The organism is Streptomyces sp. NBC_01476 (assembly GCF_036227265.1).
Lineage (GTDB): Bacteria > Actinomycetota > Actinomycetes > Streptomycetales > Streptomycetaceae > Actinacidiphila.
In genome coordinates this window covers 3157032-3213419 of the sequence record NZ_CP109446.1, presented here as the reverse complement: position 1 = coordinate 3213419, position 56388 = coordinate 3157032, and the positions used below count along the sequence as shown (strand labels likewise).

The 56388-nt window shown below is 69.9% G+C and carries 51 protein-coding genes and 2 tRNA genes (2 of these 53 running past the window's edge); 22 read left to right on the top strand and 31 right to left on the bottom strand.

The window, feature by feature from the left end; all coding sequences use genetic code 11:
- The 4 genes from OG552_RS14300 to OG552_RS14285 all read right to left on the bottom strand — a co-directional run.
- Positions 1-938 carry the 5' portion of an aminotransferase-like domain-containing protein gene (locus OG552_RS14300; RefSeq protein ID WP_329132863.1) on the bottom strand. Its footprint begins 253 nt before the window's first position, so 938 of the gene's 1191 nt are visible here — the first part of the coding sequence; it begins with the start codon at positions 936-938; the stop codon falls past the left edge of the window.
- 194 nt (positions 939-1132) lie between these two features.
- Positions 1133-1345: a DUF397 domain-containing protein gene (locus OG552_RS14295; RefSeq protein ID WP_329132861.1), complete on the bottom strand. Its 213-nt coding sequence runs from the start codon at positions 1343-1345 to the stop codon at positions 1133-1135.
- Between the two features lie 175 nt (positions 1346-1520).
- Positions 1521-2378 (bottom strand): helix-turn-helix domain-containing protein, encoded by an 858-nt coding sequence (locus OG552_RS14290; RefSeq protein ID WP_329132859.1) that lies wholly within the window; start codon positions 2376-2378, stop codon positions 1521-1523.
- A gap of 533 nt (positions 2379-2911) precedes the next feature.
- The gene (locus OG552_RS14285) at positions 2912-3619 is read right to left on the bottom strand and encodes a GOLPH3/VPS74 family protein (protein ID WP_329132857.1); all 708 of its coding nucleotides are present in this window, start codon (positions 3617-3619) and stop codon (positions 2912-2914) included.
- Positions 3620-4333: 714 nt separating this feature from the next.
- Between OG552_RS14285 and OG552_RS14280 the strand changes: the two genes are divergently transcribed.
- Positions 4334-6418: a D-alanyl-D-alanine carboxypeptidase gene (locus OG552_RS14280; RefSeq protein WP_329132856.1), complete on the top strand. Its 2085-nt coding sequence runs from the start codon at positions 4334-4336 to the stop codon at positions 6416-6418.
- A gap of 216 nt (positions 6419-6634) precedes the next feature.
- Here OG552_RS14280 and OG552_RS14275 read toward each other — a convergent pair whose 3' ends face one another.
- The 3 genes from OG552_RS14275 to OG552_RS14265 form a co-directional block, all read right to left on the bottom strand.
- Positions 6635-8998, bottom strand: coding sequence for a heavy metal translocating P-type ATPase (locus OG552_RS14275; protein ID WP_329132854.1), 2364 nt, complete (start codon positions 8996-8998; stop codon positions 6635-6637).
- 109 nt (positions 8999-9107) lie between these two features.
- Positions 9108-9320: a heavy-metal-associated domain-containing protein gene (locus OG552_RS14270; RefSeq protein ID WP_443070930.1), complete on the bottom strand. Its 213-nt coding sequence runs from the start codon at positions 9318-9320 to the stop codon at positions 9108-9110.
- Positions 9321-9489: 169 nt separating this feature from the next.
- Positions 9490-9933, bottom strand: a complete 444-nt coding sequence (locus OG552_RS14265; RefSeq protein ID WP_329132852.1) for a MarR family winged helix-turn-helix transcriptional regulator — start codon at positions 9931-9933, stop codon at positions 9490-9492.
- Positions 9934-10128: 195 nt separating this feature from the next.
- On the opposite strand from OG552_RS14265, the gene OG552_RS14260 reads away from it, so the two are divergent.
- Together OG552_RS14260 and panD are read left to right on the top strand one after the other, a co-directional pair.
- Positions 10129-12159, top strand: coding sequence for an FUSC family protein (locus tag OG552_RS14260; RefSeq protein WP_329132850.1), 2031 nt, complete (start codon positions 10129-10131; stop codon positions 12157-12159).
- A 119-nt stretch (positions 12160-12278) separates the two neighbouring features.
- Positions 12279-12701: an aspartate 1-decarboxylase gene (gene panD / locus OG552_RS14255; protein WP_329132848.1), complete on the top strand. Its 423-nt coding sequence runs from the start codon at positions 12279-12281 to the stop codon at positions 12699-12701.
- Positions 12702-12786: 85 nt separating this feature from the next.
- On the opposite strand, the gene OG552_RS14250 is transcribed toward panD, so the two are convergent.
- Positions 12787-12990 carry a hypothetical protein gene (locus OG552_RS14250; RefSeq protein WP_329132846.1) on the bottom strand — a complete coding sequence of 68 codons (204 nt, stop codon included), beginning with the start codon at positions 12988-12990 and terminating at the stop codon, positions 12787-12789.
- 200 nt (positions 12991-13190) lie between these two features.
- On the opposite strand from OG552_RS14250, the gene OG552_RS14245 reads away from it, so the two are divergent.
- Positions 13191-13982 (top strand): VOC family protein, encoded by a 792-nt coding sequence (locus OG552_RS14245; RefSeq protein ID WP_329132844.1) that lies wholly within the window; start codon positions 13191-13193, stop codon positions 13980-13982.
- Positions 13983-14055: 73 nt separating this feature from the next.
- On the opposite strand, the gene OG552_RS14240 is transcribed toward OG552_RS14245, so the two are convergent.
- The 3 genes from OG552_RS14240 to OG552_RS14230 all read right to left on the bottom strand — a co-directional run bounded on the left by OG552_RS14240 (position 14056) and on the right by OG552_RS14230 (position 17103).
- Positions 14056-15072: a pseudouridine synthase gene (locus OG552_RS14240; protein ID WP_329132842.1), complete on the bottom strand. Its 1017-nt coding sequence runs from the start codon at positions 15070-15072 to the stop codon at positions 14056-14058.
- Between the two features lie 38 nt (positions 15073-15110).
- Complete coding sequence (locus tag OG552_RS14235) at positions 15111-16349, bottom strand: permease (protein WP_329132840.1); 1239 nt, start codon at positions 16347-16349, stop codon at positions 15111-15113.
- Positions 16350-16629: 280 nt separating this feature from the next.
- Positions 16630-17103, bottom strand: a complete 474-nt coding sequence (locus OG552_RS14230; RefSeq protein WP_329132838.1) for a hypothetical protein — start codon at positions 17101-17103, stop codon at positions 16630-16632.
- A gap of 289 nt (positions 17104-17392) precedes the next feature.
- On the opposite strand from OG552_RS14230, the gene OG552_RS14225 reads away from it, so the two are divergent.
- The gene (locus OG552_RS14225; protein WP_329132836.1) at positions 17393-17572 is read left to right on the top strand and encodes a helix-turn-helix domain-containing protein; all 180 of its coding nucleotides are present in this window, start codon (positions 17393-17395) and stop codon (positions 17570-17572) included.
- A 357-nt stretch (positions 17573-17929) separates the two neighbouring features.
- Here OG552_RS14225 and OG552_RS14220 read toward each other — a convergent pair whose 3' ends face one another.
- From OG552_RS14220 to OG552_RS14210, 3 genes are all read right to left on the bottom strand, one after another.
- Positions 17930-21112 carry a glycoside hydrolase family 3 C-terminal domain-containing protein gene (locus OG552_RS14220; protein ID WP_329132834.1) on the bottom strand — a complete coding sequence of 1061 codons (3183 nt, stop codon included), beginning with the start codon at positions 21110-21112 and terminating at the stop codon, positions 17930-17932.
- Between the two features lie 200 nt (positions 21113-21312).
- Entirely contained in the window at positions 21313-22530 is a 1218-nt protein-coding gene (locus OG552_RS14215; RefSeq protein ID WP_329132832.1) for a GH12 family glycosyl hydrolase domain-containing protein, read from the bottom strand.
- A 466-nt stretch (positions 22531-22996) separates the two neighbouring features.
- A tRNA-Arg gene (locus OG552_RS14210) sits at positions 22997-23069 on the bottom strand.
- Positions 23070-23374: 305 nt separating this feature from the next.
- Between OG552_RS14210 and OG552_RS14205 the strand changes: the two genes are divergently transcribed.
- On the top strand, positions 23375-24481 hold the full coding sequence (locus OG552_RS14205; RefSeq protein WP_329132831.1) for an LLM class flavin-dependent oxidoreductase: 1107 nt from the start codon (positions 23375-23377) through the stop codon (positions 24479-24481).
- Positions 24478-25092, top strand: coding sequence for an FMN reductase (locus tag OG552_RS14200; protein WP_329132828.1), 615 nt, complete (start codon positions 24478-24480; stop codon positions 25090-25092). Before OG552_RS14205 ends, OG552_RS14200 begins: the two co-directional genes overlap by 4 nt.
- A 94-nt stretch (positions 25093-25186) precedes the next feature.
- On the opposite strand, the gene OG552_RS14195 is transcribed toward OG552_RS14200, so the two are convergent.
- A complete protein-coding gene (locus OG552_RS14195) occupies positions 25187-26479 on the bottom strand; it encodes a hypothetical protein (protein ID WP_329132826.1) in 1293 nt (430 codons plus the stop codon).
- Positions 26480-27306: 827 nt separating this feature from the next.
- Between OG552_RS14195 and OG552_RS14190 the strand changes: the two genes are divergently transcribed.
- Together OG552_RS14190 and OG552_RS14185 are read left to right on the top strand one after the other, a co-directional pair.
- Positions 27307-28845 carry an MFS transporter gene (locus OG552_RS14190; protein ID WP_329132824.1) on the top strand — a complete coding sequence of 513 codons (1539 nt, stop codon included), beginning with the start codon at positions 27307-27309 and terminating at the stop codon, positions 28843-28845.
- An 87-nt stretch (positions 28846-28932) separates the two neighbouring features.
- Positions 28933-29757, top strand: coding sequence for an ABC transporter ATP-binding protein (locus OG552_RS14185; protein ID WP_329132822.1), 825 nt, complete (start codon positions 28933-28935; stop codon positions 29755-29757).
- A 35-nt stretch (positions 29758-29792) separates the two neighbouring features.
- On the opposite strand, the gene OG552_RS14180 is transcribed toward OG552_RS14185, so the two are convergent.
- Positions 29793-30278 (bottom strand): MarR family winged helix-turn-helix transcriptional regulator, encoded by a 486-nt coding sequence (locus OG552_RS14180; protein WP_443070929.1) that lies wholly within the window; start codon positions 30276-30278, stop codon positions 29793-29795.
- A 179-nt stretch (positions 30279-30457) separates the two neighbouring features.
- On the opposite strand from OG552_RS14180, the gene OG552_RS14175 reads away from it, so the two are divergent.
- Together OG552_RS14175 and OG552_RS14170 are read left to right on the top strand one after the other, a co-directional pair.
- Positions 30458-31114 carry a TetR/AcrR family transcriptional regulator gene (locus OG552_RS14175; protein ID WP_329132820.1) on the top strand — a complete coding sequence of 219 codons (657 nt, stop codon included), beginning with the start codon at positions 30458-30460 and terminating at the stop codon, positions 31112-31114.
- A 323-nt stretch (positions 31115-31437) separates the two neighbouring features.
- Positions 31438-32946: an MFS transporter gene (locus OG552_RS14170; protein ID WP_329132818.1), complete on the top strand. Its 1509-nt coding sequence runs from the start codon at positions 31438-31440 to the stop codon at positions 32944-32946.
- A 201-nt stretch (positions 32947-33147) separates the two neighbouring features.
- On the opposite strand, the gene OG552_RS14165 is transcribed toward OG552_RS14170, so the two are convergent.
- The 3 genes from OG552_RS14165 to OG552_RS14155 form a co-directional block, all read right to left on the bottom strand.
- Positions 33148-33777 (bottom strand): hypothetical protein, encoded by a 630-nt coding sequence (locus OG552_RS14165; RefSeq protein ID WP_329132816.1) that lies wholly within the window; start codon positions 33775-33777, stop codon positions 33148-33150.
- Between the two features lie 19 nt (positions 33778-33796).
- Positions 33797-34582, bottom strand: a complete 786-nt coding sequence (locus OG552_RS14160; protein ID WP_329132814.1) for a dioxygenase family protein — start codon at positions 34580-34582, stop codon at positions 33797-33799.
- A gap of 86 nt (positions 34583-34668) precedes the next feature.
- Positions 34669-35178, bottom strand: coding sequence for a GNAT family N-acetyltransferase (locus tag OG552_RS14155; RefSeq protein WP_329132812.1), 510 nt, complete (start codon positions 35176-35178; stop codon positions 34669-34671).
- 210 nt (positions 35179-35388) lie between these two features.
- Between OG552_RS14155 and OG552_RS14150 the strand changes: the two genes are divergently transcribed.
- Together OG552_RS14150 and OG552_RS14145 are read left to right on the top strand one after the other, a co-directional pair.
- Positions 35389-36384: a sigma-70 family RNA polymerase sigma factor gene (locus OG552_RS14150; RefSeq protein ID WP_329132810.1), complete on the top strand. Its 996-nt coding sequence runs from the start codon at positions 35389-35391 to the stop codon at positions 36382-36384.
- 123 nt (positions 36385-36507) lie between these two features.
- Entirely contained in the window at positions 36508-37254 is a 747-nt protein-coding gene (locus OG552_RS14145; protein ID WP_329132808.1) for a VIT1/CCC1 transporter family protein, read from the top strand.
- 54 nt (positions 37255-37308) lie between these two features.
- On the opposite strand, the gene OG552_RS14140 is transcribed toward OG552_RS14145, so the two are convergent.
- The gene (locus tag OG552_RS14140) at positions 37309-38454 is read right to left on the bottom strand and encodes a PLP-dependent cysteine synthase family protein (protein WP_329132806.1); all 1146 of its coding nucleotides are present in this window, start codon (positions 38452-38454) and stop codon (positions 37309-37311) included.
- A 113-nt stretch (positions 38455-38567) separates the two neighbouring features.
- On the opposite strand from OG552_RS14140, the gene OG552_RS14135 reads away from it, so the two are divergent.
- A complete protein-coding gene (locus tag OG552_RS14135; RefSeq protein ID WP_329132804.1) occupies positions 38568-38834 on the top strand; it encodes a hypothetical protein in 267 nt (88 codons plus the stop codon).
- Between the two features lie 127 nt (positions 38835-38961).
- Here the strand turns inward: OG552_RS14135 and OG552_RS14130 are convergent, their stop codons facing one another.
- From OG552_RS14130 to OG552_RS14105, 6 genes are all read right to left on the bottom strand, one after another.
- Positions 38962-39276 carry an MscL family protein gene (locus tag OG552_RS14130; RefSeq protein WP_329132802.1) on the bottom strand — a complete coding sequence of 105 codons (315 nt, stop codon included), beginning with the start codon at positions 39274-39276 and terminating at the stop codon, positions 38962-38964.
- 51 nt (positions 39277-39327) lie between these two features.
- Positions 39328-39600: an RcpC/CpaB family pilus assembly protein gene (locus OG552_RS14125; protein ID WP_329132800.1), complete on the bottom strand. Its 273-nt coding sequence runs from the start codon at positions 39598-39600 to the stop codon at positions 39328-39330.
- 580 nt (positions 39601-40180) lie between these two features.
- A complete protein-coding gene (locus OG552_RS14120) occupies positions 40181-41038 on the bottom strand; it encodes an S-methyl-5'-thioadenosine phosphorylase (protein ID WP_329132798.1) in 858 nt (285 codons plus the stop codon).
- A gap of 99 nt (positions 41039-41137) precedes the next feature.
- Entirely contained in the window at positions 41138-41461 is a 324-nt protein-coding gene (locus tag OG552_RS14115) for an FmdB family zinc ribbon protein (RefSeq protein WP_329132796.1), read from the bottom strand.
- Positions 41462-41527: 66 nt separating this feature from the next.
- Complete coding sequence (locus tag OG552_RS14110; protein WP_443070928.1) at positions 41528-42838, bottom strand: MFS transporter; 1311 nt, start codon at positions 42836-42838, stop codon at positions 41528-41530.
- Positions 42839-43030: 192 nt separating this feature from the next.
- Positions 43031-44524, bottom strand: a complete 1494-nt coding sequence (locus OG552_RS14105) for a potassium/proton antiporter (RefSeq protein ID WP_329140811.1) — start codon at positions 44522-44524, stop codon at positions 43031-43033.
- Positions 44525-44702: 178 nt separating this feature from the next.
- Here OG552_RS14105 and OG552_RS14100 point away from each other — a divergent pair, with 178 nt between their 5' ends.
- The gene (locus tag OG552_RS14100; protein ID WP_329132794.1) at positions 44703-47423 is read left to right on the top strand and encodes a penicillin acylase family protein; all 2721 of its coding nucleotides are present in this window, start codon (positions 44703-44705) and stop codon (positions 47421-47423) included.
- 90 nt (positions 47424-47513) lie between these two features.
- On the opposite strand, the gene OG552_RS14095 is transcribed toward OG552_RS14100, so the two are convergent.
- A complete protein-coding gene (locus OG552_RS14095) occupies positions 47514-48107 on the bottom strand; it encodes a 5-formyltetrahydrofolate cyclo-ligase (RefSeq protein WP_329132792.1) in 594 nt (197 codons plus the stop codon).
- 81 nt (positions 48108-48188) lie between these two features.
- Between OG552_RS14095 and galU the strand changes: the two genes are divergently transcribed.
- From galU to OG552_RS14060, 7 genes are all read left to right on the top strand, one after another.
- The gene (gene galU / locus OG552_RS14090) at positions 48189-49097 is read left to right on the top strand and encodes a UTP--glucose-1-phosphate uridylyltransferase GalU (RefSeq protein WP_329132789.1); all 909 of its coding nucleotides are present in this window, start codon (positions 48189-48191) and stop codon (positions 49095-49097) included.
- Complete coding sequence (glp, locus tag OG552_RS14085) at positions 49022-50416, top strand: molybdotransferase-like divisome protein Glp (protein WP_443070927.1); 1395 nt, start codon at positions 49022-49024, stop codon at positions 50414-50416. The genes galU and glp overlap by 76 nt, the downstream gene beginning before the upstream one ends.
- 88 nt (positions 50417-50504) lie before the next feature.
- Positions 50505-50987, top strand: coding sequence for a cyclic pyranopterin monophosphate synthase MoaC (gene moaC / locus OG552_RS14080; protein WP_329132786.1), 483 nt, complete (start codon positions 50505-50507; stop codon positions 50985-50987).
- A complete protein-coding gene (locus tag OG552_RS14075) occupies positions 50984-51556 on the top strand; it encodes a MogA/MoaB family molybdenum cofactor biosynthesis protein (protein WP_329132784.1) in 573 nt (190 codons plus the stop codon). Before moaC ends, OG552_RS14075 begins: the two co-directional genes overlap by 4 nt.
- Positions 51553-52173 (top strand): GNAT family N-acetyltransferase, encoded by a 621-nt coding sequence (locus OG552_RS14070; RefSeq protein ID WP_329140809.1) that lies wholly within the window; start codon positions 51553-51555, stop codon positions 52171-52173. The genes OG552_RS14075 and OG552_RS14070 overlap by 4 nt, the downstream gene beginning before the upstream one ends.
- A gap of 117 nt (positions 52174-52290) precedes the next feature.
- Positions 52291-53337: a divisome protein SepX/GlpR gene (gene sepX / locus OG552_RS14065; RefSeq protein ID WP_329132782.1), complete on the top strand. Its 1047-nt coding sequence runs from the start codon at positions 52291-52293 to the stop codon at positions 53335-53337.
- Between the two features lie 91 nt (positions 53338-53428).
- A tRNA-Ala gene (locus OG552_RS14060) sits at positions 53429-53502 on the top strand.
- A 134-nt stretch (positions 53503-53636) separates the two neighbouring features.
- On the opposite strand, the gene OG552_RS14055 is transcribed toward OG552_RS14060, so the two are convergent.
- The 4 genes from OG552_RS14055 to OG552_RS14040 form a co-directional block, all read right to left on the bottom strand.
- Entirely contained in the window at positions 53637-53933 is a 297-nt protein-coding gene (locus OG552_RS14055) for a DUF5958 family protein (protein ID WP_329132780.1), read from the bottom strand.
- 46 nt (positions 53934-53979) lie between these two features.
- Positions 53980-54405: a Fic family protein gene (locus tag OG552_RS14050; protein ID WP_329132778.1), complete on the bottom strand. Its 426-nt coding sequence runs from the start codon at positions 54403-54405 to the stop codon at positions 53980-53982.
- Between the two features lie 227 nt (positions 54406-54632).
- Complete coding sequence (locus tag OG552_RS14045; RefSeq protein ID WP_329132776.1) at positions 54633-55304, bottom strand: hypothetical protein; 672 nt, start codon at positions 55302-55304, stop codon at positions 54633-54635.
- 844 nt (positions 55305-56148) lie between these two features.
- Positions 56149-56388 carry the 3' portion of a hypothetical protein gene (locus OG552_RS14040; protein ID WP_329132774.1) on the bottom strand. Its footprint extends 759 nt past the window's final position, so the window shows 240 of its 999 coding nt (coding positions 760-999); its start codon lies off the right edge, out of view; it ends in the stop codon at positions 56149-56151.

Below are 56388 nucleotides of genomic sequence, written 5' to 3'. Positions count from 1 at the left end.
CCGGCCACCAGCGCGTCCCGCCGGGCGCGGTAGGCGCTACGCACCCGGTCCAGATGCGCGTCCAGGTCGCGGTCGGCGAGGTAACGGGCCGCGGCGGCCTGGTCGACGGTGGAGGTGTGCAGGTCGGCGGCCTGCTTGGCGATGACGCAGGCCCGGGCGAGGCCGGCCGGGGCGCGCAGCCAGCCGAGCCGCATACCGGGCGCCATGATCTTGGAGAAGCTGCCCAGCAGGATCGTCCGGTCGGCGGCGGCCTCCAGCGAGGCGATCCACGGCTCGGACGCCCCCTCGAAGCGCAGTTCGCCGTACGGGTCGTCCTCGGCGATCCACAGTCCGTGCCGACCGGCCACCTCGGCGACCGCGCGCCGGCGTGCGAGCGGGAGCGTACGGCCGGTCGGATTCTGGAAGTTGGGAATCAGGTAGAGGAGTTTCGGCCGCTCCCGCAGCACCAGTTCCTCCAGCGCCTCCGGGATCACCCCGTCGCCGTCGGTCGGCACCGCCACCACCCGGGCGCCCGCGAAGCCGAAGCACTGCAACGCCGCAAGGTAGGTGGGGTTTTCGACCAGCACCACGTCGCCCGGCTCCAGCAGCGCGGTGGCGATCAGCGTCAGCCCCTGCTGCGAACCGCCGGTCACCAGCAGGTCGTCGGGCCCGGTCGCGAAGCCGCGCGCGGTCAGCCGGCCGGCCACCGCGGCCCGCAGCGCCGGATCGCCCTCGGTGGTGGAGTACTGCAGCACCCTGCCGGGCTGCTCGGCCAGGACCCGGTCGTACGCCGCCCGGATCCCCTCGGCGTCGAACAGCTCCGGTGCCGGCAGCCCGCCGGCGAAGGAGATCACCTCGGGCCGCGCGGTCAGCGCCAGGATCTCGCGTACCGGCGAGGCGCCGACCTCACGGGCGCGGGCGGCCAGGGCGGGGAGATCGGCGCGGGCGGTGAGAGTCATGCCCGGCAGCCTACGAAGATTTGCTAGGACGTCCAGGTACTTTCCACCATGCGGTCCGCAGGCCGCAGGCCGCCGGCCCGGTGGTGCGGGCCGGCGGGTGCGTGCCGGTGGGCGCGGGCGCGGGTGCCAAGCGGATGCCCCCTCGGCCAGGACGGCGAGCCGGTCGAGGGGGCGTACATGCGGTGCGTTCCTGGTCAGACCTCGGGGAACTCGCCCAGGTGGGCACTCTTGATGAAGGACGACCAAGAGGTGGCCGAGAACCGCAGGACCGGCCCGGCCGGATCCTTGGAGTCGCGAACGGCGACCACGCTGCTGCCGGCGGTAGCCATTTCCACGCAGTCGCCGTTGGCGGCCGAGTAGGAGGACTTCTTCCAGTTGTTGTCGGTGGGATCCTGCTGCGATGCCATTTCCGCTCCGGATGCTTCAGACGATGAGCCATTCACGCTGAGTGGCGCAAATGACGCTACTCGCCAACATCACCGCACGGAGGGAGCCTTCACCCGACTGGATGGCATATTCGATGACCGGCTTACGTAGTGACGCCCCGGCTTGTATGATCCGCACCCACGAACGACAGTGCGATCAGGCCGTGTACTCATTCGCCACATCGGTGATGAACTGCCGGGACTGCTCGGGGTTGAGCGCCTGGGCCCGCAGATGCTCGTACATCATGCTGTAGCTCTGCACATCGATCGGTTTCTCCAGGTAGAGGTCGCTGGTGACCCCCTCCAGGTACACCACGCTGGAGTCCGACTCGTCCTCGAACTCCAGGATCGCGAACTTGCCGTACATCCCCGGGTGCGCGCCCACCGCGTACGGCAGGACCTGCAAGGTCACGTGCGGCATGGTGCTCACCTCGGCGAGGTGCTCCAGCTGTTCGTGCATGATCCCCGCGCTGCCCACCACCCTGCGCAGCAGCGCCTCGTCCACCACGGCCCAGTAACGCAGCGGCCGTACCGTGTCGACGATCCGCTCCTGGCGCTTCAACCGCACCTGGATGCGCTTCTCCAGCTCCGCCGCGGTCGCCTCGGGCCACATCCCCTCGATCACCGCAGCCGCGTAACTGCGCGTCTGCAGCAGGCCCGGGACGATCAGCGACTCGTACACCCGCAGCGACGCCGCCTCGGTCTCCAGCCCGATGTACACGCTGTACGGCACGTCGCCGAAGGCGTGCCACCAGCCCTGCTGCCGCGACTCCTTGGCCATGTTCATCAGGGAGTCGACGATGCGTGCGTCGTCCACCCCGTACACACCGCACAGATCGCGGACGTCCCGCTGGCTGATGCTGCGCCGGCCGTTCTCCAGCCGGCTGATCTTCGACTGGGAGACCAGAAGCCGGGCCGCCACTTCCTCGGCCGTCATGCCCTTCTGCTCCCGGAGCCTGCGCAGCTCCGAACCGAGACGGCGGCGCCTGACGGTGGGGTTGACGTTGGCGACCACAGGAACTGCACCTCCACGCTGATCCGTACTGATGGTCAGCAGCCTGCCACTACCGGTCATCGCCGCGCTGGCGAATGAACGGAACAAGCTTGCCCGCCGGACCGATACGGGCGCGAAAGCGGGCAACCGCGGACGGCCACCGGGCGGCGGACCGTCACGGGTGGGCGGCCACCGGGCGGCGGTCACCGGGCGGACGGTCACCGGGCGGCGGGCGCCGGTGAAACGCGACGCGCGGGACGCCGGTTCCGGAACCTCCGGAGATCCGCCGCCCCGCGCGTCACAGCGGCTCCCGGAACGGGTCGCTGCGGACGGCGGCTGCTCGGCGGTGCCCGGTCCCTGCCGGCGGACACCGCTGCCGTCCTGATCGTGCGAGTCGTGCTGCTCCCCGTCCGTGTCCTGATCACGGACGAGGTGCTGTCAGGCAGTCAACTCTGCCTGTGTACCGGGTGTGCGCCGCGGGATTGCGTTTATCCGCCGCGTACACCCCGCCTGCTACAACCGTGCTGATGTCGCCGATGAGAAGCCCGCACCGATCATCGGGCGCCGGCCCGGGCCATGGAGCCGTGCCCTGCCGAACGCTGCGGCTGTGCCTGGGCCGGCGGACGCTTGGGTTGCGCCGCCACCCCGTTCTGCACATCCATCACGGCGTGCGCGACGAGGCCGCCCATGGGGTCGTAACGGATCAGGTCCCGCAGGCGCGATCGCGAGGACCGTCCTTCGTTACCCGGGTACAGGTGCTTGCCGAGTCCCACGGCGTGGGCGAGCGCGGCGAGCGCCGCGGTCCGCGGGTCCGGCGGAACGCCGGTGCGGATCGCACTGTCCAGCCGGGCTCTGATCTCCCGGCTGACCGCGCTGTCGGTCGCCTGATACCGCGTTGTCGGCAGCACCCCGCACATCTGACCCGGCACGGCGTGCACCATGCCGCACCGCTCCAGGTGCGCGAGATACGTCTGGCGCAGCCCCAGCCGGGGCCCGCCGATCCAGTGGACGGCGCGGACCGGACTGCCGCGTCGCCGCAGCAGTTCGAGCGCGGAGTCCAGAGTCGGATCTCCTGTCGGCCGTGGGTGCACCACGGCGATACGATCCCCGTCAGGGGCTATCCGTCCGGCCAGGGCCAGCTCGACGAGCTGTGCCCCGGCGAGGCCGAGGTCGAGTGATTGCGGCTGCGCCGTGGTCCCGGTCGTCGGGTCCAGGGCGAGCAGCAACAACTCTTCCGGAATACTTCTGCGGCTCTTGCCCATCCATGCCTCCCCGCGTGGATGAATGACAGGGTGACGCCTCTCACACCGGCCTGTCGAGAGCGCCTTTGCCATATCGGCGGGAACCGGGTGGTATGTCGTTCTCGTCTACGGGGTGGGTGGGGTGTCGCAGACGGGCTACGGGCTTGGCGCGGGACACTGGCCGACGAGGGCCCGGGCGGGCAGCTGCGCCGTTCGGCGGCCCCCTCACGAAATGTGCACGATCGTTGACGATGTGTGGAGGAGGTCTGCGTGACGGGCGAGTCCCCCGGCAGGGAGCAGCAGCACGGAGCGTCGGGGGAGGTGGCCGATCGGGCCGCCGCTGATCCGAGAATTGCGGTGTTCGGGGTGCCCATCGAGACGCATGGGGCGCCTGATGCGACCCGGGCGGAGCGAACATCGGATGAAACGACCGCCGCGCCCGAGGAGCCCGCCGGCGTGAGCGCGGGCGGCGCGGCCGCTCCGCGAGCGACGGGGGCGGCGGCTTCCGCGCCCTCCGGATCGCGCCCGCACCCGGCTCCGGAGTCCGCCGTGGCGATGGTCGCGGGTACGCCGAATGACGTAGCGGGCGTCCAGGAGGTGGACGCCCCGGCCTCTCGGCCGGCCGACGATGAGCCCTCGAAAACGGAACCGAATCGTGACCAGGCCGCTGGGGCGGATGAGTCCTCTGATGCGGGTGGTACGGAAGGGGTTTCGGCGGGGTCGGCCGCGAGCACGGTGACCGGAGGTGCCGAGAGGACCGATGGCCCGGAGGAAGGACCGCAGGACGGGGCCGATGGCTCCGCCGGGGGGCCGGGGGAGGCCGGCGAACCGGATGACCCGGACGATCCGGAGGACCTGGAGGACTCGGACGAGTCGGGTGATCCGGGTGAGGGTGCCGGGGCCGATGGCTCGGCCGGCGCCGGGGAGCCGGCGGAAGCGGCCGGCGCTGCGGATGCTGGGGGCGCCGACGAGGCTTCCGGCACCGAGGCTGATGCCGACGCCGAAACTGACGCCGATGCCGAGGCTGATGCCGACGTAGCTGACGCCGATGCCGGGGGCGCCTCGGACTCGGGTGAGGCCGGCCGCTCCGGCGCCGCCGAGGGCTCGGCCGGCGCCGGGGACAAGGGCTCCGACGACGCCGCCCCGGCTGAGACCCCCGCCGACGCCCCCACGGACCTCTCTGCCGGCACCGCCCCGGAGGAGGACGCCGGGCCGAGTGGTGCGGACGCCACCCCCGATCCCGCCGCCAAACGCTTCGTCAAACCGCTCGTCTCGGACATCCCCGACCGCCCCGAGGGCGACGGCGACGGCCCGGTGGTCTTCGGCACGCCCGGCAGGCCCGTGGCGGCCCGTACCAGCCCGTACGCGCCCATGCGGCCCGCCCCCGCGCCCCTGCCGCCGGCCGCCAGGCCGCCCGCCCGGGAGAAGAGCTCTCAGGGCTCCCCGAAAGCGGCGGGCGCGGGGCCCGCGGCCCCCGTCGAGGGCGAGCGCGTCGGCCCCGAGGGCACCCGCGGCATGCCTGTGCCGCCCAGCCCCGAGGCGCCCCTGAAGCTCCTCGCCGAGCTGACCAACACCCCGCCGAAGCCGCAGACCCCGTGGCGCAGCACCCTGCGGCGGTTCAGGATCTGGACCCCGCTGGTCGTCCTGCTCGCGCTGGTCTACGTGATCGTGCAGGCCGTACGCCCGCTGCCGTCGCCGGACCTGGAGCTGACCGCGGCCTCCACGTACACCTTCGACGGCACCCCGCTGCCCCAGTCGATGCCGTGGCCGTCGCAGGGCCAGTCGGTCGCCGAGGTCGAAGGGCTCGGCTCACTGGGTGTGCACGGCGCCCAGACCCCGGTGCCGATCGCGAGCGTCACCAAGGTGATGACCGCGTACCTGATACTGCGGGACCACCCGCTGACCGGTAAGCAGAACGGCCCGCTGATCACCGTCGACCAGCAGGCGGCCAACGAGTCGTCGTCCACCGACGAGTCCACCGCGGCCGTCAAGGCGGGCCAGCGGTTCTCCGAACGGCAGATGCTGCAGCTGCTGTTGATCCCGTCCGGCAACAACATCGCCCGGCTGCTTGCCCGCTGGGACTCCGGCACGCAGGAGAAGTTCGTCGCGAAGATGACGAAGGCCGCCGCCGGCCTGGGCATGACCCACACCACCTACACCGGGGCGAGCGGCTTCGAGGAGACCACCGTCAGCACCGCGGAGGACCAGCTCAAGCTGGCCCGCCAGGTGATGAAGAACGACGTCTTCCGGTCGGTCGTCGCGCTGCCGAACATCAGCATCCCCGGCGTCGGCACGATCTACAACAACAACAACGACCTGGTGCACCTCGGGGTCGTCGGCATCAAGACCGGCTCCAGCACCCCGGCCGGCGGCGCCCTGATGTGGGCGGCGCAGAAGAAGGTCGCCGGCAAGGAGCAGTTGATCCTCGGCGTGATGCTCCAGCAGCGCGGCGGGACCACCGTCTTCGACAGCCTGCAGCTCGCCCTGGACAACAGCCAGAAGCTGATCAACTCCGTTCAGTCCGGGCTGACATCGGCGACGGTGGTGAAGAAGGGCGAGGTCGTCGGCGAGGTCCACGACGGGCTGGGCGGCAGCACCCCGGTGGTGGCGGGCAAGGACCTCACCGCGATCGGCTGGCCGGGCCTGACATCGAAGGTCACCATGACCACCAACTCCTCCGGTGTGCCGCACAACGCCAAGGCCGGCACCCAGGTCGGCACGATCAGCTTCGGTACGGGCACGGCCCGCACGACCGTCCCGGTGACGCTGCGGAGCGACCTGAAGGAACCGTCGTTCGGCACGAAGCTGACCTGGATCTAGCCGTCCGGCGGCTGACTCACCGGGTCGGCCGGGGAGTTCACGCTCCAGGGGCGTACGGAAGCGCAAGGTGATCCGTACGTCCCTGAGCAGGCCGGTGAGGCGGGGGTCGCGTCCACGCCTCCCCGGCCTTTGCAGTGGCTGTCAACTGCCGTTCCACGACGCGCTGCCGCCGCTCCTCCGCCCCGGTGTACGCATCACCTGCCCGGCGGACCCCGCTCAGTCGGAGAGCGGCCTGAAGCTCCGCAGACGCAGGCTGTTGCCCACCACGAAGACGGAGGAGAGCGCCATCGCCGCCCCGGCGATCATCGGGTTGAGCAGGCCCGCCGCGGCCAGCGGGATCGCCGCGAGGTTGTAGGCGAAGGCCCAGAAGAGGTTGGCCTTGATGGTGGCGAGGGTCTTCCGGGACAGGCGGATCGCGTCGGCGGCCACCCGCAGGTCACCGCGGACGAGCGTGAGGTCACCCGCCTCGATCGCCGCGTCGGTCCCCGTGCCCATGGCGAGCCCGAGGTCCGCCTGCGCCAGGGCCGCGGCATCGTTGACGCCGTCGCCGACCATCGCGACCGTACGGCCCTGGTCCTGGAGCCCGCGGACGACGGCGACTTTCTCCTCGGGCAGCACCCCGGCGTGGACGTCCGCCGGGTCGATACCCACCTCCGCGGCGACCGCGCCGGCCACCGCCGCGTTGTCGCCGGTCAGCAGTACCGGCCGCAGTCCCAGTGCCCGCAGCCGCCGTACCGCCTCCGCGCTCGTCGGCTTCACCGCGTCCGCGACCACCAGCACCGCCCGCGCCCGCCCGTCCCAGGCGACGAGGACCGCGGTGCCGCCGCGGGCCTCGGCCGCGCTCTTCGCTGCCGCGAGTTCCGCGGGCAGGCGCACGCCGGCGTCGGCGAGCAGTTGCTCCCGTCCGACCAGCACCGCGTGCCCTTCGACGGTGCCGCGCACGCCGAGCCCCGGGACGTTCGTGAAGTCGCCTTCCACCGGTGGGAGTTCCCCGGCCCGGTCGGCCGCCGCGGTGGCGATCGCCTTCGCGATGGGGTGCTCGGAGGCGTGCTCCAGGGCGCCGGCCAGCCGCAGGACGTCCTTCTCCTCGGCCTTCTCGCCGGCCTTCTCGTGGGTGGCGTCGGTGGCGTCGGTGTCGTCGGTGCTGACGGGGCCAACCGTGTGCACTTCGGTGAGCGTCATCGAACCGGTCGTGACCGTACCTGTCTTGTCCAGCACCACCGTGTCGACCGCCCGGGTCGATTCCAGCACCTCAGGACCCTTGATCAGGATGCCGAGTTGGGCGCCGCGCCCGGTGCCGACGAGCAGCGCGGTCGGCGTGGCCAGTCCCAGCGCGCACGGGCAGGCGATGATCAGCACCGCCACGGCCGCGGTGAACGCCGCCGCCGCGCCCTCGCCGAAGCCGAGCCACACCCCGAGCGTGCCGAGGGCCAGCACGATCACCGCGGGCACGAACACCGCCGAGATCCGGTCGGCGAGCCGCTGGGCCGCCGCCTTGCCGTTCTGCGCGTCCTCCACCAGGCTGGCCATCCGGGCCAGTTGGGTGTCGGCGCCGATCCGCAGCGCCTCGACCACGATCCGGCCGCCGGCGTTCACCGTCGCCCCGGTGACCGGCGAACCGGGCCCCACCTCCACCGGTACCGACTCTCCGGTGAGCATCGACGCGTCCACCGCGGAACCGCCGTCCCGCACCACCCCGTCGGTCGCGATCTTCTCCCCCGGCCGCACCACGAACCGGTCCCCGACCGCCAACTCACCCACCGGCACCCGTACTTCCGTCTCCCGGCCGGTCACGTCCCGGCGCAGCACCGCGACATCTCTCGCGCCCAGCTCCAGCAGGGCACGCAACGCCGCTCCGGCCCGCCGCTTGGCCCGGGCCTCGAAGTACCGGCCGGCCAGCAGAAAGGCGGTGACCCCGGCGGCTGCCTCCAGATAGAGATCACCGCTCGCGTCACCGCGGCTGATGGTGAACGCGAACGGGTGGGTCATGCCGGGCATCCCGGCCGTACCGAAGAACAGTGCCCACAGCGACCAGCCGTACGCGGCGAGCGTGCCCACCGAGACGAGGGTGTCCATCGTCGCGGCGCCATGGCGCGCGTTGGTCCAGGCGGCCCGGTGGAAGGGCCAGCCGGCGTAGACCACCACCGGGGAGGCCAGGGTCAGCGCCAGCCACTGCCAGTTGGTGAACTGCAGCGCCGGGATCATCGACAGCGCGACGACGGGGACGGCGAGGACCACGGCGGTGGTCAACCGCTGGCGCAGCGACGTCAGTTCGGGGTCTTCGGGGGCGGCTTCCGCGTCGTCCCGGGACGGTGGCGCGGCGGCGGGCGGGGCGGGGAGCGCGGCGGTGTAACCGGTGGCCTCGACGGTCGCGATGAGGTCACCGACCCCGATGCCCCCGCCGAAGGCCACCTTCGCCTTCTCGGTCGCGTAGTTGACCGTGGCGACGCTGACGCCGTCCATCCGGTTGAGCTTCTTCTCGATGCGGGCGGCGCACGACGCGCAGGTCATGCCGCCGATCTCCAGCTCGATCCGCTGCTCGGCGGGTCCGCCGTCCGTGTGTGCGGTGGTGGTCGCCATGTCCACTCCCCAATTCGGTGCTGTGTGCGCCGGGTGTGCGCCGGGGCGTGTCGCCCCGCCGTTCCGGCCGGGCCCCGGCTCACCCGGCCGGCTCTGCTCCGCGGCAGGCTCAGGCGGGGCCGACGAGCTCGTAGCCCGCCTCGTCCACCGCGGCGCGGATGGTCTCCTCGTCGAGCGGCTGCTCGGAGGCGACGGTCACCAGCCCGGTCTTCGCCACCGCCGTCACGGAGGTGACACCCGGAATCGCGGTGACCTCCTTGCTGACGGCGGACTCGCAGTGGCCGCAGCTCATGCCGGACACGGAGTAGACGGTCTCGCTCATGCTGTGCTCCTCGTGGTGTGCGTGGGGGAACTGCTTCCCCGCCCTCACTCTCTTCACCATATACCCCCCCTAGGTATCGTGAGCACTACCCCCTGGGGGTATTTTCACCTGCCGGTACGATGAACGCGCTGATCGGCTCCGACCGGCTCGGACTTGCTGCGCCGCCGCCTCAGTCGTCGGCGGCCAGCCGGTCGAGCAGTCCCGCCGCCAGCCGGAGCACTTCCCGTTCCGTCTCGTTCAACTGGGTCGCCATCCGCTCCCGCAGCCACGCGTCCCAGTGGCCCACGTCCCGCGCCATCACCTGGAAGCCGTCCTCCGTCAGCGCGATCCGGTACTGCCGGCCGTCCGCCGCGTCCCGCTCCCGCGTCACCAGTCCGTCCTGCTCCAGCGCGGCCAGCGTCCGGGTGAGTGACTGCGGCTGTACGTGCAGGGCGCCGGCCATCGCGCCCGGACTGCTCGGTCCGGACCGGTTGAGGAGCGCGAGGATGGCGAGCTTTCCGCTCGGCAGCCCGTCGGGCAGCCGCTCGGCACGCATGCGGCGGCCCAGGCGGTTGACCGCGCGGCGGACAACGGCGGCGGAGTCGAGGGGCGGGGGTGGGAACATGGCTGCCATTTTCTAAGGAAAGCGTATTATCTGCACGGGACGGTCGCCGCGCTTGCTGGTGACTTGCGATCGAAGAGTCTGATAGTCGTACGCAATGCGTTGTATCTCGGCGGCTCGCGTCTTCGTACGGGTGAGGTGCGCGGCGCCATGCTGACGGACGGCGCACGGGTGATGTGCCGCGCGCGTGACAGGGAGAGCACAAGAATGCTGATCCGACTGCGACTGCTCGACCCCGGCCGTGTGCGCCTGCACATCGCCATACGTACGATCATCGCGGCGCTGGCGGCACTGCTGCTCTCCTGGCTGGTCATCCGATCCGCTGATCTGCCCGGCGGCATCGTGATGATCGCCACCGTGGTCGCCGTCCTGGTCTCGCGCAGCCTGCACGCGACCAGCCTCCCGCATCGCCTCTCCGCCCTGGTGTACGTGCCCGCCATCGGCATCGTCGCGACCTTCACCGGCCGCTTCATGGTGCACCACACCTGGCTGGGCGCCGCCGCCTTCGTCGGTGCGGTGTGGGCGTCGCGTTACCTCATGCGCTTCGGCGGCAGGGTGCGTCGCTTCGGACGGCTCGCCCTGACCCCGCTGATCTCGGTCCTGGTCGTCCCCGTCCCGCCGGACGCCGCCAGAGCGACCGGCCCGCTGTGGGGCGGAGCGGCCGGACTGATCGCGGTCGCCTGCGTGATCGCCGTGCAGGCACTCCTCCCGGCCCGCCCCACCCGCGAAGCCGCCGCCGCGGCCGGCGACCTCCGCTACGCCGTGACCCGGTTGCGGGCCCTCCCACCGGACGGCCGCCACCGTCCGCGCGCCGCCGCCGCCCTCCACCGCACCGCGCTCACCGTCGACACCCGCCTCACCGCCGCCCGCCTCCCCGAGGGCGCCGACCGCACCCCCCTCGACGACCTGGCCACCGCCGTCCTGCGCGCCGAAGTCCTCGCCCAGGAGCCCACCCCCGAAGACCCGGCCGCCACCCGCGGCCTCGACCCCGCACCGGACATGGCACCGGACACGGCACTGGACGCCACACGGGAGACGGCCCCGGACATCGCACGGGACCCCGCACCGGATGCCGTACGGGACACGCCAACGGACCCCGCACCGGACACGGCGCTCGCCACCGCGCTCGCCGGCGTCCGCCTCCGCGCCGTCGCCGTCCGCGGCATCCGCGCCACCGAACGGCCCGCCCCCGAGCCGCCCGCCCCCGCCCGCCGGGCCGGCGGCTGGCGCGATCCGCAACCCCAGACCCGGCTCGCCGCCCAACTCGCCGCCGCCATGGCCGCGGGCTTCGTCGCAGGCCACCTGCTCTTCCCGCAGCACTGGATGTGGACGGTGATCACCGCGTTCGTGGTGTGCAGCGCGGCCCAGGGCCGCGGGGACGTCGTCCACCGCAGCGGGCTCCGCGTCGCGGGCGCCTTCGCCGGCGCGCTCCTCGGCACCCTGGTCGCCCACCTGGTGGCCGGCGCTCCGGCCGCCGCGGTCGTGGTCATCTTCTGCTACCTGACGGTCGGCATCTGGCTGCGCGACCTCAACTACGCGATCTGGGCATTCTGCGTCACCAGCCTGCTCGCCGTCCTCTACTCCCTCAACGGCGAACACGGCGACGCCCTGCTCGTCCAGCGCCCCGAAGGCATCCTGGCCGGCTCGGTCTGCGGCATCGCAGCGGCCTTCTTCGTACTGCCGCTGCGTACCGAGACCGTGATGCGGGGCCGCGCCGCCCGCGCCCTGCGCGCGCTCCAGGAACTGCTCGCCGCGGTCCGCGAACCGGCCCCCGAGCCCGCCGCCGTCCGCCGGCTCACCCGCCAGGTGGACCGCGCCACCAAGGACCTGACCGAGGCGTCGGCTTCCGCCCGCGCCCACCGCACCTTCATCCGGCGCACCCCCGCCCGCCGGCGCGACGCCGGAACCGCCCACCCCGCCGACTGGGCCGACGCCCTCACCGCCTGCGCCCACGCCGCCCGCGCGCTGGCCGCCACCGACGCCGCCGACCTCGCCGCCGTGCGCCCGCAACTCGGCCTGACCGCCCGCAACATCGGCCAGGTACGCCGCCGGCTCGGCCACCGCCCCGACGCCACCGCGCCGACCGAGGTCCGCAACGCCCCCGCCCACCTGATCCGGCTCAACACCGCGCTCGCCCAGCTCTACGACCGCCTGCCCGCACCCGCGCTCTCCCCGGCGACCACCGCACCCCCGACCACGCCGAACCCGTCGGCCGGGACCGTCCCCGCCACCGGCTGAGATCTTCCGCACTTCGCCACCGGCCCCCGGCCGGCCCCCGCACCACGGGATCTACCCTGGATGCCGTCGGCGCGTACCCCCCAAGGACGCGACCCACTCATTCACCAGGAGGCGGCGCCATGCTGCGCACCATGTTCAAGTCCAAGATCCACCGGGCCACCGTGACCCAGGCCGATCTGCACTACGTGGGTTCCGTGACGGTCGACCGCGATCTGATGGACGCCGCCGACCTGCTGCCGGGCGAACTGGTCCACATCGTCGACATCACCAACGGCGCGCGCCTGGAGACCTATGTCATCGAGGGCGAGCGCGGCTCCGGCGTGATCGGCATCAACGGCGCCGCCGCCCACCTCGTGCACCCCGGTGACCTGGTCATCCTCATCAGCTACGCCCAGGTCGAGGACGCCGAGGCCCGTAGCCTGCGCCCGGCCGTCGTCCATGTCGACGCCGCCAACCGGATCACCGCTCTGGGCGCCGACGCCGCCGAGCCCACCCCCGGCACGGACACCGTCCGCCCCCCGCACGCGGTCGCGCACGTCTGAACCGTCCGGCACCTTGCGGCACGTCCGAAGGGAGAAGTCCTGGCCGGGCCGCGTCCGCAGCGGAACCCGGGGCGGCCGGCCGCAGTCAGGCCGCCGTCACCACCGCGGAGCCGCTGACCGGGCCGGGCACCGGACGTATCTCCATGCGGAGCTCGCGCGCGGCTGCCGTCCAACGGGCGCGCAGCCGCGCCAGCTCCGTCAGCTCCTCGGCCGTCCAGGGCCGGTCGCCGTGCTCCTGCACATACGCGCGCAGAACCGCGTTCGCTTGATCGAGTCTTCCCCCGTACATGCGAACAACCCTAGACGCGACCACTGACAATCCCGAATCCGTTTAGCCACCAGCCGTGTGCGCCAGGTCACGCCCCGCCCTGGACCGGCGGCCGTGACCTGCCGGTGGAGCGCGAATGTCAGCGCCCCCTGCCATGCTGATGTGAGGGAGGACACACCGTTCTAATCCGGCAATTCCCTCAGTCCACGGAGGTCGCCGCCATGCTCACCAACGACTATGTGCCGGGCGCGCCCAGCTGGATCGACCTGGGCAGCCGCGACACCGAGGCCGCCGCCGCGTTCTACAAGGCGGTGCTCGACTGGGACTTCCAGCCGATGGGCCCGGAGGCCGCCGGGTACGGCATGCTCCAGCTCGCCGGCCAGACCGTCGCAGGACTGGGCCCGCTGCAGGAGGCCGCCGCCCAGCCCGCCTGGACGGTGTACTTCGAGACGGCAGACGCCGACGCCACCTCCGAAGCCGTCGAAGCGGCCGGCGGCTCCGTCCGCTTCGCGCCGATGAAGGTCTTCGACCAGGGCCGGCTGGCCGGGTACACCGACCCGGGCGGCGCCGAGTTCGCCGTCTGGGAGCCCGCCGCCACCAAGGGCCTGGACCGCGTCGGCCCCGGCGCCCTGTGCTGGACGGAGCTCTACACACCCGACGGCGAACAGGCCAGGCGCTTCTACGGCACCGTCTTCCACTGGGATTTCGAGGACATGCCGTTGCCGCAGGGCTCCGGCACCTACATCGTCGCCTCCCGCGCCGGCGGCGGCCAGGAAGGCTCCCACGGCGGCATCATGCAACTCGCCGCCGACAGGCTCCCGGACGGCCTCAGTTACTGGCAGCCCTACTTCGGGGTCGCCGACACCGACGCCCTCACCGCCAGGACCACCGAGAAGGGCGGCTCCGTCCTCATGCCGCCCACCGACATGGAGGGCGTCGGCCGCATCGCCCTGCTCCGCGACCCGGAAGGCGCCTTCTTCGCCCTGCTCACCCCCGCGGAGTCCATGTCCTGAACGCGCCCGCCCGGAGAACACCCGGGGAACCTCACGCCGTGGACCTCACCTCTGGGGACCTCGCCCCGGGACCTCACACGGCGCGCCCGGAGTCCGGCCGGACCCCGGCGACGTCCTGCCACGCCGCCAACTCCCGTGCGCTCTCGAACCGCACCGCCCGCCCCGTCCACGGGTCGGTGAACTCCAGCGCCCGTGCGAGCAGTTGCAGCGGCCGCTGGTAGTAGCGGGGATCGTCCTCGGCCGGCTCGGGCGCGATCTCGGGGTAGAGCGGGTCGTTGAGCAGCGGAAGTCCGAGCCCGCTCATATGGACCCGCAGCTGGTGGGTACGTCCCGTCGCGGGCAGCAGCCGGTAGCGGCCGAGCCCGCCGCAGTGCGCCAGCAGCTCGATCCGGCTCTCCGCGTTGACCGGCCCGGGCACCTCCTGGGCGGCCAGCACCCCGTGCTCCTTGACGATCCGGCTGCGCACCGTCCGCGGCAGCTCCACCGCCGGATCGTGGGCGGCCACCGCCTCGTACTCCTTGCGCACCAGACGGTCCCGGAAGAGCGTCTGGTACGTGCCCCGGTCCTCCGGCCGTACGACGAACAGCACCAGCCCCGCCGTCAGCCTGTCCAGCCGGTGCGCGGGGGAGAGCCGCGGCAGCGCCAGGTCCCGCCGCAGCCGGGCCACCGCGGTCTCCGTGATGTGCCGGCCGCGCGGGGTGGTGGCCAGGAAGTGCGGCTTGTCCGCGACCACGATCCGCTCGTCCCGGTGCACGACCCGGATGGCGAACGGCACCGGCACCTCGGGCGCGAAATCACGGTGGAACCAGATGTACGCGCCGGCCCGGTACGCGGTCGCCGCGCCCACCGGCCGCCCGTCCTCGCCCACGAACCGCCCGTCGGCCAGCATCGCCTCGACCCGCCCGGGACCGATGGCGGTCGCGTAACGCTCCAGCAAATACGCGCGCACGGTCTCCGGGCGCCCGGGCACCGCCCCCTCGGCGAGCGCCTCGGCGTCCGGGCCGCCGGGCAGCCGCAGGCACACCGGGTCCACCCCGTCACGCTGCTCCAGCGGAGACGGCGGAGCCTTCCGCCCCGGTCTGCGCGTCACTGGCCACCATCCCGTCCGTCGAGCCCGATGCCGCCAGGCTACGTGGACGGGTGCTCGCCCAGGTGTCCGTCATGGTGTCCGCCGTGATCACCCTGATCACCGTGATCGCCCTGAGTCCCGTGTCCCTGGTGACCGCCGTCCGCCCCGGCCGGACCGCCGCCCATCATCCGCAGCATCGGCAGCCCCCCGGAGCGAAGGAAGCGCACCACCAGAGCTGCCGCGAGCAGCAGGAAGACGATGTTCAGATACGTGGTGTAGTTCCAGGTGACGCCCTCCATGGGGACGGTCGCGTCCGCCTGGTCCGGCACGATCCCCGCGCCGGAGAAGACCAGCTCGACCACGTAGCCGGCCACCACCATCGCCGCGTAGAAGGAAAGCGCGAGGAAGACCGTCATCCGCAGGCCGTAGTACCGGCGGTAGATGTTCAGAATCGGCAGGATCAGCAGGTCCGCGAAGATGAACGCCACCACCCCGCCGAAGCTGATGCCGCCCTTCCACAGCACCACCGCCAACGGCACATTGCCGATCGAGCAGACGAAGGACACCACCGCCACCAGCGGCCCGACGACCGGCCCCCACACCTTCGACGCCAGCGGGTGGCCCTCGAAGAAGAAGGTCCGCCAGAAGGCGTCCGGCACCCATGCCGCGATGGCCCCCGCGATCAGCAGCCCAATTACCAGATCCCGCAGGATCGCCGCCCACTCCATGACGAACACATGCGCCACCGACGTGAAGCCGTCCCGGGAGAGCAGCCGCCGCCAGAACGACCCCGGGCCCGCCACGGACATGTCCATCGCGGCGTGCCCCTCCATCGACCCGGCCACCCCGCGCGCCGCCTGGTCCCGCGCTTCCCGCAGCAGCCGGTCCCGCAGCAGCAGCCGGAAGAGCAGGGCGAGCACCACGATCATGATGGGGCCGCCGGCGAACTCCGCCGCGGTGAACTGCCACCCCATCAAGAGCGCCAGAATCACGCCGAGTTCCACCACCAGATTGGTCGAGGCGATCTCGAAGGCCATCGCCGCGGTGAAGTTTGCCCCCTTGACGACGAGCGAACGCGCGAGCGCCACCGCGGCGTACGAGCAGGACGACGACGCCGACCCGAGCAGCGCCGCCACCCCCAGAGTCCGCGGCCGGTCGTCACCCAGCAGTCGCACCACGGTGGACTTGCGCACCACCGCCTGCACCACCGCGGACAGCGCGAAACCGAGCACCAGCGCCCAGGTAATCTCCCAGGTCATCGACCCGGTGATGGACAGCGCGTGCAGGACGGCATGCATACAGAGCCTCTATTTCCGCACGTCGGAGGCGTCCTTCCACAACGGCGTGCAAAGCCGCGACGTCATGGAGGCGAGCTCCGGTGCCACGTACACCACGTAACCCTGTTTGTACGGCCTGACCCACAGCAAGACGCCCTCGGGCATGCTGGACGTACGTAGAACCCGAATCACTCGGCCCCCTGAACACCAGGGCGGTGGCCCCCTCGCCGGTGCGTTCATGCAACCACAAACGAGAGCCCGGGGTGACCGGAAAGTGACAGGCTGTGGATAACTCGGGGGTCTACTCGGACTTCTGGGGTCCCTGGGGTCCCTGCGGTCCTTCGAAGAGCTTGGGCAGCTGGGCCAGATAACCCTCCCGTTCCTCCCAGGCGAGCATCGCGTCCTTCAACTGCTCCGGCGTGGCCGTCGGTTTGCCCTTCACGACGACGACCATGTCCGCGTTGGGGGTGAGCGGCACGATCGTGGTGTCCAGGGTGGTGCCTTCGGTGAGGGTGTGGCTGACCCGCAGCGGCAGACCCCCGTACCCGTCGGCCTGCGACCGCCCGCCGGCCTGCTCTTCCGGCGGGTTCAGGGGCAGCGGGTCCTCGCCGCCGAGGATCCGTTCCACCGAGCCGCGCCGCCAGCCGAGTGCGTACTCGACGTTGAGCAGCGTCTTGGTGACCTTCTTGAACTTGTGACCCCGCTCGATGGTCTGGATCACGGTCCGCCCCGCGCCGTCGGCCAGCGCCCCGAGCTCTTCCTGACTGAGCCCCATAGCCGCGCGTGCTGCCGCAACGGCTCTGCCCAGTCCCGCCCAGTCTCCGTCCATGGCCCCACATCATGCCCTAGTCCATGCAACCAAGTGAGCGTCTTTCGACCTTTCGACCTGGGCCGAACGCCGCTCGCGGCGCCCATTGGGTTGCATGACGACGCGTCGGAAAAGCGGGCAGGTGCGGGCGCGGGGTGAGTGCGGGCTCATAATCAGAGCTTCAAGGCTCTTGAATCGGCTTGCGCGGCACGGCGCCTACCGCTAACTTCGGCACGTGAGACCGAACGGGGCGGCGATGAGGGCACTCCGAACCGCTCGGAAGATGAGCCTGCGGGACATGCAGCAGAGGACCGGCCTCGACAGGGGCCACCTGTCCCGCCTGGAACGCGGCCTCGTGGGGGCGAGCGACGACACCATCCGCCGCTACGCCCACGCCCTCGACGTACCGACCGCCGCCATCACGCACGACCGATGAGGAGTCCGGACGCGGTGAGCGGGGCGGCGCGGTTCCGCCTGCCCGTCGGCGGACCGGATTGGCGTCTCCGTACGACCCTCGAACGCATGTGCACTCGAACGGGTGAACACCCCCCGGGCCGTTCCGTCGTTTACCAGTCCGGAAGATGCCGCTGAGCGTGCCGAGGACCGACCTGCGGTCGGCCCCCTGGCCGGACCTCGACGCGCTGCGGTGGTCGTCCTGACCGCGGCCTGGCGGGGGAGCGCGGTCCGTTCGTGAAGCGTGGACCCGGCCCGGTCCGCGCGCGTTCTGGGACGCGCGCGGACCGGATACCTGCCGGGGCCCTGTGGCGGTCCGGTCAGGACGGTTCCGTCCGGGTCAGGGAAGGACCCATGACTGGTTGGCGGCGCCGGTGCAGGACCAGATCTGCACCTGCGTGCCGGGGGTGGTGGACATCCCCGTGTCGTCCAGGCACTTGCCGGAGGCGGGGTTCAGCAGGGAGCCGTTGGCCTGGTGCTGCCAGACCTGGGCGCCGGTTCCGTTGCAGGTGTAGAGGTCGACGAGGGTGCCGTTGGCGGTGCCCGCGGCGTTGACGTCCAGGCACTTGCCGAGTGCCTGGAGCGCCTGGCCGGAGACCGTCCACTGCTGGGCGGCGGTGCCGTTGCAGGTGTAGACGTCCACCTTGGTCTTGTCGGCGGTGCCGGCGCCGGCGACATCGAGGCACAGCCCCGCGTAGCCGGTCACCTGGCCCGCGGAACCAGGACCTGATCCGGAACCGCCGGTCGAACCCGCCGGGGCCACCCACGACTGGGCCGTACTGCCGTTGCAGTCGTAGATCTGCACCTGGGTGCCCAGCGCCGTGGACGCGCTCGGGTCGTCCAGGCACTTGCCGGAGGCGGGGTTCAGCAGGGAGCCGTTGGCCTGGTGCTGCCAGACCTGGGCGCTGCTGCCGTTGCAGGAGTAGAGGTCCACCAGGGTGCCGTTCGCGGTGCCGGCCGCCTTCACGTCCAGGCACTTGCCCGCCACCTGCACCGTGCCGTCCGACATCTCGGTCCACTGCTGCCCGTTGGTTCCGTTGCAGGTGTAGATGTCCACCTTGGAACCGTCGGCGTTGTTGTCGCTCGCCAGGTCGAGGCAGAGGCCGCCGACGCCGACCAGCGGATTGGCCACGGCCGTGGTGTTGGGCGTGACCGTCCACAGGAACGTTGTCTCGGCGAGGGCCCCGGCCGCGTCATGGGCGGTGACGGTCACTGTGCTGGTGCCCGCCGTCGTCGGAGATCCGCTGATCAGACCGGAAGCCGAGATCGACGTACCGGCCGGCAGCCCGGTCGCGGTGAACGCCGGCGTCTGACCAATGGTGGTGTCCTGCGCCGCCAGCTGGACGGACACCGGCGCGCCGGTCATGCCTTCCTGCGCCCCGGGACCGGTCACGGTCAGCGGCCGGCCGAGCTGCGCCGAGGTCACCGAGAGGGTCCCGGTCAGCGGCAGGTTCGCGCCCGAGTCGCCGACCGAGATGCCGTAACTGCCGGTGCTGGTGGCCCACGCGTTGGACGTGGCGTTGTAGTACTGCAGATTGCGCTGCGTCAGGGGAAAGGTGACGGTCTGGCTGGCGCCGGGCTGGAGGTCGACCCGGGCGAACCCCTGGAGCTGCTTCGGCGGCTCACCGGACGCGGCCGGCTGGGTCACGTACAGCTGGGCGACGTCCGCGCCCGCCCGGGAGCCGGTGTTGGTCACGGTCGCCGTCACAGTGGCCGCGCCGCCGGCCGGCAGCGTACCGACGTGCAGGTCACTGAAGGAGAACGAGGTGTACGACAGGCCGAAGCCGAAGGGGAAGAGCGGGGTGAGGTGGTTGGCGTCGTAGTAGCGGTAGCCGACGTCCACGCCCTCGGAGTACTGCACGGTGCCGCCGGTGCCCGGCCACTGGGCCGCGGTGTGCGCGGGCACCTGGGAGAGCGAGGCCGGGAACGTCACCGGCAGGTGGCCGGACGGATTGGTGTCGCCGAAGAGCAGCGAGGCGATCGCGGTGCCGTCGCCCTGGCCCGCGTACCAGCCCTCCAGTACGCCCTTGACCGAACCCAGCCAGGGCATCGTCACCGCGGAACCGGTGTTGAGCACCACGACCGTGTTGGGGTTGGCCGCCGCGACGGCGGAGATGAGGGAGTTCTCCGCGGCCGGCAGGTCGATGCCGCCCAGATCGCTGCCCTCGGATTCGAAGTCGCTGACGAAGACCACCGCGACGCTGGAGGAGGCGGCGAGCGAGGCGGCGGAAGCGGTGGAGGAACCGTTGTTGTAACTCACGGTGATGCCGCTGCCGGCGCGTGCGGTGATGCCCTGCAGAGGGGTGATGGTGCCGCTGGAGTTGACGGCCGCGCTGCCGCCGCCGGCGGTCTGCGGGGAGGTGGAGGCGTCCGCGCCGATGACCGCGATGGACCGGGTGGAGGAGGCCAGCGGCAGGACGTTGCCGTTGTTCTTCAGCAGGACCGTGCCCTCTTGGGCGAGACGCGTCGCCGCGGCCTGGTTGGCGGTGCTGGTCGCGGGCTGGGCCGGCGAACCGGTGGGCGCCTTGTCGAACAGCCCGAAGGCGAACATCTCGGTGAGGATGCCCGAGGTCAGGGAGTTGAGGGTGGCCTGGCTGACCGAGCCATTGGCGACCACGGTCTGCAGGGCGCTGCCGTAGAAGCCGTCGTTCCCCGGCATGTCCTGGTTCAGGCCGGCGTTCGCGGAGGCCGCGCCGGCGTGGGTGGCACCCCAGTCGGAGGTCACGAAGCCGTTGAAGCCGAACTGCTGGCGCAGCACCGTAGTGAGCAGGTAGGGGTTCTGACAGGCGTATGTTCCGTTGATCGTGCTGTAGGAACACATCACGGATGAGGCCGCGCCCTGCTGCACCGAGTCCTGGAAGGCGGGCAGGTAGATCTCCTGCATAGCTTTGTTGCTGATGACCGCATTGTCGGACGGGGTGTTGCGGTTGGTCTCCTGGTTGTAGACCGCGAGGTGCTTGACCTGCGCCATCACCCCGGTCGACTGCACCCCGCGGATGTTGGCGGCACCCAGTTGGCCATTGAGGTACGGGTCCTCGCCCATCGACTCGAAAGCGCGGCCCCAGCGCGGGTCGCGCGTGATGTTGATGGTCGGCCCCAGGTCGACGGTGGTGCCCTTGGCGCCCTCTTCCGCGCCGATGATCTGACCGTATTGCTGCTCGGCCGTCGTGTCCCAGGTCGCGGTGACCGCGACCGGCGCGGGCAACTGGGTGACACCGGTCATACCATCGGCTACTCCGGCCGGTCCGTCCTCCAGGTTCATCGCCGGGATGCACAGCGACCCGATCGCCGGAGTGAAGCCGACGTAGCTCGAACCGCCGGCTCCGGTGGCCAGCGACACCTTCTGAGCGGTCGTCATCTTCGCCAGCAACTGGCTGACCCGCTGCGGGATCGGTGCGGTGGAGTGCACCCACGGGCAGGCGGTGATGGCCTGGGCCTGCGCCTGGGGTGCTGCTGTCGCGGTCGCGCCGGGAGCCACCGCGCCCAGCACGCCACCCCCGGCCGCGACCAGCGCCAAGGTCACCAGACAGGACGTCCGGCGTCTCGCCGGTATTCGGAACGTGCGCACGATGCCTCCAAGCATCTGCCGCGCCGGACGGCTCGCCGGCGCGGATGGGCTCTGACGGGCTCTGACTGGCTCTGACGGTCTCTTCGGGCCTGGCGGGGCCCTGGCAGGTCCCTGACGGGCGGCGCCGGCCTCGCGGGCGGCGCGCTGACCGCGGCTCAGCCGGGCAGCGTCCAGGCCTGGTTGGCGCCCGCCGTGCAGTCCCAGATCTGCAGCCGGGTGCCGTTGGCGGAACTGTTGCCGGTGGCGTCCAGGCAGCGCCCTGAGGCCGGGTTGCGGAGCGAGCCGCCCGCAGCGGGGCTCCACTGCTGGGCGCCGGTGCCGTTGCAGTCGTACAACTGGACCGGTGTGCCGTTCGTCGTACCGGCCGCCGTGATGTCGAGGCACTTCCCGAGCGCGCGGACCGTACCGTCGCCGCCGACCGTCCACTGCTGGGCGGCGGTGCCGTTGCAGTCGTAGAGCTGTACGGCGGTGCCGTTGGCCGGGCTCGCCGCCTTGACGTCGACGCACTTGCCGCCGTAGCCGGTGATCGGCCCGGTGCTGCCCCCGGTGCCGCCTCCGGCGCCCTGGGTGGCGCTGAAGGAGAAGGAGTTCGCGCCGAGCCCCTGGCCGCCCTGCCAGATCTCGAAGCCGGCCTCCGCGTCGATCAGGTACGCGTTCGGCCCCGTGGTGCCGCGCCGGACGGAGTCGTCGATCATCGCCTTGACGTCGAGACCGGTGATCGACGTGGCGCCGCCCTGGAGGACGTACGAGACGATGTTCCATGACGTCTGACGGCCCGTGTAGACGTCCCAGGTGTGGCCGCTGATGGCCGCGGTCGCCGTCTTGGAGCCGAAGGGGGCGACCGAGCCGCGGCTGTTCAGCCAGATCATGATCTCGCTGTCGTCGGGCTGGCCGCCGGTGGTGGCCGCCGAGTCGGTCCACAGGTCGTAGGCCACGTCGTACGCTCCGGCGGCCGGCTGCACGGTCGACCAGGAGGACGTCGCGCTCGCCAGCCGGCTCACCTGGATCGGCAGGTTGCTGCCGGTGGTGCAGGCGCCCCAGTGACAGCCCTTGTAGATCGAGGGATAGGTGGCGGGGGCGCCGCCGGTGACGTTGAAGTTCGCCGTGCTCACCGTCCAGGCGGTGCCGGTGGTGGCGGTCACGCACTGGGTGGCGGTGGAGTTCCATTCGTTGTTCTGCAGCGTGTACTCGCCGCCGGCCAGGCTGATCGTGCCCTGGCCCTGGCAGTTGGTGACAGCGGCGGTGGCGGCGGGGGTGTCATGGGGGACGGCGGCGGTGGCCTGCGGGGTGAGGCCGAGGGTGAGGGAGGCGAGGGCGGCGCAGGCGCCGGCGATCACCGCCGCGATCCGGGTCCGCTTCGGTCGTCGCGTCATGACCGAGTCCTTTCGGTTGGCGGCCTGCCTCTGCGGGGGAGGTGAGAGCGCTCCCAAAGAGTGGGGGCGGGTGCGCTCGTCCGCGAGGGGGGAGGAGGCCGGAGCCGTGCGACAGGTGGTGGGGGGTGCGGATCTGCCCAGGTCAGAATGGCTGGGGGCCACGGGGAGGCCTGGCTGGGCACCAGCCATGAAGTCAGACGCTCCGCTGCGGTGTCAATAGGTCTGGACCACTGGGGGCGGGGCGCCCGAGGGGGCGCCGCCGGAAAGCGCTGGTCGCGCGGATCCTTGGATGAAAGCGCTCTCGCAAAGTTTTCCCCAAGGGCGGCGGTGCTGCTGCGACCTCGCTCCGGGGTGACCGTTTCCGCGGAGGGGACGGCGGGTGCGCGGGGTGCCGGAACGCGAACGGCCAGGCGAGGGATATCACCCCTGACCTGGCCGTTCGTCGTGTATGTGCTGGTCTGGCACGTGCCCCAGGCAGGATTCGAACCTGCGACACCGGCTTTAGGAGAGCCGTGCTCTATCCCCTGAGCTACTGGGGCGGGGGAGTGCGTGAACCACCGACAGACTACCGGATCGCCGTCGGCCCTCGGCCGCTGCCTGGGGAAGGACGCGGTCCGCCGAGTACGCCCGAGGTGGCATCGCTGACCCCTTGTGTCACCTGTTCGGGTGGCTTCCGCCATGATCATCCGGCGGTATGGCGATCCGACCGGGCGTCGGGGGCGGCGCCCGGGCGGCTGGGGGCCGGCCGGGCTCGGCGGCCGGGCGGACCGGGGCCGGGGAATAGCTCCCGGGGGCGGAATGTTCGAGTGGTTGAACAGTCAACCAAATGGGACGGTGGGAGAAAATGCAGTTCGGGATCTTCACAGTCGGCGACGTCACCACTGACCCGACCAACGGTCGGACGCCGAGCGAGCATGAGCGGATCAAGGCGATGGTCGCCATCGCTCTCAAGGCCGAAGAGGTCGGTCTGGACGTCTTCGCGACCGGCGAGCACCACAATCCGCCTTTCGTACCGTCGTCTCCTACGACGATGCTTGGCTACATCGCCGCGCGCACCGATCATCTGATCCTCTCCACGTCGACCACCCTCATCACCACGAACGACCCGGTGAAGATCGCCGAGGACTTCGCGATGCTGCAGCACCTGGCCGGCGGACGCGTTGATCTGATGATGGGACGGGGCAACACTGGCCCGGTCTACCCGTGGTTCGGCAAGGACATCCGGCAGGGCATCCCGCTGGCCGTCGAGAACTACGCGCTGCTGCACAAGCTGTGGCGCGAGGAAGCGGTGAACTGGGCGGGGAAGTTCCGTACCCCGCTGCAGTCCTTCACCTCGACCCCGCGCCCCCTCGACGGAGTGCCGCCGTTCGTCTGGCACGGCTCCATCCGCAGCCCGGAGATCGCCGAGCAGGCCGCGTACTACGGTGACGGCTTCTTCGCCAACAACATCTTCTGGCCCAAGGACCACTTCAAGCGCCTGATCAGCCTGTACCGCGAGCGTTACGCCCACTACGGGCACGGCACCCCCGAACAGGCCATTGTCGGCCTCGGCGGACAGGTCTTCATGCGCAAGAACTCCCAGGACGCGGTCCGCGAGTTTCGCCCCTACTTCGACAACGCGCCCGTCTACGGACACGGACCGTCGCTGGAGGACTTCACCGACCAGACACCGCTGACCGTCGGCTCCCCGCAGGAGGTCATCGACAAGACGCTGACTTTCCGCGAGAGCTTCGGCGACTACCAGCGCCAGCTCTTCCTGATGGACCACGCGGGCCTGCCGCTGAAGACTGTCCTGGAGCAGCTCGACATCCTCGGTGAGGAGGTCCTACCGGTGCTGCGCGCCGAGTTCGCCAAGGACCGTCCCGCCGACGTCCCCGAAGGACCCACCCACCAGGCCCTCGTCGCCCGCCGCGACGCGGAGGCCGCCGAACCGCAGGAGGTACAGGCATGACGAAGAACCTCGTAGTGGTCACCGCCGGGCTCAGCCTCCCCTCCTCGACCCGGCTGCTGGGCGACCGGCTGGCCGAAGCCACCCAGCGGCACGCACAGACGTCGCAGGTGGACGTGCGGGTGATCGAGCTGCGCGAACTGGCGAGCGACATCGCGCAGAACATGGTCACCGGCTTCCCTGCCCCGCGGCTGCGCGACGCGATCGAGGCGGTGACCGGCGCTGACGCCCTCATCGCCGTCAGCCCGGTCTTCACCGGCTCCTACAGCGGGCTGTTCAAGTCGTTCTTCGACGTCATCGACAAGGACGCCCTGGCCGGCATCCCGGTGCTGATCGCCGCGACCGGCGGCTCGGCCCGGCACTCGCTGGTACTGGAACACGCCATGCGACCGCTCTTCGCCTACCTGCGGTCGATCGTCATACCGACCGCCGTCTACGCCGCCTCCGAGGACTGGGGCACGGGCGGCGACGGTGCGCTGGACGACCGGATCGACCGGGCGGCGGCGGAACTGGCGGGCCTCATCGAGGCGCGCCCCGCCGGTCGCCGGCCGGCCGACGAGGAGACCGTCGTCCCCTTCGCCCAGCAACTCGCGGCTCTTGCCGCGGAAGGGTGAACTGACCGGCGCCGCGGCGACGCGTGCGCGCCGGTCGCGGTTCGCGTCTTCGAAAGAGTGACGTGCGCGGTCGGATGATGTGCGCGGCGGGTGACTACGGCGGTGTCACCCGTGCGGCGCGTGGCGGTGACCTGTCGTCCAGGAACTCGATGACAGCCAGTGCGGCCACCACGATCACCGCGGTCCAGAAGATGACCCAACCGGTCGGATAAGACCACAGCAGCAGTGCGACGACCGCCGCCAGCACGACCACCCACTGCAGCACACGGCGCCGGCGGTGCACCCACGGGCCGACCGGTCCCGTCGAGGTGACACCGCACGCCTCCCGCACCGCCGCGATCACCGACTCCCATCCGCCCCTGACCCGCCGCGCCCGGCGGCCCGGTCCGCTCAGCCACGTGCCCAGGGCGACGACAACCCCCAGGACGATCAGCATCCGCACGCTCGCCCAGAGAAAGCGGACGATCTGGTCATAGATCGCGCCTGCCGCCCGTTCGTTGGCGTTCCCGGGCAGATGATCGAGATATACGACGCGGAAGAGCGAGAGCGCGATCCCCAGCAGGACGACACCCGCCGCGATGCCCAACGCCGCCGCCACCAGCGCCCGCCGCCGGCGGCCGGCGAGCAGCACGCCAGCCGCGGCGAGCAGCAGCGTGACCGCAGGCAGCCAGTTCCCGGCCAGCTGCAGTACCCGGAACCACGTCCTGGCCTTCCGCACATCCTCCGACCTCACCAGGGTGAAGTCGGCCCGCACCGGTGGGATGCGCGATGCGATGGTCAGACCGCGGTCCACCAGTTGCCGCTTGACCTGCTCGACGACCGGCGTCAGGTTCAGGACGACCGCATCACCCCGTAGCTGCACGGCTTGATCGCCCTCCCCCGTGAGTGCCCCTTTGAAAGCTGTGTGGGCCTGGCGGTTGAGCTGCGTCCAGATAGTGGCGAAGGCGTCGCTCGACACGAAGGACGCGACCGTGCCGTGGACGAAGTTCCTGAGACCGCCGTTGATCGGACCGCTGAGCCCGCCGAGCGCCGCTTCGACTTCCGGCCGGTCCTTCGGGGCGACGGTGGAGAGCAGGGAGTCGAGGTCGACCTTCGACACGACAGCGTTGGTGATGAGGTCGGTCACCGCAGTCTGGACGTCGGGCTGGGACGCGAGCGGGGCGACCGTCGACACGTAGCGATCGGTGTCGCCCATGACATCCGCGATCCAGACGGAGACCGCGCTGAGCGGCGCCAGGATCGCGGCCAGTGTGATCAGCAGTGCGGAGACGAATGCCCGCCAGCGGCGACGTGCGCCGAGGCGGCGGCGCAAGGCGGCCAGTTCGGCCCGTTCGTCCTCGCCCAAGGGGCTGGAGCCCGAGCGGCCGCTGTCCGCGCTCGTCGCCATCCGCTCACTCCCTCACCCCGCGACATGATCCTGTGATGATCAGAAAACGGTGCCTGGGGGTGACCCGCGCGCGGGGTTAGTGCGTACGGGCGCACCAGCGGCCGTACGGACTCCACCTTCGCGATGGTTGCGACCGCCGCCAGTCGGACAAGCCGCACATATGGCCGCGCCCGGTGTGGGGAGATGTCTACACCTGACCGCGCCGGTCCGCTTGTAGGCCCGCGCCATCCGAGTGATGGAACGTTAGCCGTATAGGAGGCGCGGTTACTGATCGTTGTGTTCGGCGCCGTATACCCGCAGAAGCCAGGGTCGCGCGGCGGTCGGTTCTGCGAAGGGCATACGCGTGAGCACTCGTCCGCTGCCCGGCGAGTCGGCGGCAGCCGCCCTCGCGCGGTGGGCTGACGGCCACCATGTTGCCAACGGCGAACGGAGTGCCCGGACCGACCGCTGTGCGACCGATCGCTCCGTGACCGTCATCGCCACCCGGGACGGTCGTCCGATGGCGGTCGCGGCTGCTTTCCCGTTCATCGGAAAAGCAGCCGATCGGGCGCCGTCCCGCCGACAGTTCGCACCCGTACCCCCGCCCGGAAAGCCCGCCGTCGCCGGGGCCTCACCGCGGCGCCGTCCTGCCACCCACCGATCCGCGCCGCCGCCCATCTGATGCGAGCCGCGCGCCCCAAGGGGCCGGTCCGGGACCACGAGTCCGGGGCCGGCCCCCTCTGACGCACGGTCGCATCGCCCCATCGCCCCACGTGGCGGCCTCGCGGGGCTACCCCTAGCGTGGACATCCGGGGAGAACGCGGCGTCGCGCTAAGGAGACCCACCTCATGGCCCGTGGCACCCAGGACGACTCCATGGCTTCGCAGGGCGGCGGCCGAGGACCGCGCACGTCAGGGCGCGGCCCCAACGACGACGCCTCCGCGCACCGCTGGTGGGTACTGGGCGTGGTCGCGCTCGCTCAACTGATGGTCGTACTGGACGCGACCATCGTGAACATCGCTCTGCCGTCCGCCCAGCAGGACCTCGGGTTCTCCGACGGCAACCGGCAGTGGATCGTCACCGCCTACGCCCTCGCGTTCGGCTCACTGCTGCTGTTCGGGGGCCGCCTGGCCGACCTGATCGGCCGTAAGACCACCTTCCTCGTCGGTCTGGTCGGCTTCGCGGTGGCCTCCGCGATCGGCGGCGCCGCACCGAGCTTCCAGGTGCTGGTCGGAGCGCGCGCCCTGCAGGGCCTGTTCGGCGCCCTGCTCGCCCCGGCCGCGCTGTCGGTGCTCACGACGACGTTCAGCGACCCCAAGGAGCGCGCGAAGGCCTTCGGGATCTACGGCGCCATCGCCGGCGCCGGCGGCGCGGTGGGTCTGCTGCTCGGTGGCCTGCTCACCGAGTACCTCAACTGGCGCTGGTGCCTGTACGTCAACCTGATCATCGCCGTCATCGCGTTTCTCGGTGCCATGCGGCTGCTGCGCCCGGGCGCGCCCGAGGACCGCCCCGCGCTGGACATCCCCGGCACGCTCCTGGTGTCCGGCGGCCTGTTCTGCATCGTCTACGGCTTCTCCAACGCCGAACGTCACGCCTGGAGCGCCCCCAGCACCTGGGGCTTCCTCGTGGCCAGCGGCGTGCTACTGCTCGCCTTCGTGTGGTGGCAGCAGCGCGCCGAACACCCTCTGCTGCCGCTGCGAGTGGTGGCTGACCGCGACCGCGGAGCGTCGTATCTTGCGATGTTCATCTCGGGCGCCGGCATGTTCGGCGTCTTCTTGTTCTTGACGTATTACCTGCAGCGCACCCTGCTCTACTCGCCGGTGAAGACCGGTGTCGCGTTCCTGCCCATGGTCGCGGTCATCATGATCTCGTCGGTTGTTACGACGAACGTGCTGGTGCCACGGGTCGGCGCGAAACCGGTGGTGCCGACGGGCATGCTGTGTGGCGCCGGGGCGATGGTCTGGCTCACCGCACTCGACCGCAACAGCACCTTCGCCGCGCATGTGCTGCCGCCGCTGCTCCTCATGGGCCTGGGGCTGGGCATGATCTTCGGTACCGGCCTCAACCTCGCCACCGCCGGCGTCAAGGACCACGACGCCGGCGTTGCCTCCGCCATGGTGAACACCTCGCAGCAGGTCGGCGGGTCGATCGGCACCTCACTGCTCAACACGCTCGCGACCAGCGCCGCCACCCGCTACGCCTCCACCCGCCCGCCGACCGCCGCGGTCGCCGGCCAGGCGCAACTGCACAGCTACATGGTCGCGTACTGGTGGTCCGCCGGTTTCTTCGCCGTCGGCTTCCTGGTCACCTTGCTGCTCTACCGCCGCGGCGTGCCACGCAGTCTCGCCACCGACCCGAACTCCCAGACCGCAGCCGCGGCCGTCTGACCGTCCGCCGGCCACCCGCTTCCGCCGGCTCCATCCACATCGCGGAACGCTCCGCGACAAGGTGGCGGATACAGCTATCGTCTCCGCATGACAGCCAACGACACGGATGTCGCGGCCGGCGCGCCTGAGGCGGTCGCCGCGCTCGACGCGGTCAGCGTGCGGCGCTTCACCACCGGCCAGGTCATCCTCGACGACATCAGCTGGGTCGTACGTTCCGGAGAGCACTGGGCGCTGCTCGGTGCCAATGGCGCCGGTAAGACAACCCTCCTTCGGCTCATCGGTGCGCTGATGCACCCGACCACCGGAACCGTCGAGGTCCTCGGTCACCGCCTCGGCCGTGTCGACATGCGCGAGCTGCGTGCCCACATCGGTCTGGTCTCCTCCGCACAGAAGGTCCCGCAGGACGCCACCGCCCATACAGTCGTACTGACCGGTCACACCGGCACCGTGCAGCCGTTGTGGCGAAAATACGACTCCGAGGTACGCGAGCGGGCGCACGCGCTCCTGGCCGAACTGGAGATCAAGGAACTGGCCGACCGGCCCTACGGGGTCTGCTCCGGTGGCCAGCGCGCCCGCATCCTGGTGGCGCGGGCGCTGATGGCCGACCCGTCGCTGCTGCTGCTCGACGAGCCGTTCAACGCACTCGACCTGCCGTCGCGTGAAGATCTGATCGACGCCATGCACCGCCTGGCGGTCACCCGTACGGGGCTGGCCACCATCACCGTCACCCATCACCTGGAGGAGCTGTCACCCGCGATCGGGCACGTCATGCTCCTGAAGGAGGGACGGATGCTCACCGCCGGACCGGCCGCCGACGTACTGACCGCTGATCGTATGACCGCATGCTTCGGCCGGCCGATCGAGGTCAGCAGGCACGAGGGCCGCTGGCTCGCCCGGTCCGGCCGCCGCTGAGGACCGGCGGCCGCGCACCTGCCCGCGGTGAGCGCTCAGCGCAGCCAGGGCAGGTCCGCGTCCTCCGGCTGGTGCAAGCCTTCGGCGATGATCCGGGAGATCTCGCCGAGCTGCTCGGTCTGCTCGGGCGTGAGCCGGTCGAAGATCGCAGTGCGCACCGCGGTGACGTGCCCGGGGGCCGTGCGGACCAGCTCCTCGTAACCCGCGTCGGTGAGCACGCACACCTGACCGCGTCGGTCGGTGGGGCAGCTCTCCCGCCGCAGCCACCCGTTCCCCTCCAGGCGGGCGACGGCGTGCGAGAGGCGGGAGCGGGTGATTTTGGTCTGCTCGGCCAGTTCGGTCATCCGCATCTGGCGTCCCGGCGTCTCTGAAAGTGTGCTCAGCAGTGCGTAGTACATGTGGGGCATGCCCGCATCGCGTTGCAACTGACGGTCGAGGTGGTCGTCCAGCAACGTCGTGGCATGCAGAAAGGCGCGCCAGGTTGCCTGCTCGTCTTCAGTCAGCCATCTCATGGCGTTCATAGTACGTGCACTCCTTGAACGTTCAATAAAATACCATCCTATGATGTGACGCAGGTCACGTACTCCTGTGAAATATCCGGGGATGGGTTCCCCGTTTGACGTGTCGTAGCAACCGGGGAGTTGTTGTCCGTTTCAACTTCTTCAGCGCTCGACCCGAAGGACCGCGAAAGGAGCCCGCCGTGACACTCGAAGCCGACACCGTCGTCAGGCCTCGCACGGTACGGCTGCGAGCGGACGCCACTCGCAATCGTGAGCGGATCGTCAGCGCAGCCCGGGAAGCGATCGTCGACTACGGCCCCGACGTGGCACTCGACGAGGTGGCCCGGCGGGCCGGCGTCGGCAACGCCACGCTCTACCGCCACTTCGCCGACCGCACCGAGTTGATCCGGCAGGTCACCCTTTCGGTGATGGCACGCACCGCCCAGCGGGCGGAGGCCGCCCTCATCGAGGAACCTGACGCATTCTCCGCGCTCTGCCGGTTCGTCTTCGAAGCGGCCGACGAACGTATCGGCGCCCTGTGCCCGATGCTCTCCGACGCCTTCGACCGACAGGACCCACAGGTCGCGGCCGAGGTTCAGCGCATGGAACAGGCGATCAACGCGATCATGGACCGGGCCCAGTGCTCGGGCCAACTGCGTGGCGACATCGCCGTCGGCGATCTGATGGTCGCACTGACGCAACTCACCCGGCCGCTTCCGGGTACCGGATGCGTCGGCTTCGACCGCTTCGTCCGCCGCCACCTGCAACTCTTCCTCGACGGGCTGCGCGCACCCGCGCGCTCGGAGCTCGTGGGGACCGCAGCGACCCTGGAGGATCTGCAAGGCTGCCATAAATAGTTCGCACGTCACATCAGTCGGGTTATAGCGTCGGCGAGTTCGTCGCACAGGTCAGCTCGTACGGCACACGGTGACCATCGCCACACGGTGAGGACGCCGGAGCCGGGAATTCGCCGAGTCCCACGCCGCAGCCCGAAGCGAGACGACCCACCGCGACACATCGAGAAGCAAGCGACGTCACCGAAGACCGCTCGTCTTTCCGAACACCGGCACCGGAGTCACGGCCACCGCGCCATGACTCCGATCCGTTCCACGGATCACGCCGGAACGCTGACACACGTCCCCACGTCCTGTCACTCCGCACCCCTTTTGTGAGACCAGCCATGCCAGAAACGCTCCAGCCCGATCCAAAGCGCTGGACAGCGCTCGCCTTCATCGCCATCGCCCAGCTGATGGTCGTGCTCGACGCGACCGTCGTGAACATCGCGCTGCCGTCCGCGCAGGCCGACCTCGGTATCTCCGACGGCAACCGCCAGTGGGTCGTCACCGCCTACACCCTGGCCTTCGGTGGCCTGCTGCTCTTCGGCGGACGGATCGCCGACCTGTGGGGACGTAGGAACACCTTCATCGTCGGTCTGCTCGGTTTCGCCGCGGCGTCCGCGATCGGCGGCGCCGCCGTCAACCCGTCCATGCTGTTCGGCGCCCGCGCCCTGCAGGGCGTCTTCGGCGCGCTGCTCGCCCCGGCCGCCCTGTCGCTGGTCTCGGTGATGTTCACCGACGCCAAGGAGCGCGCCAAGGCGTTCGGCATCTACGGCGCCATCGCCGGTGCCGGCGCGGCCGTCGGCCTGATCCTCGGTGGTGTCCTCACCGAGTACCTGAACTGGCGCTGGGCGCTCTTCGTCAACATCGCCTTCGCCGTCACCGCGGTCATCGGCGCGCTCACCGTCATCCACGAGCCCGCACAGGGCCGCAACCGCAGCCGCCTCGACATCCCCGGTGTCGTGCTCGCCAGCGCCGGCCTCGTCTCTCTCGTCTACGGCTTCAGCCGCGCCGAGTCGGACGGCTGGGCTTCCGGCGGGACCATCGGGCTGCTCGTGGCCTCCGTGGTCCTGCTCGCCGCCTTCGCCTTCGTCGAGGGCAAGGTCAAGGCCCCGCTGCTGCCGCTGCGGGTCGTCACCGAACGGAACCGCGGCGGCGTGTACCTGTCGCTCGGTCTCGCCATCATCGGCATGTTCGGCCTCTTCCTGTTCCTGACCTACTACCTGCAGCAGGTCATGGGCTACTCGGCCCTGAAGTCCGGCTTCGCATTCCTGCCGATGGTCGGTGGCATGATCGTTGGCTCCACCCAGATCGGTACCCGTCTGATGCTGCGGGTCCGCCCGCGGCTGCTGATGGCGCCCGGCTTCCTGGTCGCCGCGATCGGCATGGGCATACTGGCTCAGATCAAGGTCGACTCCAGCTACGCGGAGATCCTGCTGCCCGGCCTGATCCTGATGGGCCTCGGCATGGGTACGGCGTTCATGCCGGCGATGAGCCTGGCCACGCACGGCGTCCGGCCGGAGGACGCGGGTGTCGCGTCCGCCATGGTCAACACCTCGCAGCAGGTCGGCGGCTCCATCGGCACCGCTCTGCTGAACACCCTCGCGGCCAGCGCCACCGTCGCCTGGGGCAAGGACCACATGCACAGCGCGGCCGACCGTGCCAACCAGCTGCTCATCAACGAGTCCGCGGTCCACGGATACTCCGTCGCCATCTACTGGGCGACGGCCATCCTCGCGGTCGCCTCGCTGTTGGCGTTCATCCTGGTCGACGCCGAGGTCCAGAACCACGCGGAGCGCGCCGAAGGTGACGAGTCCGTCGAGGACTTCGCGGTCCCGGTCATCGCCCACTGATGACCATGACCACCGGCCGGCCGGTACGACAGTACGGCCGCCGATGACAGCAAGCGCGTCATGCGCCTGGCGTCATGCACATACGGCAGGCCCCCGCCGCTCCGGATGTCACCCGGAGGGGTGGGGGCCTGCCGTTTGTCGTACGTGTTTCCGTACGACCGTCTGACCGTACGACTCGCGGATCTGCGGGATCCGGGCTCTCTACAGGCCCTGGGGCCAGTCGTACGAACTCGGCACCTTCACCTGGTCGCCCGGCGCGCCGTAGACGACCGCGATCTCGTCGTGGGCGGCGAGCTTCAGCGCGGCCGGGTCACCCGTCTGCTCCTTGCCGTTGACGTACAGGTGCAGCTCCTTGCCGGCGCCGGTCTTCAGCGGGCCGAGCGCGTCCTTGCTGATCGGTACGTTCCACTCGGTCATGAACTCGCCGAGCGTGAAGTCCTTCTTCACCGGCGACTCGATGTGCACCACGCCCGACGTGTCATGCGTGTGCAGCGGGCTGATCTGCTGCTTGACGAGGTCGATACCGATCTCGGCCGGTACGGTCACGGGCTTGCCATCGACGAACACGTCCAGGTGACTGTGGATGTGCAGCACCTGGCCCTCCTGCCCCAGCATCGGCAGCCCGGCGGCCTTCACCTGGGCCGAGGCGTCCGGGGGCGCAGGCCAGGATATGGACGAAGACGGGGCTGCGGGCTTGTTGTCCGCGGTGGAAGGGCCGGCGGCGGCCTTGTCGCCGGAACCGGAACTGGAACCCGAACCGCACGCGGCCAGGGTCACGGCTCCGGCCAGGACGGCCACTCCGACCGCGATGCGGCGCTTGTGCTTGCTCATGCGGGAGATGTCTTCCTGTTCAGCCGAACTGGACGGAGCGTTTCGCCAGCCCCAGCCAGAAACCGTCGATGATGCTGCGCTGACTGCCGAGTTCCGACTCGGCGGCGCCGAGCGTAACGAACAGCGGCGCGAAGTGCTCCGTCCGCGGATGCGCCAGGTGCCCGGCCGGGGCGGCGTGCTCGAAGTCCAGCAGGGCGTCGATGTCCTGGCTGTCCAGCGCCCGGTTGCCCCAGTCATCGAACTCCGCCGACCAGCTCGGCGGCTGCGGCCCCGCGTACCGCAGCGCCGCCAGGTTGTGCGTGAAGAAGCCGCTGCCGACGATCAGCACCCCCTCGTCGCGCAGCGGCGCCAGCCGACGCCCGATCTCCATCAGCCGCTCCGGCTCCAGCGTCGGCATCGACACCTGGAGCACAGGAATGTCGGCTGCCGGGAACATCTCCACCAGGGGCACATACGCGCCGTGGTCGAGTCCGCGGTCCGGAACGTCCTGCACAGGGTGACCGGCGCCGCGCAGCAGTTTGCGTACGTCCTCGGCCAGCGCGGGGGCGCCGGGAGCCGCGTAGGTCACCTGGTAGTAGTGCTGCGGGAAGCCCCAGAAGTCGTAGACCAGCGGAAGCGTGGTGGTCGCCCCGATGGCCAGCGGGGACTCCTCCCAGTGCGCCGAGACGACCAGGATCGCCTTCGGCCGGGGAAGAGAGCCCGCCCAGGCCGCGAGCTCGCCTGGCCACACCGGGTCGTCGGCGAGCGGTGGCGCGCCGTGCGAGAGGTAGAGCGCGGGCATGCGCTGCGGGGCTTGGGTGGTCATCGCGCCCTCCTTGAAGTTTCAAAGGTACGGTACGACGGTAGCTCTTGCTTGAACCTTCAAGCAAGAGCCGACTGGCTCGCGCCCGCCTATGTCAGACGCTTCTCGAACCACGCCACATCGTGATAGGCACCGAACTTTCGGCCTACCTCCTCGTACAGACCGACCTGCCGGAAACCGAAACGACGGTGAATCCGTACGGACGCCTCATTCGGAAGGGTGACGCCCGCGTAGGCGCGGTGCAGGTCCTCACCCTCGAGAGCCTCGAAAAGCCGCTCGTAGAGCAAAGTGCCGATCCCGCGGCCACCCGCGTCCGGCGCGAGATAGATGCTCGTCTCCACGGAAGTCGCATACGCCGCCTTCGGCCGGAAGGGGCTGCTGGACGCATATCCGAGAATCCGCCCGGACGGGTCCGAGTCCCTGGCAACCAAGAGGCGGTGGGGGCCGTCTTCCGGATGGGAGAGCAGCCACGGCCGGCGCTCGTCGGGGGTGATCGGGGTCACGTCAAAGGTGATGGCGGTCTCGCGGATGTAGTGGTTGTAGATATCGGTGAGCGCGTCCAGATCACCCTCTATGGCTGGGCTGACCTGCACATTCATACGATCGGACATCGTATGACCTCTCTATGTGGCCGGACAGGGTACTGCATGATCATAAAAAACAGGTGACGACATGGGAATTGTGTCCGGATTCCAGTCGTTATCCAGATCGGATGGGGCAGCCGGAAGGCATGAGCCGCACACGAAGCGGAAGCCCGCACAGCGGCCCGATCCGACCGAGACCGACCGCACTTTCGTAAGGGAGCTCGCATGGCAACCCGTGCCGTCGCCCGTCGTAACGCAGGCGGGACCAGCAGCGTTCGCGCCGCAGGCGGGGAAGTCGCCGATCGCGACCTCGTCGGCATGTACCTGGACGAGATCGCGCGCACACCGCTGCTCGACGCCGCCAGGGAGGTCGAGCTGTCCCGGGACATCGAAGCGGGCGTCTACGCCGAACGCATACTCGCCGCCGACCCCGATCTGCCCGCGAAAGCGGGCGGTGACGCCCGGCGCGAGGAACTGGAAGCGCTCGTCGCCGCAGGTGAGAAGGCAAAGGACATCTTCATCCGGTCCAACCTCCGCCTCGTCGTCGCCGTCGCCCGCCGCTACCCGCGCAGCGGCCTTCCGCTCCTCGACCTGATTCAGGAGGGGAACGCCGGCCTGGTCCGCGCCGTCGAGAAATTCGACTACGCCAAGGGCTTCAAGTTCTCCACCTATGCGACCTGGTGGATCCGCCAGGCCATTACCCGGTCCATCGCCGACCAGTCACGCACCATCCGGCTGCCCGTCCACCTCGTGGAGGAGCTAGGCCGCATCCGGCGCGTGCAGCGCGAATTCAACCGTGAGAACGGCCGCGACGCGGAGCCCTCCGAGATCGCTGCCGAACTCAGCTCCACCCCGGAGCGCGTCGCCGACGTCCTGGACTGGGCCCGTGACCCCGTGTCGCTGAACATGTCCGTGGACGCCGAAGGCGAGACCGAGTTCGGTGACCTCGTGGAGGACGGCGCCGCGCCGTCCCCGGAGGACTCCGTATTGGTGATGCTGCGCCGCGAGGAACTCGACGGCCTCATCGACCGGCTCGACGACCGCACCGCCTCCATCATCCGGGCCCGCTACGGCATCGTGGACGGCCGCGAACGCACTCTCACCGAGGTCGGCAAGGAACACGGCCTCACCCGCGAACGCATCCGTCAGATCGAGAAGCACGCCCTCGCCGACCTCAAGCGCATGGCGCGCGCGACCGGCCTGGACTACGAAGCCGCCTGACCCGCACGGCGCCCCCACCCGGGAGGCGCCCCACAGACCCGGACCCCGGTGCATCCCCCCCGCGCCGGGGTCCGGCCTGTGTCCGCGTACGCGCGTCCCGCGCGGGATGAGACGCTGCCTCCTATGCCCAAGGACGCCAACACCGCGCCCGGCGAGGACCCCGCCGGCCCCCACCCCGAGGAACCCCACCACGAAGGTCTCGGCATCAGGCTCAACTGGCTCCGCGCCGGGGTCCTCGGCGCCAACGACGGCGTGGTCTCCACCGCTGGGCTGGTCGTCGGCGTCGCGGGTGCCACCGACTCCCGGTCCGCGCTCCTGACCGCCGGCCTCGCGGGGCTGCTGGCAGGCTCCCTGTCGATGGCGGCAGGCGAGTACGTCTCGGTCAGTACACAGCGCGACTCGGAACAGGCCGCCCTCGCCCTGGAACGCGAAGAACTCGCCACCACCCCGCAGGCAGAACTCGACGAACTCACCGGCCTCCTCCAGGACCAGGGCATCACCCACGACCTCGCCCGCGAGGTCGCCAAGCAACTCACCGCGCGCGACGCACTCGGCGCCCACGCCCGCGTCGAACTCGGCATCAACCCCGACGAGCTCTCCAATCCCTGGCACGCAGCCTGGGCGAGCTTCATCGCCTTCACCGCGGGCGCGCTGCTGCCGCTGCTGGCGATCGTGCTGCCGCCCCGCGACTGGCGCCTGCCCATCACCGTCATCTCGGTTCTGGTCGCCCTGGTCGGCTGCGGCTGGGGCAGCGCCCGCCTCGGCAGCGCGCCCGCCCGCCCCGCCATCGTGCGCAACGCAGCCGGCGGCGCGATCGCCATGGCCGTGACCTACGCCGTCGGCGCACTCCTCGGAGCTGCCGGCGTCTGAGCCATCCCCGGACGTGCCGCCGATCACCTCTCAGCTGCCCAGCCGGCCATCAGGTCAGGCGCCGAGGCTCTCCGACCCCAGAAAGCGCTCGACACGTGCCAGATACGGTTCGATGTCGATGCCCTGCGCGGCCAGCCAGTCGTCCGAGTAGTACTTCTCGACGTAGCGCTCGCCGGGATCGCAAAGAAGCCCGACCACGCTGCCGTGCTCCCCGCGGTCACGCATCTCGGAGATGATCCGGAATGCCGCCCACAGGCCGGTTCCCGTCGAGGCTCCCGCCCGGCGTCCCAGGAGGCGCTCCAGTACGCGGACGCACGCGATCGAGGCCGCGTCCGGGACCCGCATCATCCGGTCGATGGCGCCCGGCACGAAGCTCGGCTCCACCCGCTGCCGGCCGACGCCTTCGATGCGTGAGCTGGTCGCTGTTGTCACCGACGGGTCGTTGTCCCTCCAGCCCGGAAAGAACGCCGAATTCTCCGGATCGGCCACGCAGATCCCCGTGGTTGCCTGGGCGTACCGTACGTACCGGGCGAGGGTCGCCGATGTTCCGCCGGTTCCCGCCGTTGCCACGATCCACGCCGGGACCGGATAGCGTTCCTGGGCCATCTGCCGGAAGATCGACTCCGCGATGTTGTTGTTGCCCCGCCAGTCCGTCGCCCGCTCCGCGTACGTGAACTGGTCCATGTAGTGGCCGCCGGTCTCCCGGGCCAGCCGGGCCGCCGTCTCGTACACCTGCTGCGCGTTGTCCACCAGGTGGCACCGGCCCCCGTGGAACTCGATCAGCTCCACCTTCGTCCGTACCGTCCCACGAGCCATCACGGCCACAAAGGGGACACCGATCAGCCGGGCGAAGTACGCCTCCGAAACGGCCGTAGACCCGCTGGACGCCTCGATCACCGGGCGGCCCGGGCGGATCCAGCCGTTGCACAGGCCGTACAGGAACAGCGACCTCGCCAGCCGGTGCTTGAGCGACCCCGTCGGGTGCGTCGACTCGTCCTTCAGATAGAGGTCGACGCCCCAGTCCTCCGGGAGCGGCACCGACAGCAAATGGGTATCGGCGGACCTGTTCGCGTCGGCATGGACCTTCCCCACAGCAGTGCTCAACCAGCGACGGTACGCGGGATCGCTTCTGTCGATGTCCAGTTCCTGATCGGCTCCTGGTGGCGGCACGGGGGACTGGGTCGGCTGGGGTGGTCTCATGCGACCAGGTATATCCGTCCGATTGTCCCAAACGGACACTTGGGGTATCTGCGTGCACCTGCTTGAGTGAGGACACCTCTCCGGGCGTCTCAGCACCGCCGTACGCTGAAGGCATGAGCACAGCCCGCGACCCCGACCGCACACCCGATACCGGCCCGGCAGACGGAGCGGCGCCGGCCGACGCCGTCGGTGAAGACAGTGCATCCGGCTCGCCAGGCACACGGCCCGCCGCCGGCTCCTCCGGACACTTGGTCTTCGACGACCCGCTCGACCGCCCGTCATCGGACGACACCGACCGCGGCTGGGGTGGTACGCATTCCGGCGCGGGGGAGGACGACTTCGAGCGCTTCCTCAACGAGAAGCCGCCCCACCACCTCTGAAGGCGCTCGGTCCCCTGTTCCATGAGGGAGGACGTCCCCGCAGCGGGTAGTAGCGGGCCATCGGTGCGGCCATCGGGAAATGCACCGCTGCGGCCGTGGTCAGGAGCGTCAAGCCGGCCCTCAGCACCTACCCCCGCTGGACGCGGATGCCGCTGAGCGTCTCGCCCTTGCCGTTGATCTGACACGGGCCTTTGAGACAGGACGAATACCCAACGAGGTCCTTCGTACCGAAAGCGCCGATGTGCGGATTGATCACCCCGTTGACCACGGAGTTCACGATGGTGATGAACGCAGCACCCACGACCACGGCGACCGGCTGGTCGATCACGTTCCCGCGGGTGATGAATTCCCTGAAACCCGCAGGCGGGCTCGGCTTGCTCTCGTTGACCACCGATGTGCCTCGCCCCTGACGCCGGAGCAGCGGCATGGTGGATTCCGCCATGCACGGCAGCGGAGGATCGCAGCGTCCAATCGCCTTCCGCGAACGGGTGATTCAGCACAGCGCCACCGCCAGCGCTGACGACATCGCCGCGCCCGCGAGCGAGGCTGCGGTGTGGCGCGAGACGGCGAGTACGACCAGTGCCCCGCCGGGCCCCGCGCCCTCCGGGAGGGTGGCGGAGGCCGTCGGCGCACCGGCCGTTTCCGGTACGGAGACCACCCGCACGCCCGCTGCCACCACCCGCGAGCCGGCCAGCACGTCCACCCGGTCTCCGGGGTGCAGCAGCCCGGCTACGGCGGCGTCCGCGATACGCACCGGGGCCCGCACGAGCGCCTCGTGCGGCGCATGGTGCGCGACAGCAGCGGCGGGGCCGCGAGGATCCGCGGTGACGGCTTGATGCGGCGCACCGCGAGCAGCGGACACGGCGAGAGCAGCGGCGGTCATGGCGAGGCCGACGGCGAGAGACCTGCGCCTGCGCCGTACGGCCCGGCGGAACAGCCGTCTGCCGCCGCGGGCCCCCGGGTGGATCGGGGGAAAGGACGGCACAGCGCATCTGGGCGGTGTGTAGGGCTCCGGTACGCCCGGGGTGGTCGGGAAACGGGGCGCGCCGGGAACCATGGCTCCGGACGTGTCGGGAGAGGATGCCGGCCGGATCGAAGAGAACGGGGCTGGCCTGGTGCTGGGCATGGTGAGGGACCGCCTGGCGTTGGAGGAAGCCGACCACGGACGGGTCGGTGGATCCACCATCGCTCATTTCGCGGACATCGTTCCGAGGCCCTGTGGATAACCCCGTAGTTGTGGATAACCCGGCCACTCCTACGAGTGAGCAGCCGGTTGATCCTCGGCTTCGAGGGGAACGGACGGGCGAGTGTCAGGCACCCACGATGCGGAAAAGGGGAAGAGAGCCCTACGGCAGCGTGATCCCCGGTTCCTGACCTCCGAGCGAATTCACGCACAGGCAGTCCCGGTCATTGTTGTCCGGAAGCCCGCCGATCACGTCGAAGAGCACGTCACGCATCCTGCCCACATTGGCGGCGAAGACTTCCAAGACCTCTTCGTGGGAGACGCCCTCACCGGTGTCGGCGCCCGCGTCCAGATCGGTGACCAGCGTCAGCGAGGTGTAACACAGGCCCAGTTCACGGGCGAGGACCGCCTCGGGGTGACCGGTCATGCCCACTACGGACCACCCCTGCGCGGCGTGCCACACCGACTCGGCCCGAGTCGAAAAGCGCGGCCCTTCGACCACGACCAGCGTGCCGCCGTCCACAGCCTCCCAGCCGCCGGAGCGTGCCGTATCGACAGCTGCTCGCCGTCCCACCGGGCAGTAGGGGTCCGCGAACGTCACGTGGACCACATTGGGCACCGTGCCGTCCGGTCGCGTCTCGCCGTCGAAGTAGGACTGCGCCCGCGACTTCGTGCGGTCCACGAGCTGGTCTGGTACCAGCAGGGTGCCGGGGCCGTACTCCGCGCGAAGGCCGCCGACCGCGCATGGGCCGAGCACCTGGCGGGCACCGACGGAGGCCAGAGCCCACAGGTTGGCACGATAGTTGATCTTGTGCGGCGGAAGGTGGTGCTTGCGACCGTGGCGGGGGAGGAAGGCCACCCGCCGCCCGGCCACCTCGCCGAGGAAGAGCGAGTCGCTCGGCGGCCCATAGGGAGTGTCGACCGTGACTTCGGTCACATCCTCGAGGAATGAGTAGAAGCCCGACCCGCCGATGACGCCGATCTCGGCCTGCGCCCGCGTCTCACCGCTGCTCTGCACCATGGGGATCACCCTAATCGGCGCCCGGAACGCGACAGACCCCGCCGTGCGTACGGCGGGGTCCGTAAGACTCCTGGCCGGCGAAAGCCGCCGCAACGGCGGTCAGGCCGCCGAGGTGCTGTTCGAGGACGACGAACCGGCGGACGACGACGAACTCGCCGAACCGGCCGATGACGCGCTCTTGCTCTCGGAGGGCTTGCTCTCCGAACCACTGCTGCTCTTGGCAGCGGGGGCGCTGCTCGACGAGGATCCGCGGCTGTCGGTCCGGTAGAAACCGGAGCCCTTGAAGACCACGCCCACCGCCGAGAAGACCTTGCGCAAGCGACCGGCGCAGTTGGGGCACTCAGTCAGCGCGTCGTCGCTGAACTTCTGCACCGCCTCAAGGGCCTCGCCGCACTCGGTGCACTGGTACTGGTACGTCGGCACTTGCTCCTCCTGGCACTCTCACTTGTTGAGTGCTAACGACGCTCAATAGTGCAGTATTTCCCGCCGTCAGTCCACCGCGACCGGCGAACGGTGACCGATCACACCTGAGACAACTACTCCGCGCGGGCGAGAGACCAGCCGCCCCTGCAGCCCCGTGAGCATCACGAGGGCGAGCACCGTACCGGCCAGCGGCACGGTGAAACCCGCGTGAGCTCCCCACCGGTCGGTCAGCAGCCCGGCAGCGGTCACAGCCACCGCCTGGCCGAACGCGACGGCACCGGTGAGCCAGGTGAACGCCTCGGTACGGGTAGCGGCCGGCACAAGTGCGTCGACCAGGGTGTAGCCGGTGATGATCGCCGGCGCGATGCACAGGCCCGCCGCCAGCCCCAGTGCTCCCAGGAGCGGCGCCGCGTCGACGGCCCACAAGGGGACGCAGGCGACAGTGAGGGCCGCATACGCCGCAAGCAACCGGGCCCGCGGGCCGCGGCGCCAGGAGACGGACCCGTAGACCACTCCTGCGAGCATGTTCCCCGCTGCAAAGGTGCCGTAGAGGACGCCGTTCAGGCCCGGCCGGCCGATCTCCTCGGTGAACGCGGCCAGCGACACCTGCATGCCGCCGAAGACCGTGCCGATGCCCAGAAACGCAACAGCGAGCGCCGGGACGCCCCGCGCCGCGAGGGCGGAGGAGTGACGAGCGCCCTTAGCCGCGGATACGGGGCGCGGAGCCGGGGAACCGCTGCCTCGCGTGGCGAAGAGGATGCCGCCGACGAGGGCGAGCGCCGCCTCGGTGATGAGGCCGGCCGCTGGATGCACTCCGGTGCACAGAGCAGTCGCCACCACCGGGCCGATCACGAAGGTGAACTCATCCGTCACGGACTCGAAGGCCGCGGCAGTGGTCGTCAGAGGCGCCGGTGCTTCCCGCAGGGCCACAGCCCAGCGGGACCGCACCATTGGACCGACCTGCGGGACGGTCGCCCCGGCGGGAACGGCGGCGGCGAACAGTACCCAGGCGGGGACATGCGCGAGGGCCAGTGCCACGAGAGCGGCGACCGACGCGGCGTGCAGGAAGGTCCCCGGAAGCAGAACGGCTCGTTGCCCGAATCGGTCGGCGAGCCGCCCGCCACGCGGCGCGCAAAGGGCCATGGAAGCCCCCGTGACGGCCGCGACCGCACCAGCGGTGCCGTACGAACCGGTGGTGTGCCGGACAAGCAGCACCATGCTGATGGTCAGCATGGCGAAAGGCTGTCGTGCGGCGAAGCCCGGAAGGAGGAACGTCCACGCGCCGGGCGTCCGCAGCAACCTCCGGTAACCGGACTTGGTGTCGGCGGGTGCCACCCGCACGTGGGACGACGGGGAGGCGGGCACCTTGGATGCCACAGTTCGGAACTTTCTGCTGCCTGGTGGCGTGTGCGCGTTTGTTTCCGCGAGGTCACGCCGAGGGCCGTCCGCTCAGCGCGGGTTGACCGCGCCGGCCCTGCATCAGGCAGAGGTTGTGCTCGACAAGTACGCGTTCATCATACGTATCTTCGTATGCAATCGCCGACCTGGTCGCTGGGTGGAAGCAGGGAGTCAACTGCCGCCCAGCCAGCCGGCGAGCTTGCCGCCCCGGCCGACCGCCCGCAGCCGGTCCTCCGCGGCGTCGCGCACCGGATCGGTCGCTACGACAAGCAGTTCGTCGCCCTGCTGGAGGACGGTCATCGGCAACGGCACGAAGCTGGAGCCGTCGCGCACCACGAGGGTGACGGCCGCGCCTGATGGCAGTCGCAGTTCGTCGACCTCGACGCCGTGCATCCGGGACCCCTCCGGGATGGCGACGGAGAGCAAGTGCCCTTGCAGTCGTTCCAGGGGCGCCGACTCGATGCCGAGGTCGGCAGCGCCGCTCGCGTCGCGGTCGCCCAGGTCGAGTGCCTTGGCCACCCATGGAAGCGTCGGCCCCTGGACCAGGGTGTAGATGATCACAAGTACGAAGACGATATTGAAGATCCGCTTGCTGTCGGGGACGTCCGCGACCATGGGGATGGTCGCCAGCACGATCGGCACGGCGCCCCGCAGACCGGCCCAGGACATGATCGCCTGCTCACGCCATGGAATCCGGAACGGCAGCAGGCTCGCCACCACGGACGTCGGCCGCGCCACGAGGGTAAGGAAAAGTCCGATGATGATGGCGGGCAGGATGTCATCACCCAGTTCGTGCGGTGTCACCAGCAACCCCAGCAGGACGAACAGTCCGATCTGGGCGATCCAGCCGAGCCCTTCGGCGAAGCCCCGGGTCGCGGGCCGGTGCGGCAGTTTCGCGTTGCCCAGGATGAGCGAGGCGACGTACACGGCGAGGAAGCCCGAGCCGTGCGCCGTGGCCCCCGTCGCATAGGCGCCCACAGCGATGGCCATCACGGCGATCGGGTAGAGGCCCGATGCCGGCAGTGCCACGCTTTTGAGCCCGTAGGCGCCGACCCACCCCACCGCAATGCCGATGGCCGCTCCGATCAGCAGCTCCAGCGAGATCTCGCCCAGCAGCGAATACCAGTGGTCGACCGGCCCCGCGGACGAGAAGGAGACCACCAGGATCACCACGGGAGCGTCGTTGAAGCCCGACTCGGCTTCCAGGACGCCGGTCACCCGTTTGGGCAGCGACACGTTCCGCAGCACCGAGAACACCGCTGCCGCGTCCGTGGACGACACCACCGCCCCGATGATCAGCGCCTGCCGCCAGTCCAGCCCCACGAGGTAGTGTGCGGCGCCCGCGGTGATGAAGACGCTCACCAGCAGGCCGACCGTGGACAGCACCGCGGCGGCCGGCACCACCGGCTTGATCTGATGCCATTTCGTCCCGAGCCCGCCCTCGGCGAGGATCACCACAAGAGCGGCGTATCCCAGCACTTGGGTGAGCTGGACGTTGTCGAAGGTGAAACCGAACAGGCCGTCCTGACCGATCACGACACCGATACCGAGGTAGATCAGCAGAGTGGGCAGGCCGCTGCGCGAGGCGAGCCGGACTGCGACGACTGCGACCAGGAGCACCGCGGAGCCGATCAGGAGGATCTCGTTGAGGTGGTGGACAGTCAGGGGCCTGGTCCTTTCAACTTCATTGCCTTATCTAACATTTTACCCTCGCTTGACGATCGGCGGTCCGCGGGTCCGTCACCCAGATGCCGAGTCCTGGGGTCCCAGGCTGTGCGCCTATGGTTGCCCTTGCACAACGAGCACTTGATCACCGGTCCGCACTGCCCCTCGAAGGACAGCGATGCCCGCACGGAAGAAATCCCGCCGCGTACGCTTCATCGTGATCGCGTTCGTGTTGCTCCTGATAGCGGGTATCGGTTACGGGTCCTACTGGAGCGTAAGCACCGTTCGGGCCTCCTTTCCGCAGACCACGGGCTCGCTGAAGCTCAAGGGTCTGACGGCGCCGGTCGACGTCAAACGCGACGCCAACGGCATCCCGCAGATCTACGCCGACACCCCTGAGGACCTCTTCCGCGCCCAGGGGTACGTGCAGGCGCAGGACCGCTTCTACGAGATGGACGTCCGCCGTCATCTGACCTCCGGCCGGTTGTCGGAGATGTTCGGCAAGAGCCAGGTGGAGACCGATGCCTTCCTGCGTACCCTCAACTGGCGCGGCGTCGCCCAGCAGGAGTGGGACACCAAGCTCGACGCGACGACCAAGGAGTACCTGCAGGCATACACCGACGGAGTCAACGCGTACCTGAAGGATCACAGCGGGTCCGCGCTCTCCCTGGAGTATGCGGCCTTGTCGTTCAGCAACAACTACAAGCCACAGCCGTGGACCCCGGTCGACTCGGTCGCGTGGCTCAAGGCGATGGCGTGGGACCTGCGCGGCAACATGCAGGACGAGATCGACCGTGCCCTGATGACCAGCCGCCTCAGCCAGTCGCAAATCAAGCAGCTGTACCCGGCGTATCCGTACGACCGCAACCGTCCGATCGTCGACGCCGGTTCCGTTGATCCGACCACCGGAAAATATGAACCCGCCGGTTCTGGTGAGCCGCAGGGTCTCAACAGCACCGTCGACGCCCAGCTCTCCGGCATCAGTCAGATCATCGACCAGATGCCCGCGCTGCTCGGTCCGACGGGCAGCGGCATCGGTTCCAACTCGTGGGTGGTGTCCGGCCGCTACACGACGACCGGGAAGCCGCTGCTCGCCAACGATCCGCACCTGGCGCCACAGGTGCCGTCGCTCTGGTACCAGATGGGCCTGCACTGCCGTACGGTCAGCGCCGCCTGCCCCTACGACGTTGCCGGCTACACCTTCTCGGGCATGCCCGGAGTCGTCATCGGCCACAACCAGGACATCGCCTGGGGCATGACCAATCTCGGTGCCGACGTCACCGACCTCTACCTGGAGAAGGTCACCGCCAACACGTACCTCTACAACGGCACGCAGGTGCCCTTCACGACCCGCAAGGAGACGATCAAGGTCGCCGGCGGGAGTCCTCGTACGATCACCGTGCGGGAGACCAAGGATGATGGTCCGATCATCTCCGACCGAAGCGATGAGATCAGCAAAGTGGGCCAGGTCGCGCCGGTGACCGACCCACCGGGTGGCGTCAACAGCGGCTATGCGGTCGCTTTGAAGTGGACCGCGCTCACTCCGTCGAAGACGATGGACGCGGTCTTCGAACTCGACAGGGCGACGGACTTCAAGTCCTTCCGGGCCGCCGCCGCGGACTTCGCCGTACCGTCGCAAAATCTGATCTACGCCGACACCAAGGGTCACATCGGCTATCAGGCGCCCGGCCAGATCCCGATCCGCCCCAAGGGTGACGACGGCACGTACCCGCAGCCGGGCTGGGACTCGCGCTACGCCTGGACCGGCGAGTACATCCCGTCCCAGTCGATGCCGTACGAGTACGACCCCCCGCGCGGCTACATCGTCACCGCCAACCAGGCGGTCATCGACCAGAGCAAATATCCCTATCTTCTGACCGCCGACTGGGACTACGGCACGCGCAGCCAGCGGATCAACAACCTGATCGCGTCGAAGATCAAGGACGGCGGCAAGATCTCCATGGACGACATGCAGTCCATGCAGAACGACGACAGCAGTGAGATCGCCCGGATTCTCGTCCCCTATCTCCAGAAGATAGACATAAAGGATGACAAGGGCGATTACGTCCGCCAGGCACAACAGCTGCTCGACGGATGGGATTACAACCAGGATTCCGATTCGGCAGCCGCCGCGTACTTCAACGCCGTGTGGCGCAACGTCCTCAAGCTGGCCTTCGGCAACAAGTTGCCGAAGGAACTGCGTCCCAAGGGCCAGTGCCTGAGGGTGCTGCCCGTCGGAGAGACCGGCCCCGTCGACAATCTCGACGGCAAGGACCCGACTATCCAGGAGTGCGGTGAGCGCGATCCCGCCGAGGCGCAGCCGGACGGTGGCGACCGCTGGTTCGAGGTGGTCCGCACCATCCTCAAGGACCCCGACAACGCCTGGTGGACGATGTCCACGACGGCCTTCTTCAGCGGCGACCCGGACAAGGCGCATCACAGCACGCGCGACCAGCTCCTCGCGCAGGCCATGAAAGACGCCCGTTACGAGCTGACGGCCAAACTCGGCAAGGACATAGACACCTGGAGCTGGGGCCGCCTGCACAAGCTGGAGCTGAAGAACCAGACCATCGGCACCGACGGCCCCGGCGCCATCCAGTGGCTGTTCAACCGTGGCCCCTGGCAGCTCAGCGGCGGAGAGGCGGCCGTCGACGCCACCGGATGGAACGCCGCCGGCGGCTACGACGTCGTCTGGGTGCCGTCGATGCGGATGATCGTCAACCTGCAGGACTTCGACAAGTCCCGGTGGATCAACCTCACCGGCGCCTCAGGCCACGCCTACAACGCCCACTACACCGACCAGACCGACAAGTGGGCGGCGGGCGAGCTGCTGCCCTGGTACTTCACCGACGAAAAGGTCGACCAGGCGGCCAAGGCGAAGATGGTGCTCACCCCTTAGAGGCGCCCAGGTCGGCGCCTTAGGACGCGAAGCGGGAACAGGCACAAGTCCGGCGTCTTAGGGCACTTGACGCTGTCGCCGGGCAGTCACTCACCTAACGAAATGCCGTACGCCGTCCGGTGTCAGTGCGGCGTCCACGAGGTGGTCGTGCGGTTCACGCGGAACCGTGTCGACCACCTCGTGTGCGTACAGCACCACGACGAGTACGGGATGAGTTCCGGCGGCCTCCAGTCGCGCGAGGACCCGGTCGTACGAGCCGCCCCCGCGTCCTAGGCGCACACCCTGGGTGTCGACGGCGAGGCCGGGCAGCAGGACGGTTCTGGCCTCGGTGACGGCCTGCGGACCGAGGAGGGCACCGGTGGGTTCCAGCAGGCCGCGAGGCGTGCGCCGCAGGGCTCCAGGCCCCTCGTATGCGGCCCAGTCCAGATCATTGTCCGGCAGCAGGACGGGCAGCAGTACCCGGGTGCCGGACCCCCTGAGGGCGTCGATGAGTTCATGGGTCCCGGGTTCGGTGCCCATCGACACATAAGCGGCCACGGTGTCGGCCGTCGCGGGCGCCTGAAGGTCACGTACCCTGCTCACCAGTGCCGTGCCGGCCGCTTGGCGTTCATCGGCGGTCAATCCGCGTCTGTCCCGCAGGAGGCGCGCCCGCAACTCCGCCTTGCGCGTGCGCGCTTCGCTCATACCATCCACAACCATCGCCTATCAGCCGTAATCAACCGATTCTTCATCTTCCACACATACGAGCCCGCTAGGGTGCACGCCATGACGCTCACACGTACGGGGATCAGCAAGGCTGTCATTCCGGCGGCGGGTCTGGGGACCCGGTTCCTGCCGGCGACGAAGGCGACGCCGAAGGAGATGCTGCCGGTCGTGGACAAACCCGCGATCCAGTACGTCGTCGAGGAAGCCGTCGCCGCGGGCCTGTCCGACGTCCTGATGATCACCGGCCGCAACAAACGCCCCCTGGAAGACCACTTCGACCGCAACTACGAACTCGAAGAAGCCCTCACCCGCAAAGGCGACGCCTCCCGCCTGGCCCGCGTCCGCGAATCCTCCGACCTCGCCACCATGCACTACGTCCGCCAGGGCGCCCCCCAGGGCCTCGGCCACGCCGTCCTGTGCGCCGAACCCCACGTCGGCGACCAGCCCTTCGCCGTCCTCCTCGGCGACGACCTCATCGACCCCCGCGACCCCCTCCTCGCCCGCATGATCACCGTCCAGCAACAGCACGGCGGCAGCGTCATCGCCCTGATGGAAGTCGACCCCGAACAAATCCACCTCTACGGCTCCGCCGCGATACTCCCCACCCCCGACCCCGACGTCGTCCGCGTCACCGGACTCATCGAAAAACCCGAACCCGCCCAGGCCCCCTCCCACTACGCCGTCATCGGCCGCTACGTCCTGGACCCCGCCGTCTTCGACGTCCTGCGCAAAACCCAGCCCGGCTGCGGCGACGAAATCCAGCTCACCGACGCCCTGCGCGAACTCGCCGAACGCGACGACACCGGCGGCCCCGTCCACGGCGTCGTCTTCACCGGCCGCCGCTACGACACCGGCGACCGCGGCGACTACCTGCGCGCCATCGTCCGCCTCGCATGCGAACGCGAAGACCTCGGCCCCGACTTCCGCACCTGGCTCCACACCTACGTCACCCAGGAGATGCAAGCGTGAGTCACGGCGCCGACCGCGTGTGGACCGTCACCGAACATCTGGACAGCATCCTGGGCCAGCTCGCTCCGCTGGATCCGATCGAGCTGCAACTGCTCGACGCCCAGGGGTGCGTCCTGGTCGAGGACGTCACGGTGCCGGTCGCGTTGCCACCGTTCGAGAACAGCTCCATGGACGGGTACGCGGTAAGGGTCGCCGATACCCAGGCCGCGACCGGTGAACATCCCGCTGTGCTCGACGTGATCGGTGACGTGGCGGCCGGCAGTGGGGCGCTGCCCACTGTCGGCCCCGGCCAGGCCGCCAGGATCATGACAGGAGCCCCGATCCCACCGGGCGCCGAGGCGGTTGTGCCGGTCGAGTGGACCGACGGCGGTACCGGGGGCGGCCCCGCGACGACCATGGCCGCGCACAGCGTCGACCCCGCGGGCGCGGGCGGTGAGGTGCGGGTGCACCGGTCTCCGGCGGCCGGGCAGTTCGTACGGGCCCGGGGGAGTGACGCCGCTGCCGGGGAACTGGCGCTGGCCGCCGGCACGGTGCTCGGCCCCTCGCAGATCGGGCTGCTGGCCGCCATCGGCCGCGGCACCGTGACCGTACGGCCGCGGCCGCGCGTGGTGGTGCTCTCCACCGGCAGCGAACTCGTCCAGCCCGACGAGGAACTCGGCCCCGGCCGCATCCACGACTCCAACAGCTTCGCCCTCACCGCCGCGGCGCGGGCGGCCGGCGCCATCGCGTACCGGGTCGGCGCCGTCAGCGACGAGGTGGAGACGCTGCGGGCCGCCATCGAGGACCAGTTGATCCGCGCCGACGTCATCGTGACCAGTGGCGGCGTCAGCGTCGGCGCCTATGACGTCGTGAAAGAGGCGCTGTCGTCGCTCGGCGACTCCTTCGGAGAAGACGCGGAGAACGCCGGTGGGCACGTGGAGTTCCGCAAGCTCGCGATGCAGCCCGGCAAGCCGCAGGGCTTCGGCCGGATCGGGCCCGACCGCACGCCGTTGCTCGCACTGCCCGGCAACCCCGTCAGCGCCTATGTGTCATTCGAGTTGTTCGTACGACCGGTGATCCGCACGCTGATGGGTGTCGGCAGCGTTCATCGGGAAGTCGTACGAGCGGTCTGCGGCACGGCGATCGACAGGTCGCCGGAGGGAAGGCGTCAGTTCCTGCGGGGGCGGTACGACCGTACGACCGGCACGGTCACCCCGGTGGGTGGCGCTGACTCGCACCTCGTCAAGGCACTGGCCCATGCCGATGCGCTGATTGTCGTACCGGAAGAGGTCACCTCCGTCGCAGCGGGCGAAGAAGTCGACGTGGTCCTGCTGGACTAGCCACGGGTGTCCCGGCGTGCGGACCCGCGGTCCGTACGCCGGCGCGTGCCGGTACGGTGTCTGCCCTAGAGACCGCACTGGGAGAACGATGAGCAGCGCCCACCAGCACCTCACCCACCTCGACGAGGCGGGCGCGGCCCGCATGGTCGACGTCTCCGACAAGGACATCACCGCGCGCACCGCCCGTGCGACCGGGCGCGTCCTCGTCGACCCGCGCGTCGTGGAACTCCTGCGCAGTGAGGGGGTGCCCAAGGGCGACGCCCTGGCCGTCGCGCGCATCGCCGGCATCATGGGCGCCAAACGGACCCCCGACCTCATCCCGCTGTGCCACCCGCTCGCCGTGTCCGGCGTGAACGTCGACCTCGCGGTCGCCGACGACGCGGTGGAGATCACCGCGACGGTCAGGACCACCGACCGCACAGGCGTCGAGATGGAGGCACTGACCGCGGTCAGCGTCGCCGCGCTGACCGTCGTGGACATGGTGAAGGCGGTCGACAAGGGCGCGGTCATCACCGACATCCGGGTCGAGGAGAAGACCGGCGGGAAGTCCGGCGACTGGCGGCGGTCATGACGCGGCCGGCCGCGCCGCGGGCGCTCGCCGTCACCGCCTCCAACCGGGCCGCCGCGGGGGTGTACGAGGACCGGGGCGGTCCGCTGATCGTCGCCGCTCTTCAGGAGCTGGGCTTCGCGGTGGACGGGCCCCGGGTGGTTCCGGACGGTGACCCCGTCGGCCAGGCGCTGCGGGAGGCGGTTGCCGGTGGATACGACCTGGTGGTCACCACCGGCGGTACGGGCATCTCGCCGACCGACCGCACGCCGGAGGTCACCCGCTCGGTCCTCGACTACGAGGTCCCGGGCATCGCGGAGGCCATTCGCGCCGCCGGACGGGAGAAGGTGCCCACCGCGGTGCTGTCCCGTGGCGTCGCGGGGGTGAGTGGACGCACCCTGGTGGTGAACCTTCCCGGCTCGACCGGCGGGGTGAAGGACGGCCTAGCCGTACTCGCGCCGTTGGTCGTACATGCGGTTGATCAGATCCGCGGGGGCGATCATCCTCAAGGACAGTCCGATGAGCGACCGGGCGAACAATCCGAAGACCGACCGAATGATCACCCGAATTCTGTCACTGGGAGACCGAGCTGAACGGGTCCTGGCCGGCTGAGCTGGTGGACGGTGACATCACCCTCCGCCCGATCCGGATGCGTGACCAGCGCGCCTGGCGCGAGGTCAACCGCCGCAACCGCGACTGGTTGCGGCCGTGGGAGGCCACCGTGCCGCCCGCACCACCAGGTCACATAGCGCAACGACCGACATATCGTCAGATGGTCCGCCATCTGCGCAGTGAAGCGCGGGCGGGCCGCATGCTGCCGTTCGTCATCGACTACCAGGGGCGGCTGGCCGGTCAGCTCACCGTCGCAGGCGTCACCTGGGGCTCGATGTGCTCCGCGCACATCGGTTACTGGGTCGACGAGGCGGTCGCCGGGCGCGGGGTGATGCCCACCTCGGTGGCGCTCGCCGTCGATCACTGCTTCCGCCGGGTCGGGCTGCACCGGATCGAGGTGTGCATTCGCCCCGAGAACGGCCCCAGCCGCCGGGTGGCGGAAAAGCTGGGGTTCCGGGAAGAAGGACTACGGCCGCGTTATCTCCATATCGACGGGGGCTGGCGCGACCATCTCGTCTACGCGCTGACCGCCGAGGAAGTCCCGGAGGGGCTGCTGTACCGCTGGCGGCAGGCGCGGCCTGGCACGCCACAGAAATAAAACGATTGTTCGAAATAGCTGCCGATCCGAAGAAATTCTCGGCATATCAGCCCGATCGTGCGACACACCGGGCCGAATTGCCTATGGCGTGTCGCGATCACCCCTACCGTGTAGCGCGTGAGCAGTAGTGGCCTCATCTACGCAGTCATCGTCGGGGCCTGGGCTGCCTACTTGGTGCCGATGTGGCTCCGTAGGCAGGACGAGCTCAATGAAGCGCGTCCGACCGAACGTTTCAGCACCGCCATCCGGCTTCTGTCCGGACGCGCGGCGATGGAACGCAAGGTCGCCAGGGCGCGAGGTGAGAACGTCGATCCCGCCGCCGACGATGACGAGCAGGAGGACGACACCGAGCTGGTGAGCACGGTGGACGTCCGGAGCCTTGCCGTGCCCGCGACCGAGGTACGGCGCCCCGCCGCCCGCCCCGTGCCCGCGGCGGCCGGGCAGCCCGGCCCGGCGGCCTCCGCGGGCCCCGGCAACCCCCGTGCGAGGGTGCTGGTGCGCCGCCGCCGTACCACCACGACGCTCTTCATGGTCTTCACCATCGGTGCCATCGTGGCGGCTGTCGGCGGCGTCTCGCTGCTCTGGGTGCCGGCCGTCCCCGCCGTACTGCTGACCCTCTACATCGGGCAGATGCGCCGCCAGGAGCGCCGCCGCTACGAAGTCCGGCTCGACCAGCGGCACGCCGCCGAGGCCGCACGACGGCTGCGTGCCCGCTCCGAGGCGTCTCCCGCACCGGCCGCCCAGGACGAGCGCCCCGCCAAGCCCGCCCAGCCGCCCGCGCCCGTACGCGCGCCCTCGCCGCGTACCGCCGACCGCCGGGCCCTGGTCGAGCAGACCGACCACGCGGAGTGGGTGGACCAGCAGCGCGCCCAGCAGTCCGCGGACGACGGCTGGGACCCCGTACCGGTGCCGCTGCCCACCTATGTGACCGCCCCCGTCGCCCCCCGCACTCCGGGCAACGTCGACCTCGGGGCGCCCGACACGTGGAGCTCCGCGCGTTCCGGCACCACGCCTGCGGACCCGGCCGGCCCCCGCGAACAGCGCGAGTCCCGTGCCTCCGGCGAGCGCGAGCAGCCTGCCCCGGCCCGCCGCCCGCGCAGCAGCCGGACCCCCCTCTTCGACCAGTACGCCGAGGGTGACCGCCCCCGCGCCGCCAACGAGTGACCTGTCTCCGAGGCGTCCGGCCACTCGCGGACCTGCCGATATCGCGTTCACGACCACCCGTGCCGAGATGCTAGAGTTTTCCTCGTTGCAAGGGCCTGTGGCGCAGTCCGGTAGCGCACCTCGTTCGCATCGAGGGGGTCAGGGGTTCGAATCCCCTCAGGTCCACCGCACGACTGTTCTTGAGATAGCTCGGGAGCGGTTGACGAGATCCCGTCCGATCGCAAGATCGGGCGGGATCTCGTCGTTTCGGGGGTCGTTCGATACAGCTTGTGCCACCAGTGACCGCATCCGCCTGAGCACTAGTACTCGCGGCGCCGCGCGTCGGCGATCACGAGTACCGCGATCAGGAGCCGGAACGCCTTGTAGCGTTCATCGATGGGGGTGAGGCTGGCGATCTTCCTCAGTTGGTGGTCGATCGGGCCTCGTGTGATGAGTACGGCAGGCGTATGTGTCGGGCGCCGGCCGGCACGGCTGATGCTCTCCGGACCGTCTTCGGCGATGGCGCGGGCCTGGATGCAGTGGTAGGCCAGGAATCGCAGTGTCTGGGACTGTTCCTCCGGCGCGAGGGAGCTGAACCACTCGATGCCTTGGGACATCGGACGCAGCCCTGGGCGGTTTCGTTCCGTATGACATCGCGTTCGGTCATGGCTGCCTCCCGTGGGACGGGCGGCGCTGTGCCGCGTTGATCAGGATGCCGAGCAGCACTGCCAGCTCGGCCGCTCCCTCGGCGTCGTCGGCCCAGCGGGTGGTCTGGAGCGGGTGCACCTGGTCGATCGCCACTCCTTCGCGGGCCAGGACGAAGGCGAGCGCCAGCATCGCCGCGCGGGCGTTGCCGTCTTCGAACGGGTGGAAGAAGAGGATGTCGAGGTAGGTTCGTGCGGCGCGTGAGGGGAGCGGCAGGTCCGGTTGAGTGCTCTCGGACAGGCACTGCTCGAACCACGCCCGCGTGCCCGGTGTGATGCCGTAGCGTTCTCGCCCTCTCTTGGAGAAGGCCGGCACCGTACGGAAGGCGGCCACGTCCTTGCCCGACACGGTCTGCTGCCAGTCGGCCATGAGAGCGAACGTCAACCGATTGCCCCTCTTCGCGTCTGCCAGGGCCAGATCGAGGGCTGCCAGGACCCTCGTGGTTCCCTCGGTGTCGCGGCTTCCACGGGTCGCGTTGAAGAAGTCCCGGAAGGCGTCTCGATGGCCTGCTCCATGGCTGCGGTGGGCAATGCTCCAACACGGCCATGAGATCTGTGGACGGATGCGCAGCCAGTCGGCGAGAGCATCCTTCGGGTGGTCGGGGGCGAACGTCATCCGGTCTCGCCCATGGCCTGGGCGAACTTCGAACTCACCGCATCGACCACCGTGGCGTCCGGCGCGATCCAACTGTTGAATCGGCCGCCGATCGCGCCCTCCACAATCTCGCCGGCTCGCTCCTCTTCGACGCCGTTGTAGGCCAGGAACCAGCCGAGCACCTGCTCACAGTGTCCGTACCAGCCGCTCTCGGCCTGCGTTCGGTCGGCCACCACGGTGACCAGCCGCGTGCAGGCCCGCTCCCAATGCCAGGGATCCGCCGTGGCTCCCGCCGAGTGCGATGGCGGCGCCAGCGCGGCAAAGCGCTCCGCCAGATCCTCCAACCAGTCACGCCACTCAAGCAGGCTGGCGACAACCAGAGGAGCGGTCTCTTTCGCCGTCGTCACGGAATGGGAGGTGCAGCACCACGCGCCGACGATCCCGCCATCGGTGTCGCCCTCACCTATCGACCAGTTCCACCCGCAGGCCCATCGGCCGTATCGGTCCATCAGGAACTTCGTGACGGCGGCCAGCGAGCGCCCGCGGTGCTCTTCGGCGGCCTCGGCGCTGGGCAGCATGGGAGCGACAAGACCGGTCAATGTCTTCGCGGCATCCCCGTCCAGCTCGAACGGGTGCCGCGACGGATCCACTTCCGTCCAGGTCAGGGCGTGTGCCCACAGTTCAGTCATCACGTCACTCTGCCGTGTGCAGCCGCTGCAACTCCAGTAAGTATCGAGCGGACTCCGGCAAGCCGGGGAGGATCCTTGCTCAGCCTTCTGCCTCAGGATCGGACGCCGCAGGGAAGCCCAAGCGATCCAGAAGCGTGTCGAAGAGCTCTTCCGCGAAGGTCTCGTGAGACCGCAGGACTTCCTCGATCGTGGTCACGTTCACACCCGGGCCGACTCCTGCGGATTGGGCTCAGGCGAGGGAACGACTGGCGTCCCCGGGCACGCAGGCATCCATCTCGGCCAGTGGACAGTCCGACATTTCTGCGGCGATCACCAGATTCAGCCGCGCATCCCACTGGTCACCTCCGGGTTCCAGACCCCAGACCCCAGACCACTGCTGTCGTGCACGGACGCCACACATGCTGGAGCTCCGGTCCACTCGACCACAGCTCGCAGGACCCCTTCAGGCTTGGCCGACGAGGTCTCATGGTGGAACTGCAGCGTCTGCCACCCACCGGGCCTCGGCCATCAAGCGGTTATGCCGCCCTTGTCGTCCTCTTGCGCACCGCCGAAGAGCGGGGCTTCAAGCAAGGGACGCTCAGGTCGCGGCCCAGCACAGCCCGCTGCCACTTCGCCATGAGGGCGGGAGTCAGCGGCCTGCGCTGCTCCGCGTCGGCGAAGGCCAAGTCAACGGCGGTCAGGATCCGCGCGGTTCCCTCACTGTCACGTTCGCCTCACGTTGCCACGAAGATGTCCCGGAAGCCTTCGCGGGGCGGCGCTTCCATATAGGCCCTGCGTTCCCGAGGCTGTCGCCATGGTCTAGCTGCGGCTGACGATCAATCCCGTTGGCCGTCATAGTCGGCGGTCATGTGGTCGGCGGAGCATTGTCGTTCGCTTCGGGGACGTAGCCGCAAAGTTGCGGTGCGCATTCGGCCTCGTGGTCTCGGCCCCAAAGGTAGGTGTCCCGCTCGATGGAGCGGACGCGGTGGACGAGTCGCAACTGGGCTTTGCGGGGCAGAGTCGAGGGCAACGCTGTGAAGGTATCCGGGCGTACGGCGACCAGGCCGCTGACCTGCTCTCCGTTGTACATCTGCAGCAGCGTGGT

Excerpts from the sequence above, each read along its gene's own strand:
- OG552_RS14270 (WP_443070930.1), bottom strand. The coding sequence starts at position 9,320 with ATGAGCGAGACCGTCTACTCCGTGTCCGGCATGAGCTGCGGCCACTGC.
- OG552_RS14190 (WP_329132824.1), top strand. The coding sequence starts at position 27,307 with ATGGCCCGTGGCACCCAGGACGACTCCATGGCTTCGCAGGGCGGCGGC.
- OG552_RS14185 (WP_329132822.1), top strand. The coding sequence starts at position 28,933 with ATGACAGCCAACGACACGGATGTCGCGGCCGGCGCGCCTGAGGCGGTC.
- OG552_RS14160 (WP_329132814.1), bottom strand. The coding sequence starts at position 34,582 with ATGACCACCCAAGCCCCGCAGCGCATGCCCGCGCTCTACCTCTCGCAC.
- OG552_RS14155 (WP_329132812.1), bottom strand. The coding sequence starts at position 35,178 with ATGAATGTGCAGGTCAGCCCAGCCATAGAGGGTGATCTGGACGCGCTC.
- panD (WP_329132848.1), top strand. The coding sequence starts at position 12,279 with ATGCTGCGCACCATGTTCAAGTCCAAGATCCACCGGGCCACCGTGACC.
- OG552_RS14145 (WP_329132808.1), top strand. The coding sequence starts at position 36,508 with ATGCCCAAGGACGCCAACACCGCGCCCGGCGAGGACCCCGCCGGCCCC.
- OG552_RS14170 (WP_329132818.1), top strand. The coding sequence starts at position 31,438 with ATGCCAGAAACGCTCCAGCCCGATCCAAAGCGCTGGACAGCGCTCGCC.
- OG552_RS14230 (WP_329132838.1), bottom strand. The coding sequence starts at position 17,103 with ATGGGGCTCAGTCAGGAAGAGCTCGGGGCGCTGGCCGACGGCGCGGGG.
- OG552_RS14130 (WP_329132802.1), bottom strand. The coding sequence starts at position 39,276 with ATGGCGGAATCCACCATGCCGCTGCTCCGGCGTCAGGGGCGAGGCACA.
- OG552_RS14055 (WP_329132780.1), bottom strand. The coding sequence starts at position 53,933 with ATGTCCCAAGGCATCGAGTGGTTCAGCTCCCTCGCGCCGGAGGAACAG.
- OG552_RS14295 (WP_329132861.1), bottom strand. The coding sequence starts at position 1,345 with ATGGCATCGCAGCAGGATCCCACCGACAACAACTGGAAGAAGTCCTCC.
- OG552_RS14245 (WP_329132844.1), top strand. The coding sequence starts at position 13,191 with ATGCTCACCAACGACTATGTGCCGGGCGCGCCCAGCTGGATCGACCTG.
- OG552_RS14135 (WP_329132804.1), top strand. The coding sequence starts at position 38,568 with ATGAGCACAGCCCGCGACCCCGACCGCACACCCGATACCGGCCCGGCA.
- OG552_RS14265 (WP_329132852.1), bottom strand. The coding sequence starts at position 9,933 with ATGGCAGCCATGTTCCCACCCCCGCCCCTCGACTCCGCCGCCGTTGTC.
- OG552_RS14120 (WP_329132798.1), bottom strand. The coding sequence starts at position 41,038 with ATGGTGCAGAGCAGCGGTGAGACGCGGGCGCAGGCCGAGATCGGCGTC.
- OG552_RS14275 (WP_329132854.1), bottom strand. The coding sequence starts at position 8,998 with ATGGCGACCACCACCGCACACACGGACGGCGGACCCGCCGAGCAGCGG.
- OG552_RS14260 (WP_329132850.1), top strand. The coding sequence starts at position 10,129 with ATGCTGATCCGACTGCGACTGCTCGACCCCGGCCGTGTGCGCCTGCAC.
- OG552_RS14215 (WP_329132832.1), bottom strand. The coding sequence starts at position 22,530 with ATGACGCGACGACCGAAGCGGACCCGGATCGCGGCGGTGATCGCCGGC.
- OG552_RS14100 (WP_329132794.1), top strand. The coding sequence starts at position 44,703 with ATGCCCGCACGGAAGAAATCCCGCCGCGTACGCTTCATCGTGATCGCG.
- OG552_RS14045 (WP_329132776.1), bottom strand. The coding sequence starts at position 55,304 with ATGACTGAACTGTGGGCACACGCCCTGACCTGGACGGAAGTGGATCCG.
- OG552_RS14225 (WP_329132836.1), top strand. The coding sequence starts at position 17,393 with ATGAGGGCACTCCGAACCGCTCGGAAGATGAGCCTGCGGGACATGCAG.
- OG552_RS14140 (WP_329132806.1), bottom strand. The coding sequence starts at position 38,454 with ATGAGACCACCCCAGCCGACCCAGTCCCCCGTGCCGCCACCAGGAGCC.
- OG552_RS14095 (WP_329132792.1), bottom strand. The coding sequence starts at position 48,107 with ATGAGCGAAGCGCGCACGCGCAAGGCGGAGTTGCGGGCGCGCCTCCTG.
- OG552_RS14180 (WP_443070929.1), bottom strand. The coding sequence starts at position 30,278 with ATGAACGCCATGAGATGGCTGACTGAAGACGAGCAGGCAACCTGGCGC.
- OG552_RS14285 (WP_329132857.1), bottom strand. The coding sequence starts at position 3,619 with ATGGGCAAGAGCCGCAGAAGTATTCCGGAAGAGTTGTTGCTGCTCGCC.
- OG552_RS14205 (WP_329132831.1), top strand. The coding sequence starts at position 23,375 with ATGCAGTTCGGGATCTTCACAGTCGGCGACGTCACCACTGACCCGACC.
- OG552_RS14235 (WP_329132840.1), bottom strand. The coding sequence starts at position 16,349 with ATGCATGCCGTCCTGCACGCGCTGTCCATCACCGGGTCGATGACCTGG.
- moaC (WP_329132786.1), top strand. The coding sequence starts at position 50,505 with ATGAGCAGCGCCCACCAGCACCTCACCCACCTCGACGAGGCGGGCGCG.
- OG552_RS14150 (WP_329132810.1), top strand. The coding sequence starts at position 35,389 with ATGGCAACCCGTGCCGTCGCCCGTCGTAACGCAGGCGGGACCAGCAGC.
- OG552_RS14075 (WP_329132784.1), top strand. The coding sequence starts at position 50,984 with ATGACGCGGCCGGCCGCGCCGCGGGCGCTCGCCGTCACCGCCTCCAAC.
- OG552_RS14200 (WP_329132828.1), top strand. The coding sequence starts at position 24,478 with ATGACGAAGAACCTCGTAGTGGTCACCGCCGGGCTCAGCCTCCCCTCC.
- glp (WP_443070927.1), top strand. The coding sequence starts at position 49,022 with ATGCGAACGCGAAGACCTCGGCCCCGACTTCCGCACCTGGCTCCACAC.
- OG552_RS14195 (WP_329132826.1), bottom strand. The coding sequence starts at position 26,479 with ATGGCGACGAGCGCGGACAGCGGCCGCTCGGGCTCCAGCCCCTTGGGC.
- OG552_RS14165 (WP_329132816.1), bottom strand. The coding sequence starts at position 33,777 with ATGAGCAAGCACAAGCGCCGCATCGCGGTCGGAGTGGCCGTCCTGGCC.
- galU (WP_329132789.1), top strand. The coding sequence starts at position 48,189 with ATGACGCTCACACGTACGGGGATCAGCAAGGCTGTCATTCCGGCGGCG.
- OG552_RS14250 (WP_329132846.1), bottom strand. The coding sequence starts at position 12,990 with ATGTACGGGGGAAGACTCGATCAAGCGAACGCGGTTCTGCGCGCGTAT.